General features: G+C 60.2%; 49 protein-coding genes and 1 pseudogene (1 of these 50 running past the window's edge). 39 read left to right on the forward strand and 11 right to left on the reverse strand.

Annotated features, from left to right (window positions below; translation table 11 throughout):
- Together GGQ67_RS18645 and GGQ67_RS18650 are read left to right on the forward strand one after the other, a co-directional pair.
- Positions 1 to 639: the 3' portion of a hydroxyacid dehydrogenase gene (locus tag GGQ67_RS18645; RefSeq protein WP_183901630.1), read on the forward strand. 372 nt of this gene lie to the left of the window's left edge; the window shows 639 of its 1,011 coding nt (coding positions 373-1,011); its start codon lies beyond the left edge, outside the window; its stop codon occupies positions 637 to 639.
- A gap of 185 nt (positions 640 to 824) precedes the next feature.
- Entirely contained in the window at positions 825 to 2,222 is a 1,398-nt protein-coding gene (locus tag GGQ67_RS18650) for an FAD-binding oxidoreductase (RefSeq protein ID WP_183901676.1), read from the forward strand.
- A gap of 5 nt (positions 2,223 to 2,227) precedes the next feature.
- Here GGQ67_RS18650 and GGQ67_RS18655 read toward each other — a convergent pair whose 3' ends face one another.
- From GGQ67_RS18655 to GGQ67_RS18680, 6 genes are all read right to left on the reverse strand, one after another.
- Complete coding sequence (locus GGQ67_RS18655; protein WP_183901631.1) at positions 2,228 to 3,106, reverse strand: SIS domain-containing protein; 879 nt, start codon at positions 3,104 to 3,106, stop codon at positions 2,228 to 2,230.
- Positions 3,107 to 3,193: 87 nt separating this feature from the next.
- Positions 3,194 to 4,057: an MBL fold metallo-hydrolase gene (locus tag GGQ67_RS18660; protein ID WP_183901632.1), complete on the reverse strand. Its 864-nt coding sequence runs from the start codon at positions 4,055 to 4,057 to the stop codon at positions 3,194 to 3,196.
- 9 nt (positions 4,058 to 4,066) lie between these two features.
- Positions 4,067 to 4,996, reverse strand: a complete 930-nt coding sequence (locus tag GGQ67_RS18665; RefSeq protein WP_183901633.1) for a phosphoglycerate dehydrogenase — start codon at positions 4,994 to 4,996, stop codon at positions 4,067 to 4,069.
- 2 nt (positions 4,997 to 4,998) lie between these two features.
- Positions 4,999 to 5,952 (reverse strand): shikimate dehydrogenase, encoded by a 954-nt coding sequence (locus GGQ67_RS18670; protein ID WP_183901634.1) that lies wholly within the window; start codon positions 5,950 to 5,952, stop codon positions 4,999 to 5,001.
- Positions 5,949 to 6,602: a bifunctional 4-hydroxy-2-oxoglutarate aldolase/2-dehydro-3-deoxy-phosphogluconate aldolase gene (eda, locus tag GGQ67_RS18675; protein WP_183901635.1), complete on the reverse strand. Its 654-nt coding sequence runs from the start codon at positions 6,600 to 6,602 to the stop codon at positions 5,949 to 5,951. Before eda ends, GGQ67_RS18670 begins: the two co-directional genes overlap by 4 nt.
- A gap of 26 nt (positions 6,603 to 6,628) precedes the next feature.
- The gene (locus GGQ67_RS18680; protein WP_183901636.1) at positions 6,629 to 7,252 is read right to left on the reverse strand and encodes a glucose-6-phosphate isomerase; all 624 of its coding nucleotides are present in this window, start codon (positions 7,250 to 7,252) and stop codon (positions 6,629 to 6,631) included.
- Positions 7,253 to 7,451: 199 nt separating this feature from the next.
- Between GGQ67_RS18680 and GGQ67_RS18685 the strand changes: the two genes are divergently transcribed.
- From GGQ67_RS18685 to GGQ67_RS18720, 8 genes are all read left to right on the forward strand, one after another.
- Complete coding sequence (locus GGQ67_RS18685) at positions 7,452 to 8,423, forward strand: sugar ABC transporter substrate-binding protein (RefSeq protein ID WP_183901637.1); 972 nt, start codon at positions 7,452 to 7,454, stop codon at positions 8,421 to 8,423.
- A gap of 130 nt (positions 8,424 to 8,553) precedes the next feature.
- A complete protein-coding gene (locus tag GGQ67_RS18690) occupies positions 8,554 to 10,068 on the forward strand; it encodes a sugar ABC transporter ATP-binding protein (RefSeq protein ID WP_183901638.1) in 1,515 nt (504 codons plus the stop codon).
- Positions 10,069 to 10,081: 13 nt separating this feature from the next.
- Positions 10,082 to 11,059 (forward strand): ABC transporter permease, encoded by a 978-nt coding sequence (locus GGQ67_RS18695; RefSeq protein WP_343056527.1) that lies wholly within the window; start codon positions 10,082 to 10,084, stop codon positions 11,057 to 11,059.
- A 27-nt stretch (positions 11,060 to 11,086) separates the two neighbouring features.
- Positions 11,087 to 12,589 carry a xylulokinase gene (locus GGQ67_RS18700; protein ID WP_183901639.1) on the forward strand — a complete coding sequence of 501 codons (1,503 nt, stop codon included), beginning with the start codon at positions 11,087 to 11,089 and terminating at the stop codon, positions 12,587 to 12,589.
- A complete protein-coding gene (locus GGQ67_RS18705) occupies positions 12,586 to 13,269 on the forward strand; it encodes an HAD family hydrolase (RefSeq protein WP_183901640.1) in 684 nt (227 codons plus the stop codon). The genes GGQ67_RS18700 and GGQ67_RS18705 overlap by 4 nt, the downstream gene beginning before the upstream one ends.
- Positions 13,269 to 14,042 carry an SDR family NAD(P)-dependent oxidoreductase gene (locus GGQ67_RS18710; RefSeq protein ID WP_183901641.1) on the forward strand — a complete coding sequence of 258 codons (774 nt, stop codon included), beginning with the start codon at positions 13,269 to 13,271 and terminating at the stop codon, positions 14,040 to 14,042. The genes GGQ67_RS18705 and GGQ67_RS18710 overlap by 1 nt, the downstream gene beginning before the upstream one ends.
- A complete protein-coding gene (locus GGQ67_RS18715) occupies positions 14,033 to 15,118 on the forward strand; it encodes a glycerol dehydrogenase (protein ID WP_183901642.1) in 1,086 nt (361 codons plus the stop codon). The genes GGQ67_RS18710 and GGQ67_RS18715 overlap by 10 nt, the downstream gene beginning before the upstream one ends.
- A 14-nt stretch (positions 15,119 to 15,132) precedes the next feature.
- Positions 15,133 to 15,882: an SDR family NAD(P)-dependent oxidoreductase gene (locus GGQ67_RS18720; RefSeq protein WP_183901643.1), complete on the forward strand. Its 750-nt coding sequence runs from the start codon at positions 15,133 to 15,135 to the stop codon at positions 15,880 to 15,882.
- A 462-nt stretch (positions 15,883 to 16,344) separates the two neighbouring features.
- Here GGQ67_RS18720 and GGQ67_RS18725 read toward each other — a convergent pair whose 3' ends face one another.
- Complete coding sequence (locus tag GGQ67_RS18725) at positions 16,345 to 16,794, reverse strand: LysR substrate-binding domain-containing protein (protein ID WP_183901644.1); 450 nt, start codon at positions 16,792 to 16,794, stop codon at positions 16,345 to 16,347.
- A 232-nt stretch (positions 16,795 to 17,026) separates the two neighbouring features.
- Here GGQ67_RS18725 and GGQ67_RS18730 point away from each other — a divergent pair, with 232 nt between their 5' ends.
- Genes GGQ67_RS18730 through GGQ67_RS18745 form a run of 4 tightly spaced genes read left to right on the forward strand, consistent with a single transcriptional unit; the run spans position 17,027 to position 20,242 of the window.
- The gene (locus GGQ67_RS18730) at positions 17,027 to 17,851 is read left to right on the forward strand and encodes a transporter substrate-binding domain-containing protein (RefSeq protein ID WP_183901645.1); all 825 of its coding nucleotides are present in this window, start codon (positions 17,027 to 17,029) and stop codon (positions 17,849 to 17,851) included.
- Positions 17,852 to 17,860: 9 nt separating this feature from the next.
- A complete protein-coding gene (locus tag GGQ67_RS18735) occupies positions 17,861 to 18,613 on the forward strand; it encodes an amino acid ABC transporter permease (protein WP_183901646.1) in 753 nt (250 codons plus the stop codon).
- Positions 18,603 to 19,490, forward strand: coding sequence for an ABC transporter permease subunit (locus tag GGQ67_RS18740; RefSeq protein WP_210279702.1), 888 nt, complete (start codon positions 18,603 to 18,605; stop codon positions 19,488 to 19,490). The genes GGQ67_RS18735 and GGQ67_RS18740 overlap by 11 nt, the downstream gene beginning before the upstream one ends.
- Before the next feature lie 8 nt (positions 19,491 to 19,498).
- Complete coding sequence (locus GGQ67_RS18745) at positions 19,499 to 20,242, forward strand: amino acid ABC transporter ATP-binding protein (protein ID WP_210279703.1); 744 nt, start codon at positions 19,499 to 19,501, stop codon at positions 20,240 to 20,242.
- Positions 20,243 to 20,270: 28 nt separating this feature from the next.
- Here GGQ67_RS18745 and GGQ67_RS18750 read toward each other — a convergent pair whose 3' ends face one another.
- On the reverse strand, positions 20,271 to 21,287 hold the full coding sequence (locus tag GGQ67_RS18750) for a GlxA family transcriptional regulator (RefSeq protein WP_183901647.1): 1,017 nt from the start codon (positions 21,285 to 21,287) through the stop codon (positions 20,271 to 20,273).
- Between the two features lie 119 nt (positions 21,288 to 21,406).
- Here GGQ67_RS18750 and GGQ67_RS18755 point away from each other — a divergent pair, with 119 nt between their 5' ends.
- The gene (locus GGQ67_RS18755; protein ID WP_183901648.1) at positions 21,407 to 22,165 is read left to right on the forward strand and encodes an SDR family NAD(P)-dependent oxidoreductase; all 759 of its coding nucleotides are present in this window, start codon (positions 21,407 to 21,409) and stop codon (positions 22,163 to 22,165) included.
- Positions 22,166 to 22,298: 133 nt separating this feature from the next.
- Positions 22,299 to 23,015 carry a GntR family transcriptional regulator gene (locus tag GGQ67_RS18760; protein WP_183901649.1) on the forward strand — a complete coding sequence of 239 codons (717 nt, stop codon included), beginning with the start codon at positions 22,299 to 22,301 and terminating at the stop codon, positions 23,013 to 23,015.
- Here the strand turns inward: GGQ67_RS18760 and GGQ67_RS18765 are convergent.
- Positions 22,983 to 23,876: a LysR family transcriptional regulator gene (locus GGQ67_RS18765; RefSeq protein WP_183901650.1), complete on the reverse strand. Its 894-nt coding sequence runs from the start codon at positions 23,874 to 23,876 to the stop codon at positions 22,983 to 22,985. The genes GGQ67_RS18760 and GGQ67_RS18765 overlap by 33 nt on opposite strands.
- 129 nt (positions 23,877 to 24,005) lie before the next feature.
- Here GGQ67_RS18765 and GGQ67_RS18770 point away from each other — a divergent pair, with 129 nt between their 5' ends.
- From GGQ67_RS18770 to purU, 6 genes are all read left to right on the forward strand, one after another.
- Entirely contained in the window at positions 24,006 to 25,247 is a 1,242-nt protein-coding gene (locus GGQ67_RS18770; RefSeq protein WP_183901651.1) for an FAD-dependent oxidoreductase, read from the forward strand.
- Between the two features lie 10 nt (positions 25,248 to 25,257).
- A complete protein-coding gene (locus GGQ67_RS18775) occupies positions 25,258 to 25,509 on the forward strand; it encodes a sarcosine oxidase subunit delta (protein WP_183901652.1) in 252 nt (83 codons plus the stop codon).
- Between the two features lies 1 nt (position 25,510).
- Positions 25,511 to 28,405, forward strand: a complete 2,895-nt coding sequence (locus GGQ67_RS18780; RefSeq protein ID WP_183901653.1) for a glycine cleavage T C-terminal barrel domain-containing protein — start codon at positions 25,511 to 25,513, stop codon at positions 28,403 to 28,405.
- A 1-nt stretch (position 28,406) separates the two neighbouring features.
- On the forward strand, positions 28,407 to 29,078 hold the full coding sequence (locus tag GGQ67_RS18785; protein ID WP_183901654.1) for a hypothetical protein: 672 nt from the start codon (positions 28,407 to 28,409) through the stop codon (positions 29,076 to 29,078).
- Between the two features lie 110 nt (positions 29,079 to 29,188).
- Positions 29,189 to 30,079, forward strand: coding sequence for a bifunctional methylenetetrahydrofolate dehydrogenase/methenyltetrahydrofolate cyclohydrolase FolD (folD, locus tag GGQ67_RS18790; protein ID WP_183901655.1), 891 nt, complete (start codon positions 29,189 to 29,191; stop codon positions 30,077 to 30,079).
- Positions 30,080 to 30,134: 55 nt separating this feature from the next.
- Positions 30,135 to 31,019 (forward strand): formyltetrahydrofolate deformylase, encoded by an 885-nt coding sequence (purU, locus tag GGQ67_RS18795; protein ID WP_183901656.1) that lies wholly within the window; start codon positions 30,135 to 30,137, stop codon positions 31,017 to 31,019.
- A 66-nt stretch (positions 31,020 to 31,085) separates the two neighbouring features.
- On the opposite strand, the gene GGQ67_RS18800 is transcribed toward purU, so the two are convergent.
- Together GGQ67_RS18800 and GGQ67_RS18805 are read right to left on the reverse strand one after the other, a co-directional pair.
- Entirely contained in the window at positions 31,086 to 31,520 is a 435-nt protein-coding gene (locus GGQ67_RS18800; protein ID WP_183901657.1) for a RidA family protein, read from the reverse strand.
- On the reverse strand, positions 31,517 to 32,761 hold the full coding sequence (locus GGQ67_RS18805) for a pyridoxal phosphate-dependent aminotransferase (protein ID WP_343056528.1): 1,245 nt from the start codon (positions 32,759 to 32,761) through the stop codon (positions 31,517 to 31,519). Before GGQ67_RS18805 ends, GGQ67_RS18800 begins: the two co-directional genes overlap by 4 nt.
- Before the next feature lie 77 nt (positions 32,762 to 32,838).
- Between GGQ67_RS18805 and GGQ67_RS18810 the strand changes: the two genes are divergently transcribed.
- The 17 genes and pseudogenes from GGQ67_RS18810 to GGQ67_RS18890 form a co-directional block, all read left to right on the forward strand.
- Entirely contained in the window at positions 32,839 to 33,708 is an 870-nt protein-coding gene (locus GGQ67_RS18810) for a LysR family transcriptional regulator (protein ID WP_183901658.1), read from the forward strand.
- A 514-nt stretch (positions 33,709 to 34,222) separates the two neighbouring features.
- On the forward strand, positions 34,223 to 35,266 hold the full coding sequence (locus tag GGQ67_RS18815) for an ABC transporter substrate-binding protein (protein ID WP_210279704.1): 1,044 nt from the start codon (positions 34,223 to 34,225) through the stop codon (positions 35,264 to 35,266).
- 45 nt (positions 35,267 to 35,311) lie between these two features.
- Complete coding sequence (locus tag GGQ67_RS18820; RefSeq protein ID WP_210279705.1) at positions 35,312 to 36,139, forward strand: ABC transporter permease; 828 nt, start codon at positions 35,312 to 35,314, stop codon at positions 36,137 to 36,139.
- Entirely contained in the window at positions 36,139 to 36,951 is an 813-nt protein-coding gene (locus GGQ67_RS18825; protein ID WP_183901660.1) for an ABC transporter permease, read from the forward strand. The genes GGQ67_RS18820 and GGQ67_RS18825 overlap by 1 nt, the downstream gene beginning before the upstream one ends.
- A gap of 69 nt (positions 36,952 to 37,020) precedes the next feature.
- Positions 37,021 to 38,115, forward strand: coding sequence for an ABC transporter ATP-binding protein (locus GGQ67_RS18830; protein ID WP_183901661.1), 1,095 nt, complete (start codon positions 37,021 to 37,023; stop codon positions 38,113 to 38,115).
- Between the two features lie 71 nt (positions 38,116 to 38,186).
- On the forward strand, positions 38,187 to 39,083 hold the full coding sequence (locus GGQ67_RS18835; RefSeq protein WP_183901662.1) for a dihydrodipicolinate synthase family protein: 897 nt from the start codon (positions 38,187 to 38,189) through the stop codon (positions 39,081 to 39,083).
- A 92-nt stretch (positions 39,084 to 39,175) separates the two neighbouring features.
- On the forward strand, positions 39,176 to 40,597 hold the full coding sequence (locus GGQ67_RS18840; RefSeq protein WP_183901663.1) for an FAD-binding oxidoreductase: 1,422 nt from the start codon (positions 39,176 to 39,178) through the stop codon (positions 40,595 to 40,597).
- 259 nt (positions 40,598 to 40,856) lie between these two features.
- A complete protein-coding gene (locus GGQ67_RS18845) occupies positions 40,857 to 41,633 on the forward strand; it encodes an ABC transporter substrate-binding protein (RefSeq protein ID WP_183901664.1) in 777 nt (258 codons plus the stop codon).
- A 70-nt stretch (positions 41,634 to 41,703) separates the two neighbouring features.
- Entirely contained in the window at positions 41,704 to 42,609 is a 906-nt protein-coding gene (locus GGQ67_RS18850; protein ID WP_183901665.1) for a dihydrodipicolinate synthase family protein, read from the forward strand.
- Between the two features lie 12 nt (positions 42,610 to 42,621).
- Complete coding sequence (locus tag GGQ67_RS18855; RefSeq protein WP_183901666.1) at positions 42,622 to 43,338, forward strand: amino acid ABC transporter permease; 717 nt, start codon at positions 42,622 to 42,624, stop codon at positions 43,336 to 43,338.
- On the forward strand, positions 43,236 to 44,144 hold the full coding sequence (locus GGQ67_RS18860; protein WP_343056529.1) for an amino acid ABC transporter ATP-binding protein: 909 nt from the start codon (positions 43,236 to 43,238) through the stop codon (positions 44,142 to 44,144). Before GGQ67_RS18855 ends, GGQ67_RS18860 begins: the two co-directional genes overlap by 103 nt.
- A gap of 153 nt (positions 44,145 to 44,297) precedes the next feature.
- Positions 44,298 to 46,352 (forward strand): hydantoinase/oxoprolinase family protein, encoded by a 2,055-nt coding sequence (locus tag GGQ67_RS18865; RefSeq protein ID WP_183901667.1) that lies wholly within the window; start codon positions 44,298 to 44,300, stop codon positions 46,350 to 46,352.
- Entirely contained in the window at positions 46,342 to 48,018 is a 1,677-nt protein-coding gene (locus GGQ67_RS18870; protein ID WP_183901668.1) for a hydantoinase B/oxoprolinase family protein, read from the forward strand. The genes GGQ67_RS18865 and GGQ67_RS18870 overlap by 11 nt, the downstream gene beginning before the upstream one ends.
- Before the next feature lie 19 nt (positions 48,019 to 48,037).
- Positions 48,038 to 49,198, forward strand: coding sequence for an alpha-hydroxy acid oxidase (locus tag GGQ67_RS18875; protein WP_183901669.1), 1,161 nt, complete (start codon positions 48,038 to 48,040; stop codon positions 49,196 to 49,198).
- 55 nt (positions 49,199 to 49,253) lie between these two features.
- The gene (locus GGQ67_RS18880; protein WP_183901670.1) at positions 49,254 to 50,024 is read left to right on the forward strand and encodes an aspartate dehydrogenase domain-containing protein; all 771 of its coding nucleotides are present in this window, start codon (positions 49,254 to 49,256) and stop codon (positions 50,022 to 50,024) included.
- A gap of 47 nt (positions 50,025 to 50,071) precedes the next feature.
- On the forward strand, positions 50,072 to 50,818 hold the full coding sequence (locus GGQ67_RS18885; RefSeq protein WP_183901671.1) for an electron transfer flavoprotein subunit beta/FixA family protein: 747 nt from the start codon (positions 50,072 to 50,074) through the stop codon (positions 50,816 to 50,818).
- Between the two features lie 23 nt (positions 50,819 to 50,841).
- A pseudogene (locus tag GGQ67_RS18890) lies at positions 50,842 to 51,428 on the forward strand (electron transfer flavoprotein subunit alpha/FixB family protein); the annotation flags it as partial.

Raw genomic sequence — 51,428 nt, forward strand, 5'->3', positions numbered from 1 at the left:
GGCAAGCAGGTTTTCCGATTTCGCGACACTTACGTCGCGGACCGCAACCGCGATCGCACCCACCCCATGCAGCGGCTTACGATCGGAAATTACGACCGCACCGTCGGCATCATCGGCGCGTCGCGCATCGGCCGGCGCGTGATCGAGCTGCTGAAGCCCTTCAATTTCAAAATTATTCTTTTTGACCCGACATTGAGCGCATCCGAGTGCGCGGCAGTCGGCGCCGAAAAGGCTGATCTTGATAGCCTGATGCGCAGTGCCGACATCGTGTCGTTGCACGCGCCCTCGCTGCCATCGACACAACATATGATCGACGCCCAAGGGCTGGCGCTGATGAAGGACGGTGCGACGCTCATCAATACGGCACGCGGTGCCATCATCGACGAGGCTGCACTTCTCGCCACGCTTTCGACCGGCCGGATCGACGCGATTATCGATGTCACCGACCCTGAGATACCGGAACCGGCATCCGCCTTCTACGATTTGCCTAACGTGTTCTTGACACCCCATATCGCAGGCGCCGTCGGCCTCGAGCGGACGAGATTGGGTGAAATGGCGGTCGATGAAATAGAGCGATACCTAACCGGCCAGCCACTGGAATACGCGATTACGCTCGCCGATCTCGATGCCATGGCTTGAGAGGCGTTCGCGCTCGCGCCAAGTCGGCTCGACCAGCCGTTCAATGGATGCTGCCTCATGTGAGCGTGCGACTTCCGATCGCGGCTTCGTCGGGAAGAGCTGCGTTGAACATCACCTATACTATTGGTCGCTCAACGGAAGATTGGTAAACAAGCCTTCTGAAGACAGGAGGGCTGCAAGTGTCCATGTTATCCAAGCGCTTAGCCGCAAAGCTTGGCAACGATCTCGTTCTTGCCGATGGTGAAGGCATGGATCGTTACCTGCGCGACTGGCATCGCGACACCGTCGGTGCGGCCGTTGCCGTGATCCGCCCTCGATCGGTAACCGACGTGGCTAACGCGGTTCTAGCATCACGCGATCTTGGCCTCGCCATCGTGCCACAAGGTGGCAACACCGGGCTTGTGCACGGAGCGCTGCCGCAATCGCCATCCGACCATGTCGTTTTAAGCCTGGAGCGGCTGAACAGGATCCGCACCATTGCTCCCGACGACTTCTCGATGACGGTCGAGGCGGGCTGCATCCTATCGGCTGCGAAGGAGTGCGCCGCGGAAAACGGTATGTTCTTTCCGCTGGCATTGGGCGCGCAGGGAAGTTGCCAGATTGGCGGCAATGTCAGCACCAATGCCGGCGGCATCAATGTGCTGCGTTACGGCATGACCCGTGATCTGGTGCTCGGCCTCGAGGTCGTGCTGCCGAATGGCGAGATCTGGAATGGTCTTTCGACGCTGCGCAAGGACAACCGCGGGGTCGACCTGAAGCAACTGTTCATCGGTTCGGAAGGCACTCTCGGCATCATCACCGCAGCTTCTCTGAAATTGACGCCCCTGCCGACGCAGCGCGAGACGGCGCTTCTCGCAGTGGCCTCTCTCGATGACGCCGTTGCGCTCTATCGCCTGGCGCGGCGGGAATGCTGTGACCTGATGTCGGCGTTCGAGTTCATGCCGCCCGAGGCATTCCCCTTGGCGCAGGCCGCCATGCCGGATCTCGTCATGCCGCTTTCCGGGCAATATCAAGCCTATGTCCTTATGGAGCTCGGAGGTTCCGGACTGGTCGACATGGCTGATCTCATGCAGCGGTTCCTCGAGCTCGGAATGGAAAAGGGTCTCATTCTCGATGGTGTCATCGCCGCCTCGCAGAGCCAGGCAAGGACCCTGTGGAGCTTTCGCGAGGGCATGGTCGAGGGGCAGGTCAAGCGTGGTCGGCATCTGCGCACCGATGTGTCAGTCTCGCTCTCCAACCTTGCAGCCTTCGTGGCCGAGGCGGAGGCCGAGCTTGCAAGCGCTCTACCGGGGTGCCTGGCAATATCCTACGGGCATGTCGGAGACGGCAACGTGCACCTGAATGTTCTGCCGTCGGCAGGAACGCCCGATGGCGAACGTGACGCGATCATCAAGCGCGCCAAAACCATCATCAACGAAGTTCTTTTCCGTTACCAGGGAAGTATCAGCGCCGAGCATGGGATCGGGCGTGAAAAGATGGATGACTTCCGCACCGGATTGCAGCCGACGCAGGTGCAGTTGCTTGCTGCTTTGAAGGCGGCGATCGATCCGGATTGGCGAATGAACCCCGGCGTTCTGTTCTGATCGGCTCAGATCGGCTGCATCTTGCGCATGTCGCTCAGCTGACGTTTCATCTGGTTGATGCGCGTCCGCTCTCCTTCGGGCCGGCGCATGGCGACGCTGGTCGAGAGGATGTCTATGACCACGAGCGCGGCGATGCGCGATATGGTCGGCGTATACATGTTGGTATTTTCGAGCGTTTCCACGATCAATGCTACGTCTGAATAATGCGTCAACGGCGATTCCGAACCCGTCAGACAGATGACGATCGCGCCGTTGTCGCGCGCGATGCGGGCGATCTCGATGATCGATCGGGTGGTTCCGGTATTCGAGATGACGAAAGCGACATCGCCTTCCTTCATCATCGAGGCGACCATCAGTTGCTGGTGGGAATCGAGCTCGGCGCCGCAGGGAACGCCGAAAAGCGGGAACTTCTGTTGCGCGTCGCGCGCAACGATCCCGGAAGCTCCAAAGCCGAAGAATACGATCGATCGGGCCGCGGCGAGAATGTCGATGGCCTTGTGGAGAGCGGTCTTGTCGAGCTTCGAGCGGGCCCAGTCGAGACTTGTCATGGTGTAGTCGAAGATTTTCTCGGCGATGACCTCCGGTTCGTCGGTATCGAGCAATACCGAGTGTGTTGCCGGCGTACCGAAGGCGAGGCTTTGCGCGAGGCGGATCTTGAGATCCTGGAAGCCGTTGCAGCCGACCGCCGTGGCAAAGCGAAGGACCGTTGGTTGGCTGACCTCGGCCAGCGCCGCCGTTTCGCCAACGGTCGCATTCATGATCCGGCGCGGATCGTCGAGCACGACGTCGGCAACCTTGCGATCGGACTTGCGCAATTCGGGTCGCATCGTCCTGATGACTTCGATGATGTTGCGGCCGTTGCTGCTTCTGATGTCGCTATCCATCCGGATCGCCTTTCCTGCATTTTCGACTGCGAAGGCTAGAAGTTTAAAGGTTTAAGAGCAAGGTCGCGTCGTGCAGCGAAAGGCCGGCTACTCATTTTGCAAGGTGTATAAGATATCCGTCCTGGCGCGGTGCAGGCCGAGACCAGTAATCGTGGCAATCTCGGCGTCGATTGTCTCCGGCTGCTCGGTATTGAAATCGAACAGCCCGTAGTGATGCGCAATCAGGTCGGCGGCGCCCACATACCGGGCCACGGTGATCGCTTCGTGAAGCGAGAAGTTCCCGGGCACGCCGTTTTGCGAAAGCTCCGCGCGCCTGCCATTGACCGGCAGGAGAGCGACATCCGGCTGTAACCGACGCACCTCGTCCTCGAGCCCGTCGAAGGGGATACAGTCGCCGGAGTGCCAGACGCAGGTCCCATCGGCACGGATCGCATAACCGAGAAATCGGTGGTTGCCGTCCGTGTCCGTTTCCAGCGTCTCATGCGCGGCGCGCGTCGGAATGATTTCGATACGTGCCAGCGGTGAGATGGGTTCGCCGGCGCGGGCGAGAATGAGCCGATCGCCCTGTGCGCCCGAGCGCTCCATGGCCTGGGCGGCAACCGCGCGGGGTGCGATCAATCTGGCGCCAGGATTGGCCGAGAGCAGTAATGGCAAGGTGCCGGGATCCATGTGGTCTGTGTGGGCATGCGTGCAAAGCACGAGATCGACGTGGAAGATCTCGTCCGGGAGGACGGGCGGCGGCATCATGCGGACATGCGGTCGCGCCGTGTTTTGGTACTTTGCGGCCAGGCTGTCGGAAAGATAGGGATCGATGACAAGCCGCATGCCGGCAATGTCAATGACAAAGCCGGCCTGACCGAGCCAGTATACCTCTACTTGACCGGTCGGTGGTCGTTTCAATCGCTCGGTCAGCGATTCTCCTATCGGCGTCTTTTTCAGCCTGGCGCGCATGGTTCGACCTCAGGCTGACAATACGGAGAGCAGGTTGTCGGCCGCTATTCGTGTGGCGCGGTCAACGCTTTCGGCGGTGAACCCGCCGATGTGGCTCGTTGCGATCACGCGTCCATGCGCGGCCAACTCGAGCGAGACCGGCGGCTCCTGCTCGAAGACGTCGGTGGCATAGGAGCCGATCTGCCCGAGATCGAGCGCTTCGATCAAGGCGTCCTCGTCCACCAGCCGCGCGCGCGCCGTGTTGACGATGACCTGTCCTTTTTTCGCCGAGAAGATACGGCCTCGATCGAGGAAGGTGGAGCCGTCGCGGGGCAGGGGGCAATGCAGGCTCAAGATGTCGGCCTCGGCAACGATATCGTCGACCTCGGCATAGGAGAATGCGCTCGACGGGAGATCGAGATTGGGTCGCGCCGGATCGAAAGCGAAGACGCGCGCGCCGAGCGCGATCACCATGCGGGCGACCTCCCGGCCGATCGCGCCGCAGCCGATGATGCCGACGGTGCGGCCATGGATTTCAGCACCCCGCAAACGTGGCCAGCCACCGGCCTTGATGCCGGCATCCGAATGCGGAATGGAACGCAGCGCGCTGAAGATCAGGCCGATCGTGAGCTCCGCAACCCCCATGGAATTGGCGCCCTCGGCGATCATGACCTTCACGCCACGCTCCCTGAGCATGTCGATCGGAAGGTTGTCGACGCCCACGCCGTTGCGGCTGATGACCTTCAAGGCCGCTGCCGCTTCGATGATTTTCGGGGTCACCGGCTCGACGCCGGCAAGCCAGCCGACACAGCCCGGCACCAGATCGATCAATTCCTGCTCGTTCGGCATTGCGCCTGCCGTGGAATAGACGATCTCGAAGCCTTGCTCGCGCATCCGCTCGACATCGGGATGCGGTTCCTGCGTCAACGAACGCGGTGTGACGAGAATACGCTGGTTCATGCTCATCTCCCCGCGGCCTGAATGGCGATCTCGGATATGCGATCGAACGAAGGACCCGATGTCGGGATCGCGACGTCGAAGACCTCGGCGACGACCTGCGTCCAGCCGTGGATGAAATAGGTCCAGCCGTCCTCGATGCGCAGCGACCGCTCTTTCTGCTGACGACGGGCCTGGTCGAGGAAGACGAGGTCGCCGCGATAGTTGAGATCCCAGACGACGGCGCGTTCGGGGAAGACGGCGGCATCCGTCAGGGGCGAGCCGGGCGCGTCCTTGCCGAGGCCGGTGGCATTGATGACGAGCGAGCCGGCCTTCAGGGAGGCCAGAACCTTGTCGTTGTCTTCAGGGCGTTCGGCCAGCAGATACTCGACCGGCACGTCGAACTCGACCTGCTCATGAATGCGCCTGATCTCGTCCAGGCGATGCTGGCTGCGATTGGTCACGATGATACGCGACGGCACGTTCCTGCTGCGGCTCTTTCGCATCAGATGCCAGGTCAGCGCGATCGTCGATCCGCCGGCGCCCATCGAGAACAAGTCGGCGTCGTTGTCCGCGAAGTAGGTTTCGCCGAGAAAGCCGTCGATCGACAGGCCCGACGAGATCGGATCCTTGGCGTGGCAGATCAGCTTTCCGTCCCGCTTTGAGATGCAGCTGGTTTCGTCCATCAGCAGCGCATGCGCATCGATGACATCGAACATGCCCCTGCAGGCGTGGAAGAGGTCGATCTTGTGGGTGGTGACGAGCGCGCCCATCGACAGCGGGTCATCGCGGATGAATTCGACAGCCCTGCGATAGGCGGAGGGATCGTCGTGCAACTTGAAATCGATGCCCTTGATCGCGGCGCCCTTCAATCCAAGATAATCCGCCCAGGCGGGAAATACCTTCATGATCGAGCTTTTGCCCGTCGTCACGCCGATGAAATAGAGCGTCGGGCTGGTTGCGGGTTCGTAGGTGCTCACGCGCGCTTCTCCAGAGCTTCCTTGGCGACCTTGACGGCGGCGGTCGCGTTTCTTGCAATATCCTTGAAGCGACCTTCACGAATGTCTTCGGTCTTGGCGATCCAGGTGCCGCCCACGGCGATCACCTGGCGCAGCGCCAGCCACTCTCCGATCGTTGCCTCGGTGACGCCGCCGGTAGGGATGAAGCGGATGCCCAGATGGGCGAAGGGGGCGGAAATGCCCGCAAGCGCCTTCGGGCCGCCCGCCACGCCGGCGGGGAAGAACTTCGCCAGTCGCACGCCGCGCGCGGCCGCAAGCGTCAGATCGGATGGCGTCATGATCCCGGGGCAGAAGGGCAGGTTTTCGGTCTTAGCGGCATCGACGATGTCGGGATCGAACCCCGGCGCCAGGGCGAAACGCGCACCGGATGCGATCGCCTTCTTCAAGTTCGCCCGGTCGAGGATGGTGCCTGCGCCGATGCACAATTCAGGGCGGGCGTCGCGCATGGCTGCGAGAACGTCGGCTGCGGCCTCGGTTCGGAAGGTGATCTCGGCCACCGGCAACCCGCCTTCAAGCAGCGCATCTGCGAGCGCCACCGCATCCGAGGCGCGCTCGATGGCGATAACGGGAACGACGCCGAGACCGGCGATGAGGTCGATAGGATGTGTCATGGCATTCTCCGCAATGCTCTTGTCGATCAGGTGTAGGATTTCATCAGTGCGCGAACCGTGTCCTCGCTGCGCGGCTGATAGGCGGGGTTCTCGATGAGCTTCCAGCCGTCGGCTCCGTCGCTCACGACGCGGTGGCGCATGCCGCGGGAGGATTCGATGATCCCGTAATCCTGGCCGCTATCCGAGGGGTAGGCGAAAACCATCACCAGATCCTCGTTACCGATGTTGATGGAGCGATGGATCCAGAAGGGCGGCACGTAGCAGATCGTCTGCGGTCCGATCTCGACGATGCGCGTCTCGCCTGCCGGCGATTCGAGCTGCATCAGTCCGAGACCCTTCTGGCCATAGTAGATCTCAGGCCGGTCCGCCTTGGCGTGGATATGTCCGCGCGTCAGAAAGAATTCGTCGGCGATCTTGCCGGGGCTCATGCGGGTGACGCCGTAGATGAGGTCGCCGCGGTGTGTGCCGGGACGAAAATCCTCCACGTCGTAGACAACGACATCGCCGAGCTTTTCGAGCGTCGCGTCGAATGCGGCTTCGTCGGCGTAAAGCCCGTTGAGATCGCTCAGGCGCTTCTCGTAGCGCCCGGTGTTTCCGCTCATTCCGCCGCCGATCGTGTCGACAACGCTTGAGACTGGTTCCCGCATCATGATGCATCCTCCGTTTGGTAGTAAAAGTACATAAATAGATATGAAAACACGTGCAAGTGAAATTTTTAGGCTATATTGCGCTGCAAAAACGTAGAAATTGAACAAAAAATATGTTGACGGGAAAAATTCATGTAACTACGCTACATTTCAGCCAGGAGATGGCTTGCGCTTGAAGCGCTCACCCGGAGGAGAAACGAAAATGAAAAAGACTGTAATGACGCTTGCGCTCTGCGCAGCCGCATCGGTACTTGCCATGGCGAACGCGCAGGCCGCGGATTGCAAGATCGGCATCTCGATGAAGACGCTGGACGCGCCGTATTTCGCCGCACAGGAAGTCTCGGCGAAGAAGCGTGCCGAAGAGCTCGGCTGTGAAGTCATCTCCGTCGATGGCCAGAACGATCTTAACAAGCAGGTCGCCGACGTCGAAGACATGGTCGCGCAGGGCATCGGCGCGCTGATCATCAATCCGCGCGACAGCAAGGGTCTTGTTCCGGCCGTCAATGCGGCCACCGCAGCAGGCGTCAAGGTCTTCGTCATCGACTCGACGATCGACGCACAGGCCAATTTCGTAACCCTGGTCCAGTCTTCGAATTCGCAGAACGGCCTTCTGGTCGGCCAGTGGCTCGCCGATGCGACCAAGGGCAAGGAGCTCAAGATCGCGTTGATCTCCGGTGACAAGGGCAATGAAGTGGGCCAGGAGCGCCGTCTGGGTGTTCTGGCAGGTCTGACCGAAGGCCAGCTGCGCAACGAAGGCCGTGCCAACTTCACGGTGGTCGGCCAGGGATGGGGCGCCTGGACCAACGAAGGCGGCCTGAAGGCGATGGAAGATCTTCTGACCGCGAACCCTGACGTCAACGTCGTGCTCGGCGAAAACGACTCCATGGTCCTCGGCGCACAGAAGGCACTCGAGCAGGCAAACAAGTCGGGGGACGTCTTGTTCCTGGCGGCCGCGGATGGTCAGAAGGAAGCGTTGCAGGCGATCAAGGATGGCAAGTACGGCGCAACTGGTCTCAATGATCCGGCGCTCGTCGCTGCCACGGCTGTCGATCTGGCCAAGAAGGCGCTCGATGGCAAGCTGCCCGGCGATATCTCCAAGATCACCTACACGACGCCGACCGCGATCACCAAGGACAACGTCGACAAGTACCTGAAGAAGGACGCGGTATTCTAAGGCCGGATCCTCCCTGTGGCCGGCGCGGCTTCGTGCCCGCCGGCCATCCATTCAATGACCTCCGAAGCCGGCTCGCGCCGGCGCCGCCGCAGAGCGCGGCTTGGTCGTGTGACAGGCAGAATGTGACGCTATGGAAACTGTTGTTGAGCTCACCGGCATCCGAAAATCCTTCGGCGGCGTACGCGCCCTTCAAGGTGTGGATTTTACCTTGCGCAGCGGTGAGGTTCACGCCCTGCTCGGCGAGAACGGTGCCGGCAAGTCGACGCTGATGCGTGTTCTAGGCGGGGAGTACGTTCCGGAATCGGGAAGCGTGAAGGTTCGCGGCGCCGAGCAGCGGTTCAAAGGGCCGATGGACGCGCTCGACAAGGGCATCGCCATCATTCACCAGGAAATGGCGCTGGCGACGGATCTCACGGTGGCGGAGAACATCTTCCTCGCCGAGATACCCTCGGTGATCTCCTGGCGCGACCTCAACCGGCGCGCCGCGGAGCTGATCTCCAGCCTCGGCTTTTCGATCTCGCCATCCGCGACCGCGTCCGATCTGTCCGTTGCTCATCAGCAAGTTGTCGAAATCGCCAAGGCTCTCTCCAAGAATGCCAGCGTGATGGTCTTCGACGAGCCGACAGCGGTTCTTTCCGTGCAGGACGCCGAACGCCTGCTCGGCATCATCCGGACGCTGCGGGAGCGCGGTGTCGGCATCATCTATATCTCTCACCGCCTCGACGAGGTGTTTCGCATCGCCGACCGGATCACGGTCATGAAGGACGGTGCGTCGGTCCAGACTGTCGAGCGAAAGGATGTCGCGATCGATGACGTCATCCGCATGATGGTCGGCCGATCGCTGAAGGCTCTTTTCGGCGACGATCTCGAACGGCCGATCGGCGAGGAAGTGCTACGGATCGAGGACCTCTCCGATGGCGCGCGCATCCGTGGCGCGTCGCTCTCGGTAAAGGCGGGTGAGATCGTCGGGCTTGGAGGCTTGGTTGGCGCCGGTCGCACCGAGCTGGTGCGCCTCATCTTCGGCGCCGAGAAGGCGCGTTCGGGCAAGATCTTTCTGCATGGAAAGGAAGTGCGCGTGAACAACCCGCGCGCCGCCGTCAAGGCAGGGATCGGGCTTGTTCCAGAAAGCCGTAAGGAGCAGGGGCTCGTTCTCGATTTTCCGATCCGAGTCAACGCGACGATGTCGAAGCTCGGGCCGCTGGTCAATGCGTTCGGCTTCGTGCGGCGGGCGGCCGAAGGCGCGACCGTCGAGAAACTGGCGGCGCGCCTGCGCATCAAGGCCGGCAGCCTCAACGATCCCGCATCGAGCCTTTCCGGCGGCAATCAGCAGAAGGTCGTGCTTGCCAAGTGGTTTCACGCCGATGGCGACCTTCTGATCTTCGACGAGCCGACCCGCGGCGTCGATGTCGGCGCAAAGACCGAGATCTACTCGCTCATCAAGTCGCTTGCAGCCGAGGGCAGGGCGGTGCTCGTCATCTCGTCCGAACATATCGAGCTTTTCGGGCTGTGCGACCGCATTCTCGTCATGCGCGAGGGGGAACTGACGGGGTCGCTCGACCCGCAAGACTACACCGAAGAAAAACTGCTGAAGCTGGCGATGGTCAATACCGTCTCACAGGCCGAAGCCATCGCGACCAGCAACTGATTGGGTTAAAGCCGTGACCGAACTCACCGAAACCGCTCACCGTTCGCCTTCGCTGAACATTTCCAACATCCTGCACCGCTACGGCACGCTGGCGATCCTGATCGCCCTGCTGATCGTGGCGACCTCGATGTCCGACGTCTTCCTGACCCAGCGCAACATCATCAACGTTCTCCGACAAAGCGCTGGCACCAGCCTCATGGCGATCGGCATGCTCTTCGTCATCCTCACCCGGGGGATCGATCTCTCGGTCGGTTCGGTGGCAGCGCTCGGCAGCGTTTTGTCGGCGATCGTCATTCAGGACTACGGGACCGGCGGAGCGGTCGCGACCGCGCTGATCGCCGGCGCAGCCTGCGGCCTCGCGTCCGGCGTCCTCGTCGCTTTCCTGAAGCTGCCGCCCTTCGTCACGACGCTTGCGATGATGACCGTTGCGCGCGGTCTCTCGCTGATCGTCTCCGCCGGACAGCCCATTCAGATGGGTGATGCCGGGATCTGGATCACCACCTTCGGATCCGGCTCGATCGCCACCATTCCCTATCCCGTCGTGCTGATGGCGATCGTCTTCGTCATCGCCGGTATCGTCCTGACCTTCACGCGCTTCGGACGCCTGGTGAAGGCGATCGGCTCGAATGTCGAGGCCGTCAGGCTGTCCGGTATTCCGGTCGCTTATTACACGACAGCGGTCTATGTGATCTCCGGCGTTCTGGCGGCCGCGGCCGGTATCTTTTCGACCAGCCGCACCGGCATCGGCTCAGCCAATATCGGTGTCGGTTCGGAGCTCGATGCGATCGCTGCCGTCGTCATCGGCGGGGCCAGCCTGATGGGCGGACGCGGCGGGGTCATGAACACCTTCATCGGCGTGCTTGTGCTTGGCATTATCGCCAATATGATGAACCTTGCCCGCGTGCCGGGCTATCACCAGCAGGTCTTCATGGGCTGCATCATCATCGGTGCGATGCTCCTGCAATATGCCTCCAACTGGTTTCGCAAGTAGTGTCCGCCTCCTGCAGGGGTAAATAGCATGCCAAATGATCTCTTCCTTGCCATCGATGTCGGGACCGGCAGCGTTCGCGCCGCCCTCGTCGACACCAAAGGCAAAATTCTTGCGGTCTGCAGCCGCGAGCACGAGCAGATCGTTCCGCAATTCGGCTGGGCGGAGCAGCGCCCCGCGGATTGGTGGGCGGGCGTCGTCGCCACGGTCCGCGAGGTTCTGGGACAGGTTGCCGATGCGCGGTCTCGCGTGGTTGCCGTCGCGGCCTGCGGACAGATGCACGGCACCGTGCTTGTCGGGGACGATGGCGAACTGGTGCGCGAAACCGCGCCGCTCTGGAACGACAAGCGCACCGTCGACTATGTGACGGCCTTCGAGGGAGCGCATGCGCCGAGCGATTATCTTGCCGATTGCGCCAACCCGCCGACGCCCGCCTGGCCCGGCTTCAAGCTGCAATGGCTGCGCGACAACGATGCGGCGGCCTATAGCAAGGCATCGGCGGTGCTGATGCCGAAGGACTATGTCAATCTGCGCCTGACCGACGAGATCGCCATGGATCGCAACGATGGCGGCGCAAGCTTTCTCATGGATCCCCGCAGCGGAGACTGGTCGCGCAAGATGATCGCGCTGCTTGGGCTCGATGCCGATAAGCTGGCGCCGCTTCGCAATCCGACGGAGATTTTGGGTACCGTCAGCGAAACCGCCGCGATCGATACGGGGCTGCGGCGCGGCACGCCGGTGCTGGTTGGTGGGGCCGATTATCCGGTGGCCTTGCTCGGGTCCGGCGTGTGCCGTCCGGGCGTGGGTTCGGAGGTCATGGGAACGTCGGCAATCATCACCGCAATCGCCGCTAAGCCGCTTCTGGATCCCTCGATCTGTAACGTCGGGACCGTCGAAGGAAACTGGGGCGCCTTCATGCTGCTGGAGTCCGGCGGCGACGCCATGCGCTGGGCAAGACGGGCGTTCGACGAAAAGAAATCCTCCTACGAGGACATCGTCGCAAAGGCAGCCGAGGCGCCGGCCGGCTCCGATCGCCTGTTCTTCATGCCCTACCTCACCGGCGAGCGGCTTGGCGAGCATCGCAATGCGCGCGCGCAATTCTTCGGGCTCGGCGCCGGGCACGGTCTTGCGCATATGCACCGCGCCGTTCTCGAAGGTGTTGCCTTCGCCACCAAACGCCACATCAATATTCTGGATCGCATATCCGGTGCACCGCTCGAGCGGGTCATCGCGTCCGGTGGCGGGGCGAAGACCGAACTCTGGATGAAGATCAAGGCCAGTGTCTACGGCATTCCGATCCTTGTTCCATCCGAGCCGGAATGCGGCCTCGTCGGCTGTGCGATCATGGCGGCTGCGGCCACCGGGCAGTTTTCAAGCGTCGAGGATGCGGCCGGCGCCTTTGTCTCCTACTCGCAGGAGATCGCCCCCGATCCGCGATGGGCTGAAACATATCGGCCGATGCAGGCCTTCTTCGAAAAACTCTACGTGCACAGCCAGGCCCTCTACGATGATCTCGACGGGCTGCCGCAATGACAGAAAGAGCCGTACTTTTCGACATGGATGGCACCCTCGTCGATAGCGAGGCACTGCATTTCGAGGCCATGAAACAGGCTTTGCAGCAGATGGGATATCGCGTGCCGGACGCGCTCGCCGATCGCATGACCGGCATGAGCGGCGGCGATTGCCATGCACTGTTGCGGGAGACGATCGGTTTCAAGCCATCCTTCGCAGACTATGTCGAAGGCAAGTATCGCTGCTATCTGGCCGATGCCGCCAGGCTGGAGCGCCGCCATGGCGTCGATGCTGTTCTGAGGCTGCTTGCGGAAACACGGACCCCTTTTGCGATCGTTTCCAATTCCGACCGCATGCTGGTCGATGCCAACCTGCGGGCCGTCGGCTTGCAGCAGCCTGGCCTGGTGACCATCAGCCGAAACGATGTCCTCCGCGGCAAGCCCGATCCCGAACCCTATCTCAGGGCTGCGCATCTGCTTGGCGTCAGCCCCGAAAACTGCATCGTGGTCGAGGACAGCATTCCCGGCGCCGTCGCCGGTCTTGCCGCGGGAATGGCCGTCATCGGCTGGCCGGAGCCGCATAGAACCGACCTCGTCTTTCCGCCGTCGGCGATCCCGGCCGATCCCGAAGATCTGGCTTCGACGCTCGCCGGCTTGCTCTTTCCTTCTTCTCTACAAACGACCCTTCAAGGATGCGACTGATGTATCTCGATAAGTTCAAGCTCACCGACAAGATTGCCGTCGTCACCGGCGCCGCGCGCGGCATCGGCTACGCCGCCGTCGAGGCGCTGGCGGAAGCTGGAGCGAAAGTCGTGCTGACGGATATGAACGATACGCTTCTCAAAGACGCGACGGCAACGCTTGCCGCCAAGGGGTACTCGGTCGACAGCGTCGTGCTCGACGTTACCGATGTCAAAGCCGTGCAGGCGGCCCATGACGAGATCGTCGCCCGTCATGGCCGCGTCGACATCCTCGTCAACAATGCCGGCATCGCCATCAGCAACCATCCGGCCGAGACAATGGCCGACGATGTCTGGAACAAGGTGATCGACGTCAACCTCAACGGCGTCTTCTGGTGCTGCAGGGCGTTCGGCAAGTCTATGCTGGAACGCGGCTCCGGCACCATCGTCAATGTCGGGTCGATGTCCGGCTTCGTTGTCAATCGCCCGCAGGAGCAGGCGAACTACAATGCCTCCAAGGCTGCCGTTCACCATCTGACGAAGTCGCTCGCCGCCGAATGGGGCGCGCGCGGCGTCCGCGTCAATTCGGTGGCGCCCACCTATATCGACACGGAAATGAACAAGTACGTCTACGAGGATGCCGAGATGTACCGGCACTGGGTAGGCGGCACCCCGATGAACCGGCTTGGCCGGACCGACGAGGTCGCTTCCGTCATCCTGTTCCTCGCCAGCGACGCGTCCAGCCTGATGACGGGCTCGATCGTACTCGCCGATGGAGGCTACGTATGCTGGTGACGGCCGACATCAAGCCGCGCGGCGCACGCTTCCCCGGCCGTTACATCCAGGCAGCGGGCGCGATCGGGCTGCTGGGGCAGGAAGCGCAAGCCTATGGCAAACGGGCAGTGGCGCTGCTCGACCGTGGCGTTTTCGGTATGCTCGAAAAGTCCGTGTCGGACGCGTTCGATGGTCAGGCCGATGTCGAGATCGTGCGTCACGGCGGGGAGTGCTCGGAAAGTGAGATCGCCAGCCTCGTCGCCCGGGCCAGGACTGTGGGAGCCGATGTCATCATCGGTGTCGGCGGCGGCAAGGCGCTCGATACGGCAAAGGCGGCTGCCCGCGATCTCGGATTGCCCGTCATCGTGGCGCCGACCATCGCCGCTTCGGATGCACCGTGCAGCGCGCTCGCGGTCGTCTACAACGACGACGGCACCGTTGCTTATGACAGTTTCCTGCCTGCAAACCCAAATCTGGTTCTTGTCGATACAGTCCTGATCGCCGCCGCGCCTGCGCGCTTCCTCGCAGCCGGGATCGGCGACGCACTGGCAACCTGGTATGAGGCGGACGCTTGTCGTCAAAGCGGTGCCTTCAATTGCATGAGGATGCCCGGCCTTCCGCTTGCCTTCGAGGTGGCCCGCTTCTGCCGGGAAACGATCCTGGAGTTCGGTGCCGCGGCGCTCTCAGAATGCGATGCGAAGACGGCGGGGCCGGCAATCGAGCGGGTCGTGGAAGCCAACATCCTCCTGTCGGGCATCGGTTTCGAGTCCGGCGGCGTGGCGGCCGCGCACGCGATCCATCACGGCCTTTGCGAGCTCGAGGATGTGCATCACCACCTGCACGGCGAGAAGGTTGCCATCGGCGTGCTGGCCGGATTGAAGATCCAGGGCCGGCATGACGAATTCGCGCGGGTTCGCGATTATTGCCAATCGGTCCGGCTGCCGACGCGGCTGGCGGATATCGGGATTGCCGAGGCTTCCCAGGAGAAGTTGGAAATTGTCGCGCGGCGCGCCTGCCGCGCCGGCGAAATCATACACAACGAGCCGATGCCGGTCACCGAAGCGATGGTGATCGGGGCGCTGGCGGCGTTGATCTGATCGATGGAGTAGAAATGATGGACAGCAACGAGGCGTTCGCGCCGAATTTCCTTGATGGCAAGACGGTAGTGGTCTCGGGCGGTACAAGCGGCATCGGTCTGGCCGTTGCGCAAGGCTTTGCCAATTCGGGCGCCCGCGTGCTCGCCACCGGCAGTTCCGAACGTCGGCTTGACGACGCCCGATCGAGCTCGTCCGGTTCGATCGCCTTTTCAAGGCTGGATGTTCGAGACGGCGCCGCGGTCGGTCGATTTTTTGCCGATCTGCCGTCGCTCGATGTGCTGGTCAATTGCCAGGGCATCGCGCGCCCCGACAGCGAGTGGGGCGAGGATGTCTTTCTCGATGTCATGGACGTCAATCTGAGCAGCGCCATGCGACTGTCGCGCGCCGCCTTTCCGTTGCTCAGGACGAGCAAGGGCAGCATTGTCAACTTCGCGTCGATGCTGAGCTATCTGGCCGACGAAAGCGTTCCCGCCTATACCGCCAGCAAGACGGGCATCGTCGGCCTGACGCGCGCCATGGCGCACAAGTACGGCCGCGACGGCGTACGCGTGAACGCGGTAGCGCCGGGCTATCACCGCACAGAAATGACAAAGCCGTTGTGGTCGCAGCCGGACAGCGAAGCGAAGATCGCCGAGCGATCGGCGCTGAAGCGTTGGGGAACGACCGAGGATCTCGTCGGCCCAATCCTGTTCCTGTGCTCGCCAGCCGCCGCGTTCGTCACTGGTGTCACTCTGCCGGTCGACGGTGGTTACAGCGTCGGATGAAAAGACAGCTTGCTATCACGGCTGGCTGAGCCAATCCCCGGAGCCAGCGTTACCACATCTTCGAGGTCTCAGCGGGGCGAGCCAAGTCGGCGGCTCATTTCCCTTTACGGTTTGGCAAATTTGCAAGTCTCCGTGCCATCAGGCCCCTGCATCCAATCCTTTCAAAGACAGAATTCCTAGCGCTGGCGCCGAGACTTTATCTTCGCTGGCGATCTAGCTCGTCTTCTGCGGATAACCTGCCACTAAATTTTTATCTAGCACCATTAGAACCTCGGCGGTTTGAATGCGCGATGTGGCGCGGTGTGAGCAGTCGGCAGAAGCGCGAAGCTTTCATCTTGCACAGCGTCAGACGAGGGATCCGGCATAGCAAGATGAGTTTTGCGTGGGCGCTGTGTAATGGCCTGCAGATCCCGCGGGTTGCATGTCCATCTCGGCAAGGCTTGCGCCGACATAAGCGCGAACTCACACGACAGAGCTGGCCGGCAGGTCTGCGGCCAGATCGACCCAAGGCGTCACGTCTGCGATGCGCGGGATGATTACGGTAGCTATGACCTGGCGAGAGACATCAATTACATCCGACATGATCGGGGTGAGTTCGTTACGCCGATATACGAGATAGATCCGCCGCCTAGTCGTCTGGGTTGAAAGCGGCAGCGCCGCCAAGTCCATTGTCGATGAATGGGCATGCAGAAGGCACATCGGCGTGGCAATCGCCCAGCCCAAGCCGTTGGACACCATGCGTAGCACAGCCTCGCTTGCATCAAATTCCATGGTCCTTGCAGGAAAAAGCCTGCGCTGGCTTAGGAAATATTCGATGGTCTGGCCGAGATTGGATCTGGCACTGAATCGGACAAGTGGTGAGCGACATAGTTTCGGTCCTGACGAAGGCTGCATCCCGCTTGACAACCGCATGATCTGATCGCTCTTTGATTTTTAGGAAACGATCCTTTGCGTGCGGTTGATCAAGAAAGTGCCGACCTGTCCCGCGAGTCCGGGATGCAGGATATACGATTTGCATACCGCGACCTGACTTTTGTGAAGTCCAGCCCTCATGGCTGGGATTGAACAAAATACGTCCGAACAAGACAAGATTTAATTCTTCCTTTTGTCAAATTCAACGTCAGTTAAAACAAGGGGAATGGACATGAAGAGATTACTAGCCTTGACGATGGGACTGCTGACGGCCGCGACTTCCGTCAATGCTGCCGAATGCACGAATGCCACTCTCAAGCGCATCACAGAGCGCGGTGAAATCGCGGTTGGCGTCAAGGCCGATTACAAGCCGTTCGGCTTTCGTGACCCGAATGGCGAAATCGTTGGCCTGGAAATCGACCTTGCGAAGGAAGTTGCCGCGACGCTCGGCGTCAAGCTTCGTCTCGTTCCGGTCGTTGCATCCAACCGCATGCAATTCGTGGAGCAGGGGCAAACGGATCTCATGATCGCGACGATGACGGACACCAAGGAACGCCGCAACATCGTCGGCATTCCCGGCCCCAACTATTATGCGTCCGGTACCAACATCCTTTCGCCCAAGGCGCTTGCATTCAAGGACTGGAAGGACCTGAACGGAAAGCCGGTCTGCGGCATTCAAGGTGCTTTCTACAACCAGTCGGTCTCCGACAAGTACGGCGCCAAGATTTCGGCCTTCACCAACGCCGCCGAAGCAAAGCAGGCGCTTCGTGATCGCAAATGCGTGGCTTTCCTTTTTGACGATTCCTCCATCGCATCGGATCTGGCTTCCGGTTCCTGGGGAGATTTCGAAATGCCGTTGCAATCGGAAGATCAGTCGCCCTGGGGGCTTGCTGTCGCAAAGTCCGAAGAAGCTTGTGCCTTCGGAGCAATGATTTCGGGCATGGAATACAACTGGCACCGCAGCGGCAAGCTGCTGGAGCTTGAGAAGAAGTGGGAGATCAAGTCGACTGGCTATCTGCAAGCCATGCGCGACAAGATGGCCGACCCGATCAAGTAAGGGCGCCGGATGAACGTCCTGTCAGACTACTTCCGTGATCTCGCCCAGAGATCACCACGCTGGGACTTCATTTGGTTGTACGATGGCAGCGCCGCGGACCGGATTCTTTCCGGTCTGTGGGTGACCATCCAGCTCAGCGTCATTTGTGTCGTTGCCTCGCTTGTGATCGGCTTTGCGGGTTCCATGCTGCAGACCTCCCGCTACAAGGCCGCACGGTTGTTCGTCAGCGGTTACCTGCAGATCTTCCGCAACACGCCGCCTCTCGTGCAACTGCTGTTCTTCTATTTCGCCCTGGGGCAGTTTACCCCGAGCTACAGTCCGGACGGATGGACGCAGGTTCCGCTCATCTCGAACGTCGGCTGGGCAGCAATTTCGCTTTCGCTCTTCGGCGCGGCCTTCAACGTCGAGATTTTTCGATCCGGGCTCGAGGCTGTTCCGAAATCGACGAGCGAGGCGGCGGATGCTCTCGGTATGAGCCGTTGGCTGATCTTTTCGGAAATACAATTCCCGCTGGCGCTCAGGGTCTGCCTGCCGGCGCTCAGCAGCAACCTTATCAATCTGGTCAAGACGACATCGCAAGCCTTCGCGATCGCGGTGCCCGAATTGCTTTACCAATCCGCCTCCCTGTGGAACGACAACCCGGCAGCGCAGAACCCGACCATGCTCTTGTTGCTGGTTGTCTATGTCGGGCTTGTCGGACTTCTGTCGCTCGGTCTCAGGTTCATGGAACGCAGAATGAGGGTGCCCGGCTATGGCGTCTGATATCTACAAGCGCGCGCGGGAGCAGCGCATCGGCGGTAGTAAAATGGCTGTCCTGTTGCCACTTCGCCCTGCTCCGCAGATGGACAGCCTGTCGTTCACGACCTGGCTCGCAAATATCCGCTGGTGGCAAGTCATGCTGCTTATGGTGGTGTGGCCGCTGCAGGCCCTGGCCCAGGGGAGCGTCACCGTCGATAGCGCCATCACCGTTCTGTACAGATGGGCGCCGTTCCTTCTGCTGAACGGCTTTCTCTTCAATGTCCTGATCTCGGTCCTCTCGATGGCGCTCGGCACCGGTCTGGGCGTGCTGCTTGGAATGACCCTGATTTCGAAATGGTTTCCGCTTCGGTTTCTCGGCAATACAGGGACGGCATTCTTCCGCAATGCGCCATGGCTCGTGCTGCTCTTCGTGGTGCTTTTGGCGTTTCCGTTTGAACTGAACATTTTCGGTACGCGCGTGCCATTGCCCGGCTGGATAAAGGCCGTCATCGGACTTTCGCTTCCGGTTGCCGCAAACATCGCCATCATCGTGCGCGGAGCGATACAATCGGTGCCTTCCGCCCAATGGGAAGCAGCCGAAAGCCTCAGCTTCAGCCGCATGCAGACGCTCTGGCAGATCATTATTCCCCAATGTATCAAGCGGATGATTCCGCCATGGATGAACTGGTATGCGATCCTGACGATGGCGACGCCGCTATGCTCGATACTGGGCACGGAAGAGATGGTGACGCTCACCCGCCAGGCGATGGAAGCGGAAGGCAATAAACCGGAACTGCTGATGCCGTTCTACGGCTTCATCCTCATCCTGTTCTTCCTCTACTGCTACCCGATTGCAAAACTCACGGTGCGCCTTGAGCGCAAGTTCGCCGTCAAGCTCTAGGTAAAGATATGTGGTCTCCCAGTCAGCCCATCGTGGCGATGAAAAACGTGGTGAAATCCTATGGCGATATCGATGTGCTGAAAGGCATCAGCATGGATATCATGAAGGGTGAGGTCGTTTGTATCATCGGCCCTTCCGGTTCAGGCAAGTCTACACTGATCCGCTGCATCAACGGCCTCAACGACATTCAGTCAGGTTCGATCACCGTCGAGGGACAGGAAGTCCATGATGCGAAACTCGACAAGCGGGCGCTCCGCCGCAAGGTCGGGATGGTCTTTCAGCAATATAACCTCTTCCCGCACAAGACTGCCTTGCAGAATATCATGATGGCGCCGGTCAAGGTGTTGAAGGAACCGCGTGCGCAAGTCGAAGCCCGCGCGCGCGCGCTCCTGAAAAAAGTGCGCCTTGAAGGCAAGGAAAACAGTTATCCAGGAGAGCTGTCGGGCGGCCAGCAGCAGCGCGTGGCCATTGCCCGTTCGCTTGCCATGCGCCCCGATATCATGCTGTTCGACGAGGTGACCGCCGCGCTTGATCCCGAAACGGTCAAGGAAGTTCTGGTCACGATCAAGGAACTGGCAGCGGACGGCATGACCTGCATCCTTGTCACGCACGAGATGGGATTTGCAAAGGAGGTCGCCGACAAGGTCTACTTCACCGACCGCGGCCTCATCGTCGAGGAAGGGCATCCGAGCGAGATTTTCACCAATCCCAAGGACCCGCGCACCAGGGCGTTTCTCAGTCAGGTTCTCTGACGCTGTCTCCCGCGAGCAAGGAACGGCCTCAAGGGCGTTCCTTGTCGAAGGCGACGGCTCTGGCGGCGACGCGCATGGCTTTCGGTGTCGTCGCGAAACGGGCCTGAAATATGCGGGTGAAATGGCTGGCATTGGAGAAGCCCGTCGCCAGCGCCACTTCGGAAATCGGCAAGACTGTCTGCTTCAGCAACTGGGCTGCGCGGTCGAGGCTGATATGGCGATAGAATTCCATCACGCTCATGTCGAGCATTTCGACGAAAACCCGGTTTAGCTGTCGGGCGCTGATATGCGCCCGGCCAGCGATTTCCTCAAGCGTAAGGCGGTCCGCCAGATTGTTGTGCATCAGTTCGACGGCCGCCAGAGCCGCCGGGTGATGAATGTTGTATTTCTGTTCGAGACCGGCCTTCTGGGGCGCTTCGGAAAGCCGCGTTTCGGTATGCATGAACCAGTCGCTAACCTGCTGGGCCAGGACACGGCCATGGTTTTTCGAGATGATGTTGATCAAAAGATCGAGCGTGCCCGTGCCGCCGGCGGATGTGTATCGATCACGATCAATAACATAAAGCGACTTTTCGAGGTTGAAGTCCTGCGACATTTCCTTCAACGAGTCGAAGTGCTCCCAGTGGATGGTGAACCGGCGATGCCGCATCAGTCCGTAACGCGCAAGGATGGCGGGCGCACCTGAAATGCCGCCCAGCGGCACGTTCTGCCGTGTCAGCCGTTTCAGATAATGTCCCAGTTCCACATTCTCGTAGAGGATTGGATTGCCGCCTGCCACCAGGAAAACGAGGTCGAAATCGACCGGCGCGCTTCGCATCTCGATGGCATCGAACGCGATACCGATGGACGACTGCGCGCGGCCTCCTTCGGCGGTGATGAAGGTAAAGTCGTAAAGCTTGGTCTTCGATAGGATGTTGGCCGCGCGCAGCGGTTCGACCGTCGCAGCCAAGGAGATCAGAGCGTAACCGTCTACCAAGATGACGCCGATCCTGCGGATACCCTGTTCCGAAAACAGCGCGCTGTGGTGATAAAGCTGCGTGCTCATTCCTGAAATCCGGTCGTTAGGCTGCGTCAGCGCGGGAAATAGCGTGCACGGCGAAGCTTGACAATCTATGGGTATCCACTTTGTATACGTAAAGGTTCTCCATATCGGGATATGATCGCATGTATGACTTCAGTGGCAAGATAGTGGTGGTAACCGGTGGCGCCGGCGGTATCGGTGAATCGACAGCCCATGCCTTTGCGCGTTCCGGGGCAAAGGTGATCGTCATGGACCGGTCTCGGGAGGTTCTGGGCAAGGCCATGGCACGCCTTTCGGAAGCCGGCGACGTTACCGGGGTCGCTGTCGATGTGGCCGATCGTGATGCTGTCGAAGCCGCTTTCAACGACATCGCTGCGATGGGAGGTACGGATGTTCTGGTGACCAGCGCCGCCATCGTCAAGACCGGACTGATCCTCGATTTCGATCCGCAGGATTGGGAGCGCATTCTTTCCGTCAACCTTACCGGCACTTTCAATTGCTGCCAATTTGCCGGAAGGCAGATGGTAGCGAAAGGTGCAGGGCGCATCATAACCGTCAGTTCGGTAAACGGCCAGATCGCGAATACAGGGCGCGGTGCATATTCCTGCAGCAAGGGAGCGGTCGACATGCTGACGCGCCTTCTGGCTGCAGAACTCGGCGACAAGGGCGTCACGGCCAATGCGGTTGCGCCGACACCGGTCGATACGCCGATGATCCTCCAGGTTCATGGTCCGAAGGACCGGGCGATATGGGATGCCCAGATCCCTGCCAAGCGTTATGCCAAGCCGGAGGAAGTCGCTGCGGCCATCCAGTTCCTGGCGTCTCCGGAGGCCGCGTATATCAATGGGCATGTGCTTAATATAGATGGCGGCTTCATGGCGTCCGGCGTGCTTATTCGTTAAGCAATCTATCGTGGAAATTGCACTTGTCGGCCGGTTGTGGGGTCACGCAGCCGGTTGCTTGCCTTGTAAAATTCTTTGTAATACCACTTTTGCGATAAGGCATTGCTTTGTCAGTCTATTTGAAGGCGGAAATATGAGCGAAAGAGATGCGTGGAAAGTAGCACGAGAACTGCGCGAGGCCATCTTACGGTTGGAACTTCGCCCCGGTCGCAGTCTCGACGAAGCGGCGCTGGCCGAATCTCTTTCCGTATCGCGCACGCCGGTCCGCGAAGCCATCATCCAGCTCATCGCCGACGGCCTTGTCGTGCGCGAGGGGCGTTCGGCCAAAGTGGCGCCGCTTGACTTCGACGATCTTCCGAAACTCTATGATGCATTGCTGGTTGCCAGCCGCGTCATCCATCGCTTGGCGGCGCAGAACCGCACCGAGGAGGACTTGAAAAAAATCTCCGAGCAGATGGACATGTTCAAGAAGGAGGTTGCGTCTGGCGAGGGTGTTGGCCGTTCGGAAACGAACTTCACCTTCCACATGGCGATTGCCAATGCCGCCGACAACAGGCATTTCGCCGCCTTCTATGAACAGACGCTGATCGGCTCGATCCGAATCGCGCGCGCCTGTTTTGCCGGAAATACCAATGACGACGAAAATGACATCCGCAAACATCTCGATGAGACCGTGCGTCAGCACGATCTCATTTTCGATGCGATCGTTGCACAGGATGCGGACAAAGCAGATGAATACGCCACTCTTCATCACAAACTGACGAAACAGCGGATCAAGCGTATCCTTTTCGCCAGCTCACCGGTTCTCGGCGATGATCTAAATCTCTCCAGCGAATGGAACCTGCCCTGACAGCCACTCGATAAACGCCGCAGCTGCCCGCGTCAGGCGCCGTTGCTGGTTGGGGACTATGTGAAGCGCCACAGGCAGGATCTCGCCTGCGCCAAAAGGTGCAACCAGCCGCCCGGATGCCAGATAGGCTGTTGTATAGGACGACATTGCCGCCGTGATCCCCCCGCCGCTTGCACAGATTTCCAGCGCGGTCGCCGCATTGTCGACTTTGATCGGGGCCTCTTGAGGTGCAAGGTCAAGCTTCTCCTTCTGAGCCCAGAGAGCCAGCAGTTGCATGCGACCCTGGACATGGATGAGGCGGGCGGAATGCGCCCACTCTATCGTAGGTTTCTTGCCAGCGCGTGATGCCGTCTGAGGATCGGACAAAAGCATGAGCCGCTCGCTGCCAAGCCGGACCGATCCCGGTGGCGGGTTCGCAACGCTCAGTGCCAATATGCTCAGGTCCGCCAGTTCGACGTTCGGATCCGTCCAGATCGTGCTGTTCAAGCGTACTTCAAGCTGGGGATTGGCGGACGAAAAGCCGTGCAGATTGCGGGCAAGCCAAAGGGCGACAAAACTCAAAGGAGCCGACACTGTGATGCTTGTATGGGTTCGCGCGCCCAGAAGGCCCTGTGTCGCCATCTCAGCTCGGTCGAGCGCTTCCGCGACACCCGGCAGATAGGCCGCTCCGACTTCGGTCAATTCCAGCCCATTGCTGCGCCTATGGAAGAGCGGGCGCGCAAAAAATCGCTCAAGCGCGCGAACGCGCTGGCTGATTGCTGCTTGTGTGCAATTCAGCTCTTCGGCCGCCCGCGTGAAGCTCAGATGTCTCGCCGCAGCTTCAAAGGCCTGCAAGTAGTCCAGATGTGGCAGATTGCGCATTGCTGATCCCGTTTGAGTTTCCCATGCATTACAAAAACGGGGTCACTGGGTAAAGAACGATTTCTTGTTTCTCTTTGGCCAGAAGGCATTCTGTCTTTCATCAAAGCCACATCAAGGCGCAGGAAAACAATGCCTTTCTCCCTGTTGAAATATGCTCTTCGCTCCCGGCACGTTCCGTACGGCGATATTCCGAAGACGCCGGATCTGAAGCGCGCCTATGACGTGGTCATCATTGGTGGTGGCGGACACGGATTGGCTACGGCCTATTACCTTTCGAATGTCCATGGCATCACAAATGTCGCAGTGCTCGAAAAGGGTTATCTCGCGGGCGGCAATACGGCGCGTAACACGACGACCATCCGGTCAAACTACATGACGCCGGAATCGGTTCGCTTCTACAAGGAAGGCGTCGAGCTCTACGAGACCATGTCTCAGGATCTTGGTTTCAACATCATGTTCTCGCAGCGCGGCCAGCTGACGCTTGCTCATTCCGAAGCGACGCTGCGCAGCTTCCATCTGCGGGCCGAGATGGGCAAGTATATGGGAACGAAGATCGAGGTGGTCGACGTTCAGACCGTTCGCGAATTGTGCCCTGACCTCAATCTCGATATCGGCGGCCAGCACGAAATCTTGGGTGGCCTCTGGCATGCCGATGGTGCCACCGCCCGTCACGATGCGGTTGCCTGGGGTTATGCGAAGCACGCCGCGGCTCGCGGCGTCGAGATCCATCAGCGCACGGAGGTTCTGGGCTTCGGCAAGACCGGCGACCGCGTCACCGAGATCAAGACCAATCGCGGGACGATCTCGGCCGGCCATGTGCTGCAGGCTGTCGGCGGCCTCAATGGTCAGGTTGCGGAATTGGCGGGCATCAAGCTGCCGATCCGTTGCTTCCCGCTTCAGGCCATGGTCACACAGCCTCTCAAGCCTTTCCTGCACACGCTGGTCTCTTCCGCCAACCTGCACACCTATCTGGTCCAGTCTTCGCGCGGCGAAATCGTCATCGGTGGCGGATCCGATCCGTACCAGCTTGCGTCGACCCGCTCGACGCTCGACCAGAAGGAACATCTTGCCGAAGGCGCGCTGCACCTCTTCCCATTCCTGCACAAGGTCAAGCTGCTGCGCCAGTGGGCCGGTATCACCGACATGACGCCCGATTACAGCCCGATCATGGGCGCGTCTCCACTTACGAACTACTGGCTCGATTGCGGCTGGGGAACCTGGGGCTTCAAAGCGACGCCGGTAGCCGGAAAACGCATGGCTGAAACCATCGCCACCGGTCGCGTGCCTGACATTCTGAAACCCTTCGACATGCGCCGTTTCGAAAATTTCGCCCTTCTCAACGAGATGGGCGCGACTGCTGCCAGCCATTGACGAGGCTCTCATGAAAATCCTGACCTGCCCGGTGAACGGTCCTCGCAACATCACCGAATTTCAGTATCTCGGCCCCGTGCGTGCCGCCGATGCGGAAAATCCCGATCAGCTGATCGAGTCGCTTTTCTATGCGGAAAACCCGCTGGGCGTGCTCAAGGAATGGTGGCGGCATACGCCGTCCAATACGATCCTTATTGCAGAGCGCCACACGGTCACCGACCAGATCATTGCTACCTATCTTCCCAATCGAAAGCCCGCCTGACATGACCGAACGGCTTCCATACCCCTGGGGTTCGCGCATCGATCGCACCCGCAAGATCAGTTTCAGCTTCGATGGCCGTACTGTCGAAGGCTTTTCCGGCGACAGTATCGCATCCGCCATGGCGGGCGCCGATCGCTGGATACTGTCTCGTTCTTTCAAATATCACCGTCCGCGTGGCATTTTGACCATGGCAGGCCAGGACGCCAATACGCTGGTGCAGTTGCCCGACGAACCGAACGTCCGCGCCGATCTGCGCGCCATTTCCGATAATCTTGCAGTAACAGCCCAGAATGTCAGCGGCACCGCAGAGAACGATCGCAACGCCATCCTCGACAAGTTTGGCCGCTTCATGCCGGTCGGCTTTTATTACCGCACGTTTTTCGGCCCAGGCCAGAAGAGCTGGCTGAAGTTCTGGGAACCGATCATCCGCAAATCCGCGGGTCTCGGCAAGGTCGATATCAAGGCCGGACATGGCCACTATATCCGTGAAAGCATGCATGTGGACGTGCTCGTCGTCGGCGCTGGCCCGGCCGGTCTGTCGGCCGCCGTCAAGGCTGCCGAGGCCGGTTCGCAGGTGCTGGTGGTCGATCTCAACCCCGAAACGGGTGGCGCGCTGACCTACGCGCGCTTCGATGTCGAGACGGACGAAGCCAACACCGTGCTGCAGGCGCTTCGCAAGCAGGCCGCGGATCTGCCGAACATCCAGATCATGACCGGTGCGACATGCAACGGCTGGTTCGCCGACAACTTCATTCCCGTGCTTCAGGAAAACCGGCTCTACCGCGTCCGTGCCAAGCAGGTGGTCGTTGCTTCCGGATCGCACGAACAGCCATTGGTATTTCACAACAACGACTTGCCCGGTGTCATTCTTTCATCCGCGGCGCAGCGTCTTCTGCGTCACTATGCGGTTCGTCCAGGCAAGCAGGCCGTCGTTTTCGCCGGCAATCGCGACGGCTATCTGACGGCGTTGGATCTCGTCGAGGCTGGCGTGAAGATTGCTGCCGTGCTGACGCCTACAGGTGGCGCGGCATGCGAAGCGCTGGCGCAGTTGCTTGCCCAGAAAGGCGTGCAGGTCATCCGCGACGCAAGCGTCATCGCGGCTGTCGGCACGAGTGGCAATCGCCGGATCCGCGCCGTCACTTTCAGCACGCGACAGCATGGCGAAAAGACGCTTGCCTGCGATCACCTGGTTGTTGCGACCGGGTATACGCCGGGCTACCAGTTGCCGCTGAATGCGGGAGCGAAGCTCGGTTACGACGACACAAGCCGTCAATTCACCGTCAGCAATCTGCCTCAGGACTTCCATCTGGCAGGTTCGGTCGCCGGCGTCTTCTCGCTGAAATCCGTATTGCGCAGCGGCGAGATCGCCGGTTCGGCGGCAGCAAGGGCGCTTGGCCATGATGTGGCTGTCCCCGTCGCGATCGAGGATCTCGACGCACCGGAAATGAACTATGCGCAGGAGCTTTCCGCACATCCGAAGGGCCGGGATTTCGTCGATTTCGACGAAGACCTGCAGGTCAAGGACATCAAGAACGCGGTCGCCGACGGCTATAGCGAGCTTGAACTGGTCAAGCGCTATTCGACGGTCGGCATGGGTCCATCGCAGGGCCGGCACTCGGCGCTCGCAACGGCCCGCATCGTTGCCGGCTCGACAGCCCGCAGCGTCGGCCAGGTCGGCATCACGACCTCGCGTCCGCCTTATGGTCCGGAAAGGCTAGGCCTTCTTGCCGGTCCGAACCATGTTCTCTATCGCCATACGGCCATTCATGACGAGCATGTCGCAAGCGGTGCGAAACTGACGCCGGTCGGCGCATGGTGGCGTCCGTTCCACTATGCCGGCAAGAGCGACGTCAGCCGTGCGATCGCGGACGAAGTCGCGCTTGTGCGCAACAAGGTCGGCATGCTGGACGTTTCGACGCTTGGCAAGCTCGCGATCCGGGGCCCGGATGCCGCTGCTTTTCTCGATCGCATCTATACGATGGCACATGCCAAGCAGCCGATCGGCCGCGTGCGCTACTGCCTGATGTTGAACGACATGGGATCCGTGATCGATGACGGGGTCGCGTTCCGCATCTCCGAGAACGAATTCTACGTCACGGCCACGACCGGCGCCGTCGCGCGCGTGTTTAGCGAGATGATGTTCCTCAATGCCAAATGGGGCATGCAGGTCGATATCCAGAATATCACCGCCGCTTTCGCCGCGATTAATGTCACCGGCCCTGCCGCTCGTCAGGTTCTGGAAGCGCTCGGCGGCGACATCGATCTTTCGGCGGAAGGATTTCCCTATCTCAACGGTCGCGTCGGCGTCATCGGCGGATGCCCCGTTCGCATCATGCGTATCGGCTTCACCGGCGAGCTTAGCTACGAACTGCACGTACCGCAGTCCTACGGTGCCGCCCTTTGGCGCAAGCTGCTCGAAGTGGGCGCTCCTCACGGTCTGCGTCCCTACGGCCTGGAAGCCTCGCGTATTCTGCGTCTCGAAAAGGGCCACATCATCATCGGCCAGGATACGGATGCGCTTTCGACACCGGAAGAGCTCTCGATGGAATGGGCCATTTCCAAGACCAAGGCCCGATATGTTGGTAAAGCCGGCGTGGAGGCGCGTGCGAAGCTTGAAACCAGGCGCAAGCTGTGCGGTTTCGAAATCTCGGGTGACGATGGCAAGCATCTGGCCGAATCCAACCTCGTCTTCCGCGATGGCCGTCCTGCGGGCTTCGTGACTTCGGCCTGCTATTCGCCGACGCTCGGAAAATGGGTCGGCCTTGCTTATGCCGATCCGCGCGATGTCCAGCCGGGATCAAGCCTCAACATCAAGAGCTTCGGCGGTCAGGATATCTCGGCCAAGGTGGTGAAGGTTCCGTTCTACGATCCGGAAAGCAAGCGGCAGGAGATGTGAGATGAGCACGACTGGACATATCAATACTGCCGCGAAGGCATCGCAGCCCGACCTTGCTCTGCGCAACGATCTTCTCGGTGCGCGCCTTACCCGCCGCGCGACCGTGCCGACAGGCGACGAGAATGTCGTTATCGAATGCACGCCGACAGAACGTTTCGGCGTTCGCGGGCCCGGAACCATCGACTGGGTCGCCTCCCAGGGACTGACCGTGCCGCCAGCGGTCAACACATCCGCGATTTCGCCCTGCGGGACGACGGTCATGCGTCTCGGTCAGCAGGAAGTTCTGCTGACCGCTCCTGTCGGTGACGATGGACAGCGGCTGCGCGAACTGCGTTCGGCATGGAACGAGAGCACGGTTCCCGCGAAAGGTTACGATGCCTATCGCGAGGAAGGTTGGGCCTGGTTCGTCGTCTCCGGTCCCGACGCACCGGTGCTGATGCGCCGCAGTTCGATGGCGGATCTCGGGCCGAACACCCTGAAGGTCAACGAGATCGCACAGACGCGCGCATTGCATCTGGATGTCGTCGTTGCCCGCGAAGATCGTTTCGGCGCAGTTTCCTACGATATCTTTCTCGACATCGCCTCGGCGAAATTCGCTCTGGATGTCCTGACCGAAACCGCGCAGGAACTGGATGCGGGCTTTCAGCTGGCGGCGTTGCGCGCTGTCGCCTGAGTGCGGAATTTCTAAAACCACAAGCCAACACGGATCGCTTTCTGCGTGGTGTTCAGACCCGCGTACGATGACGCGTGTTCCGATGAGGGCCAGTAAAGGATTGAATGCGCATGGTCGCGACGAAAATCGATGGAAGGGCCTTTGCTGAAACCGTCCGCCAGGACGTGGCCCGGCATGTTGCGCAACTCCGGTCGGATCATGGCGTCACGCCGGGTCTGGCAGTCGTGCTCGTCGGCGAAGATCCGGCTTCCGAGGTCTATGTCCGCAACAAAGGCAAGCAGACGCGCGAATGCGGCATGGCGAGTTTCGAGCACAAGCTGGATGCCGCCACGTCCGAAGCCGAGCTGCTTGGTCTGATCGACAGGCTCAATGCCGACCCGTCCGTTCACGGAATACTCGTTCAGCTCCCCCTGCCGTTGCACATAGAGAGCAACAAGATCCTAAATGCGATCGATCCCGCCAAGGATGTCGATGGGTTCCACATCTCGAATGTCGGTTTGCTGGGGACAGGACAGAAGGCTATGGTGCCTTGCACACCGCTCGGTTGCCTTATGCTGCTTCGCCATCATCACGGAAAGCTGGATGGGCTGAACGCGGTCGTGCTTGGCCGCTCCAATATCGTTGGCAAGCCGATGGCGCAGCTTCTACTGCGCGACAACTGTACCGTGACCATCGCCCATAGCCACAGTCGCGATCTCGAAAGCATCGTGCGATCCGCGGATATTGTTATCGTCGCCGTCGGGCGGCCGGAAATCTTGACGGGTGACTGGATCAGACCAGGCGCGACCGTGATAGACGTCGGCATCAACCGCATCGAACGCGACGGTAAGACAAAACTGGTGGGCGACGTGCATTTCGACAGTGCCGCCGATATGGCCGGTGCCATAACACCCGTGCCAGGCGGTGTCGGCCCCATGACCATCGCCTGCCTCTTGGCAAATACGCTGACGGCGTGCTGCCGCGCAAAAGGCCTTCCCGAACCATCCAGCCTCACGGCCTGATTGAAACATCCGCCAGCCGAACCGGCGGACGTCCGCCCATCCTCCAGGAGCTTCCATGAACCAGTTCTACTTGACAGTGACCTGCCCCTCGACGCGGGGCATCGTTGCGGCAATCACCACCTACCTTGCCGAGAAAGGCTGCAACATCACCGACAGTTCGCAGTTCGACGACAGCGAGACCGGCAATTTCTTCATGCGGATCAGTTTTCGCTCCGAGACTGGAACCGACCTTGCTACACTGCGCGAGGGTTTCGCTGATCCGGCTAAGGCATTCGGCATGACCTATTCGTTCCATGACGAGACCGAGAAGATGAAGGTAGTCATCATGGTCTCGCGCTTCGGCCATTGCCTCAACGACCTGCTCTATCGCTGGCGGATCGGCGCGCTGCCGATCGAGATCGTTGCCGTCATCTCCAATCACATGGAATACCAGAAGGTCGTGGTGAACCATGACATTCCCTTCCACTACATCAACGTGACGAAGGCCAACAAGGCGGAGTCGGAAGCGCGTCAGCTGGCCATCATCGATGAAACGAATGCCGATCTGGTGGTGCTTGCACGTTACATGCAGGTTCTGTCGGATGAGATGTGCCGCAGGATGTCGGGGCGTATCATCAACATTCACCACTCCTTCCTGCCAAGTTTCAAGGGTGCGAACCCCTACAAGCAGGCTTATGAGCGCGGCGTGAAGCTGATCGGCGCTACCTCGCATTACGTGACGGCGGATCTCGACGAAGGTCCGATCATCGAGCAGGACACGATCCGCGTGACGCACGCGCAAAGCCCGAACGACTACGTTTCGCTCGGTCGCGATGTGGAGAGCCAGGTTCTGGCGCGGGCGATCCATGCTCATATCCATCGCCGTGTATTCCTCAACGGAAACCGCACGATCGTCTTCCCGGCGTCACCGGGGTCGTTCGCCTCGGAACGCATGGGCTGAAAACAGGAGCGCGAAAAGCCCTGCCCGCCATTCTTGAGAGATGGCGGGCAGGGCTTTTTCATATGCTTATACGCAGGCGACCAGCTGGATTTCGACCGGCGCATTGCCAGGCAGGGTGGCCACGCCGATTGCGGCGCGGCATCCGATGGCGATGTCGCCGAGTTGATCTTTCAGGAACTGCGAGGCGTAGTCGGCAAGTTTCGAGTGGGCCGTAAAGCCCGGCTCGGCAGCGATATAGACCGTGAGGCTGAGGATCGCGGAAAGCCGTTCGTCGGCACCAAGTTGAGACTGTGCCGCCGACAGAGCGTTGCCGCAGGAGAGGATGACCGCGTCGCCATGCTGCGCCGGATCGGCCGAGGCGGGAAGGATGCCCGTGAATTGCAGAACGCCATCCCGGCGCGGAGTCATTCCTGCCGTGAAGATCATGTCTCCACGACGAATCGCAGGGACGTAAAGCCCCTGCGGGATCGGCTTGCCATTTCCGGACTGGTCCGGGTTCATGCGCGATATCGGTCAGCGAGCGTAATGAGGCGCCCTGCCGCGGCCACTGCCGCTACATGGTCCTGCGAGAAGTTCAGGCGCACGCTGCTGTCGCAATAGGGGCTGAACTCGGTGCCGGGCGTCACGATCACGTTTGCCTGAAGCCTCAGGATGCGAACGAAATCCTTGCCGCTGACGGACAGCTTTGGCAACTGCGGGAAGATGTAGCTGCCGGCTTCCGTGGTGCGGACCCTCACGCCTTCGCTGGAGCGGAATACCTTCAGGAGGTCGTCGCGGATGGCTTCATGTTCACGTACACGCTGATCCATCCACCCCGCCGGCTCGTTGAACCATGTGCGGAACACGGCCTGACTGTATCCGCCGGCGCGCAACGATACGATTGCCTGCAGCTTTTCCATCCGGGTGACGATTGCTTTCGAACCGAAGGCGACGCCAAGGCGATAGCCGCTCAGCGACTCGGTCTTGGACGGTCCCATGATGGTGATGACATTCTCGGCATCGATCGCTTCCGCACGCAGATGTGCGTAGTCCACACCGGAATAGAGCAGGCGCGAATAAAGCTGGTCGACGATGACGGTCGCACCGTAGCGGCTGGCCAAGGCGGCGATCGTCTTGATCTCTTCGCGCGAATAAACCACGCCTGCCGGATTGTTCGGGTTGGAGAACAGGAAAACTTTCGCGCCCGACTTGAAGGCGTCTTCCAGTTGACCGAGGTCGAGGCCGGCGCGGCCCTCGACATTCTGATAATCCATCTGGATGGGCAGCATCTGCCCTTCACAGAATTCGACCAGCTTGCGGTTGGCGAAATAGTCCGGCTGAACCACTGCGACCTTATCGCCATGCGCGACGGTGGACGCGACAGCCAGGAAAAGCGCTCCCTGCGTACCGGGGGTCAAGATCATGCCGTCAGCTGCATCGACGGGCGCGCCGGTAAAGGCTGCAATGCTCGGGGCGAGCTGTTCGCGGATCGAAATATCACCACGATATTCCGTGTAGGCCTGCTTGCCGCCTGCTTCCACGCCCGCGCTGAAAACCTCGAAGGAACCGGGTGTCGGCGTAAACGCGTCAACGTCGCCGTGGGAAAAGTCCACGGGGCGGCCCTCGATCTTTTCTCCGCGCAGGAGCGCCTGGATATCTCCCGCCTGCTGGCGGACTTCCTGACCAGGCGCAGCATCTGTGCCCATGCGTTCGAACTTAGCTTGAATAGTCATTGAAACTCCCTTCATCAGCCCGAAGGCCACGTTGAAGCAATGATAGCCGGGTTTTAAAGCAATAAAATATGCTTGCTAGTTTCTTCAAAAGATAGAAAATATATCTTATGGATACGAAGTTTCTGGAGAGTTTCCTGATCGTCGCAGAATGTGGCTCCGTCGCAGAGGCTGCACGACGCCTCAATATGACATCGGCTGCTGTGGCGCAGCGCATAAGGGCGCTGGAGGCCGAGCTTGGTCAGGAACTGGTCTCACGGGTTGGGCGCACGGTCCGTCCGACGGCTGCCGGTCTTGCCGTGCAGCGCCACGGGCCGGCTCTCGTGCGCGCGGCAAGAGACCTGAGTGCGATCGCGGCCGGAGATCTTCCGAGCGGTCAACTTCGGCTTGGTGCGACCGCGACTGCGATGACCGGCCTCATTCCACAGATTACGGCCAACCTCAGCGAACGCTTTCAGCAGATCGAGTATTTCCTGCAGCCTGGTTCATCCGTGAACCTCTACCATGCGGTCCTGTCGGGCGAACTGGACGCGGCTATTCTGATCGAGCCGCAATTTCCGATTCCGAAGGCTTTTGGCTGGTCCACCATCCGGCAGGAACCTTTGCTCCTGCTCGCGCCCGCTGATCTCGAAGTCAGCGATTTCCGTCTGGTCCTCACAGAGCAGCCGTTCATTCGCTATGACCGCAATCAATGGGGAGGCCAGATCGTCGACCGATATCTGCGCCGTCATTCCATCACTGTGCGGGAATGGGCTGAGCTCGACGCGTTGGATGCCATCGCGGCACTCGTCGATCGCGGTCTGGGCGTCGCCCTGGTTCCCGATTGGGCTCCACCATGGCCCGAAGGTCTTCGATTGCAGAAACATCGGATGGAGGATGGCGAGCTTCGCAATATGGGGGTGCTCTGGGCCAATTCCGGTCCGCGCATCGCCGCCATTCGCGCTTTTGTGGAGGCGTGCGAAGCGATTTCGAAGGTTTGAACGAGGCTTGCTAAGCGCTTCTTTCCTGCGCGCCTGCTTTGGAGCTTTTCCAACTAATTATGATCATTGGGAAAAATTGCGCCCAGATCACGCTGCCGTCGCGCCTTTCAGCCTCTGAAACATGATTGTCGTAAAAAAAAGGATTTGCTCACGATGGCCATTGACAGCGGTTTCGGTATACGTAAAGTATTCTGAATGGCGACTGAGGCCAACAAGCTGCCTTGCACCTCCTCCACTGAAATCGAGTGGTGCGTCATCAAAGACTGTGGACAGCATCCGACCATAAATCCGCCTGCCAGGGAGATTCGGCGACGGAAGTGAAGTTGAAAGCGGCGCGGCGTGAGCTGCGCTGTGAATGCCGAGGTGCGCCTTTAGCCAAGGGCTGCACCCGTATTGAAAGGGTTTGCAAGCGATCCAATCGCAGCGGTGAAATCGTCAACGCTGCCAGTAGCGAATACATTCAACGATAGAGAAAAAGGGGAACACAATGACTCGTCGTCGCATGAATCTGCCCATGATCAATCGTCGTAACTTTCTAGCCAAGGCGGGTCTCGCAACGGTTGGCGTGCTAGCCGCGCCCTACGTCAGCACCAGCTACGCGGCTACCAAGGAACTGGTTCTTGTTACCTGGGGTGGGAATTATCGCCAGGGTATGGAGGACGGCCTGGTCAAGCCGTTCATGAAGGAAACCGGCATCAACGTGACGGTTCTCGATACGCCCGACATGGCCAAGGTCAAGGCTCAGGTCATGACCGGCAACGTACAGTGGGACGTTTTTGATGCGCCCGGTTCGATGGGCGCCAGTGGCGCTGCCAACGGCTATTGGGAAAAGCTTCCCTCCGGCCTCTTCGACGAAGCCGACCTGACCCTGCCATCCAAGGAAGTGCTTGTGCCCTTCTTCACTTTTGCAGGTGGCATCGCCTTCGACCCGGCTCGTTTCCCGGACGGCAAGCATCCCAATACCTTCGCCGACTATTTCAATGCAGAGGCCTTTCCCGGCCGCCGCACGCTGAGAACGCGTGCGATGGAGACGCTTGAAATCGCCCTTCTCGGCGATGGCGTCGCGCCGGCCGATCTTTATCCGCTCGATATCGACCGTGCATTCAAGGTGCTCGAGAAGATCAAGCCGCACGTCGCCAAGTGGGTTGAAGCCACTCCCCAGACGGTGACGCTGCTACAGACGAAGGAAGCGGATTTCAGCTTCACCTATGCGAACCGCATCCAGGCAAGCAACCGTGACCAGGGTGTGAAGCTCGGCTTCTCCTTCGACCAGAACCTCAACGGCGTGGAATATCTTGCCGTTCTGAAGGGAGCACCGAACAAGGAAAATGCGTTCAAGTTCCTCTCTTTCGCGATGAAGCCGGAATATCAGGCGTCTTGCATGGAAGCGAAGGGCGGGGCTCCGATCAGCCGCAAGGCCTATTCGCTGCTGAAGCCGGAATCGCTCGAATGGCTGCCGAAACTCGACAACAAGAACAACGCCTATATCAACGACGAATGGTGGTCGACGAAGCTTGAGGCGACGGAACGCCGCTTCAAGGAATGGCTGCTCGGTTAACAGTCACGATTTCATATCGTTGGTTGAAGCCTAGAGGACATTTCCGTGACAGTCATCGCATCCAAGGGTGCCGGACCTTTCATTGCTCCGGCAGCGATCCTTTCGCTGCTGGTAGCTCTGGTCCCACTCATCTTCATTTTCTACAACAGCACGGCGGGTGGAACATCCGCTGAGGCCTTCGCCAGCATTGTCGAAAGCAATCTGTTCCTGCGCGCGATGCGGACGACGATGGAGGTGTCTCTCCTCGCAAGTCTTATCAGCGTCGTCCTGGGTTATGTCGTCGCACTTCATCTGGCGCGGCAGTCGGCGCGGCGGCGAGCCGCGCTGATGGTTCTGGTCCTGCTGCCGTTCTGGACCAGCATCCTCGTGAAGAGCTACGCCTTTACGATTATCCTCGGTCGTGAAGGCATCATCAACGGCTTTCTGTCCTGGGCGACGGGCATCGATGTGGCCCTGCCGCTGATCTTTAATCGCGTCGGGGTCATGGTCGGCATGACCAATTATCTGACGCCGCTCGTTGTGTTTCCGGTTCTTGCCAGTCTTCTGGCGATCGACCCGGCACTTTATCGCGCAGCCGAGATCATGGGTGCGAAACCTGCCCGCATCTTCCTGACCGTCACGCTTCCGCTCAGTGTTCCCGGTGTTCTCGCCGGCGCTCTCAGCGCGGCAGTCATGTCGCTCGGTTTCTTCATCGTGCCGGCACTAATGGGCGGTAAGCAGGATCTGATGCTCGCGAACCTCGTCGATTTCTACACCCGCGAGGTTCTGGACTGGAACATCGCTTCTGCGGTGGGCGTGATCCTCTTCGCGCTGGTCGCCATCTTTGCGGTGCCCGCAACGCTTCTGCGCAGCAAACAGCAGGGGGGGCACTGATGGCTGGTCATATCAAGGATGGTCGAAAGGTCACCTACCGCTGGATCGGCACGGCTCTCGCCGTCTGCGTCTACATCTTCCTGCTCGCACCGAGCATCATCGTCATCCCGGTCTCGTTCGGTTCGCAGTACGAACTCAACTTTCCGCCGCGGCAATATTCTCTCGATCTCTATCGCATATTCTTCTCCAGCGCTTCCTGGATGCAGCCGCTGTTCCTCAGCCTGCGGGTCGCTTTCATGACGACCATCATCTCGACAATCATCGCCGTGCCTGCCGCCTATGCGATTGTTCGTTTCAGCTTTTTCGGCAAGAAGTTGCTGATCGGACTGATCATGAGCCCGCTGGTCATTCCATCGGTGGTCTTTGCGCTCGGCGTCTATCTCTATTTCTCCTATCTCAGGCTGACTGGAACCACGGCAGGACTCGTCGTCGCTCACACCATGTTCGTGCTTCCCTATGCGCTGGTGATCATCAGTGCAGGGGTGCAGAAGCTCGACTCGAACCTGGAATTCGGCGCGATGCTGATGGGAGCGGGCCGTTTCCGGATGATGATGACGGTGGTTCTGCCGCAGCTTTATCCTTCGATCGGGGCGGGAGCGCTGTTCGCCTTCCTCGTTTCGTTCGACGAAGTCGTCATTTCGTGGTTCCTGGCCGGGCCCAGCACGACCACGCTCTCGGTCAAGATGTTCAGCGCGATCCAGTGGGAGATTTCACCGGTGATCGCGGCCGTATCGACCATTCTTACGGCCATCTCGCTCGTCGTCTGCCTGGTCAATGTGATGCTTCAGAAGAAAGCCGACGTTGCGGCGTGAGGCAGGCCATCGACCGAACAAACAGATTTGCGCCAGAGCCGAGGCTCTTTCCGCGCCAAGGAAGAAACCATGACCGATACCGAACAGAATATGATTGAATTGCAGGGGGTTTCGAAGGAATTCGGCACGTTTCTCGCCCTGCACGCCACGACGCTCCAGGTCAAGAAGGGCGAATTTCTCACTCTTCTCGGCCCGTCTGGTTCCGGCAAGAGCACGCTTCTCAATATGATTTCGGGCGCTTTTGCCTCGACTACCGGAAAGATCCTCCTCAATGGGGTGGATATTACCAATGCGCCGCCGCGCAAGCGCGGCATCGGCATGGTGTTCCAGAACTATGCGCTCATGCCGCATATGACAGCCTTCGAAAACGTTGCCTATCCCCTCAAGGTGCGCGGCGTTTCCAAGGCCGAGATCAAGGACAAGGTAACGGACGCCCTGAAACGTGTCGGCCTTGCAGGTTTCGAACATCGCAAGCCAAAGCAATTATCGGGTGGCCAGCAGCAGCGTGTCGGTATCGCCCGCTGCATCGTCTACTCGCCATCGATCATCATGATGGACGAGCCACTCGGCGCACTCGACAAGAACCTGCGCGAGCAGATGCAGGACGAAATCAAGACGCTGCACCGCGAGATCGGGACGACCTTCATCTACGTAACGCATGATCAGGAAGAAGCCCTGAACATGTCCGATCGTATTTGTCTCATGAACCATGGCGGCATCGTGCAGCTGGGCACGCCCGACGACCTCTATTTTCGTCCGGTCAACAAGTTCGCAGCCCAGTTCATCGGTGAGTCCAATCTGCTAACCGGAACTGTGGAGGCCGGCGGACGTCTGAAGCTCTCTACCGGCTACGCGCTTACCCTGCCGTCGAATGCCAAGGTTGCCGCAGGTCAGTCCTGTCAGGTGATGCTGCGCCCTGAACGTATCAGAACCGTCGCTGCCGGCGAAGCGGGTTCGTCCGCGACCGTGCAGACGGTCGCCGGGCGCGTCGAGGGCGTAACCTTTATCGGCAGCATGACGACGCTTGCGGTGGAGCTGCCGGACCGCACGGTCCTCAAGCTGAAGCTCACCTCCTTGCCGCTGCAGAGCCGTTACAAGGTCGGCGATGCAATCGAATTGTGCTGGGACGCAGAGGATCTCGTCGTTCTGCAGGATGAAGCCTAATGGGGTTAAGGGCGCACCCGCGCGCCCGCACATCGCTCTCGTGACGAGAATTGGAATTTTGGAGACATATCATGGATATCAGCAATCTTTCCGGTATCGTCACGGCGACACCGACCCCGATCAAGGACGGAAACGTTGACGTTTCTTCCGTCAAGGAGCTTGCACGCTACCTCCTGGCAAATGGTGCCACCGGCCTCGCGCCGATCGGCGGTACCGGCGAATATATCTCGCTGAGCGAGCAGCAAAAGGTCGACATGGTTCGCGCGACCGTCGAGGCAGTCGATGGCGCCATCCCGACGATTGCGGGTCTGATCGCGCCGGGTCTCGGCGAAGTCTTCGATTCCGGCAAGCGAATCCTCGATGCCGGCGCCGACGGCCTTCTCGTCACCACGCCCTTCTACGTTCGTCCGACCCAACAAGGCGTGATCGACTACTTCAAGGCGATTTCCGACACGCTCGATACGGACCTCGTCCTCTACGAATTCCCCTACCGCACGGGAGTCTCCCTCACGGCGGAAACGGTCCAAGCTCTGGGCGAAACCACCCGCATCGTCGCGATGAAGGCATGCAATGCCGATGCCGGCCTGCAGATGCGCGTCCTCGAGGCGGCGGGTGACAAGATTGCGATCCTCTCCGGTGACGAGGACGTCTATCCGTTGCATCTGGCCGCCGGCGCCAAGGGTGGCCTGTTCGCCTCGTCATGCATCATCCCCAAGGTCTGGAACAGGATTACCGAACTTGGTCAGGAAAACAGGACCAAGGAGGCGCTGGAACTGCACTCGAGGATCAGGCCGTTCCTGAAGCTCATCTTTTCCGAACACAATCCGATCCCGCTCAAGGCTGCGCTACGGATACTCGGCAGGCCCTGCGGCGAAGCCATGCTGCCGCTTTTGAGCGCGAGCGCGGAAACGGAAGCGCAACTGGTCAAGATGCTTCCGGAAATGGAGGCGCTGGAAGCGTCTCTTTAATACTGGGGACGGTGGCTACCGGCTGCCGTCGCTCGCAAGCCGCCCATATTCGACAGACGTGTGCCCGGCAGATTGCCAACTGGAAGTGAAACATGGACATCGACAAGCAGATCGTCGCCGAAATCGAAGCACGGTTGGGTGCGAAGAATATCAGGACCGGAGCCGACGCCGAGGGGTTCCTCGAGGACTTCTGGGGACGCGCGCGCGGCAAGACACTGTGTGTCGCTCTGCCTGCCAGCACGCAGGAAGTCTCCGACGTCCTTTCCATCTGCTTTCACCACAAGATCGCGGTCTTTCCGCAAGGCGGTAATACGAGCACGTGCCTTGGTGCTGTGCCGGATGCGTCGGGCCGTTCAATCGTTCTTTCGCTGTCGCGGATGAACCGCATCCTGTCGGTCGATCCGCTCGATGCATCGATCGCCGCCGAGGCAGGCTGCATTCTTGCCGACATTCAGGAGGCCGCCGTCAAGGTCGACAAGTTCTTCCCGCTCAGCCTCGGGGCGGAAGGAAGCTGCCAGATCGGCGGCAATGTTTCGACCAATGCCGGCGGCACCAGCGTCCTGCGCTACGGCAATACCCGCGATCTCGTGCTCGGCATGGAAGTCGTGCTGCCGGACGGCCGCATATGGGACGGCATGCGGACGCTTCGCAAGAACAATACGGGCTACGACCTCAAGCATCTGTTCATTGGTGCGGAAGGATCGCTGGGCATCATCACGAAGGTTTCTTTGAAGATTTTCCCGAGCCTTCCCCATCTGACTTCGGCGCTGATCTCATTCGAGGATATTGTCAACCTGACAGCCTTCACGGAGCCGCTGCGGAAGACATTTGACACATCGATCATCGCCATGGAGCTGATTTCCGGCAGCGAGGTCCGCATCGTGAAGGAGATGATGCCGGATCTGAGCGTTCCCTACGATCAGAATGTCGGCTGGTTCCTGCTGGTGGATATCGTTTCCGACGGGCAGGGCGATATTGCCGACCGTCTCCAGGATGTTCTCGGCGGAGCGATGGAGGACGGCCATATCACAGACGTGCTGATCTCCGCCAACGAGGCGCAGCGAGCGGCGATCTGGAAACTTCGGCACTCGGTCACCGAGTCTCACAAGAAATACGGCATGGGCATGTCGCATGACGTCGCCGTGCCGATCGGCGATATTCCGCGCTTCATTCAGATCGCCAAGGCGAAGGTCGACGAGGCTTTCCCGCAGGCCGACATAGCGATTGTCGGCCATGTCGGCGACGGCAACCTGCACTACAACGTGATCTTCGAAAAGTCCCGCTGGGCTGCCATTCCCGATCAATCGAAGATGCGCAAAGACGTCTACAAGGTCATCTACGACATTGCCGCAGGCATGAACGGTACGTTCAGCGCCGAACACGGGATCGGGGCGCTGCACGTGGCCGAAATGAAGACCTACAAATCCGAAATCGAACTGGAAATGATGAAGGGGGTGAAGTCGCTGTTCGATCCCCACAACATCATGAATCCGGGTCGAATACTGCCGGAATGACGCCGCCCGCCTGAGGCAGGGCTGCCGGATGCGACAGGGGGCGTGATCCGCCTCACATCATCCGGCCGATCACGAGTTCAGCATCATGCATCTTCGCCTGTCGTCCGGCGGAGCAGGGTTCGGCCGTCCGCGAAAGGCTCGAAGATCAGTCAACTACAGCAGTTGTCGAATGAAATTTCTTCAATTCGCGCCAGGAAGTCAGTTGACAAGTTTTTAAGTATACAAATAGGATACTGAATAATCAGAAAAGGGGAATGCCATGAAAATGCTTGATGTCATCGCCACCTCCATCCTTATGACTGCCTCTCTGACGGGAGCAGGTTACGCGCAGGAAGCACCGAAAAACCTGAGGATCGGAACCTCGCTGACCCAGATGCCCTGGGGCTTCTACGATGATAACCAGAAGCCGACCGGCGTTGATGTCGCGCTCTGCGGCGCCATCGCCAAGCAGCTGGGGTCGAACGCCGAATTCATCAGCCTCGATTTCAAGGGTCTTATCCCGGCTCTCCAGGCGGACCGTTTCGACATGGTATGCGCCGCTATGTACATCACGCCTGAGCGTGAACAGGCCATTGCGATGGTGCCTTACATCCAGGCAAGCCAGACTGTCGTCACCAAGAAGACGGCAGATATCGAGGGACTGGAGGGGCTTTGCGGCCGTTCGGTCAGCGTGCTGCAGGGATCGGGCTCGCTGAAGGTGCTGCAGGACGCCAGCTCGAAATGCGAAGCAGCCGGCAAGCCCGCCGTTACGATCCAGGCTTTCGACACCCAGCCCGTCGCCATCCGTGCGCTCGAGAATGACAGCGTCGAAGGCTTCATCGCCACCGATAGCCTCATTTCCTATTACATGAGCAAGAACGACAGCCTGAAGAAGGTTGCGACAGGCATCAGCCCGACAAAGCTCGGCATCGGCTTCCAGACGAACAACAAGGCCTTGGCGAAACTGGTCGCCGATGCCCTGACCGCGATGAAGGCCGACGGTTCCTATGACGCGGTCTTGAAGCAATGGGGCATCGAAAGCGCCGCGCTCAAGTAATCCGACATCACAGATCGGCCGATGACGGCGGGTCATCGGCCCGCTCGTTCCAGCAAGAAAGGTTTGGTTCATGAAAAGCGAACTCAAGGGTATTATCAGCGCCGTTCTCACGCCGTTCACCAAGGACGGCGTGGCGATCGACGAAGCCGCCTATGGCCGGTTGATCCGCTCGCAGCGCGATGCCGGCATCCATGCAGTCGTCGCAAGCGGCTCGACTGGCGAGCATCCGTCTCTGACGGTCGCAGAGCGCAAGCGCCTTTACGAGATTGCCGTCGAAGCGTCCGGCGACAAGATCGACGTGGTCGCGCATGTCGGGTCCAACAATGTCCGCGATGCGCTGGACCTTGCGGAGCATGCGCGCAAGGTCGGCGTCGATCAGATGCTGGTGGTTACGCCTTACTTCGATAGCCTGAAATTCACGGACGTGCAGCGCTTTCTCGACAAGATCGTCAAGATTTCCGGCGGCCCGATCATCTATTACGACACCCCCTCGATCACCCGTCTCGACATCACCGAAGACCAGATGGTGACGCTGAAGCGCGACGGCCTCGTATCCCATATCAAGGACAGCCCGCAGAATTTCACCCGTACGATGCGCATGCTCTCCAACCCTGACGCACCCACCGTTCTGGCTGGGTCCGATCCGGCGCTTCTTGCCGTGCTTGCGCATGGCGCGCCGGGCTCGATCATCGGGGCATCGACCTTCATTCCCGAACTTTGCGTCGAACTCTACGACCGTATTTCCGTCGACAAGGACTGGAATGCGGCACTGAAGGTTTGGGATAGGCTGTGGCCGATCCTGAACTTCATGCTGCTCAACGGTTACGTGGCGCTTGCCAAGGCCGGTTCGGAAATCCGTGGCCTGTCGCTCGGCAATCCGCGTGAACCGCTTGCGCCATCTCCTGTCGAACTTCGCGAGCGCCTGAAGGTCGTGCTGGAGGCTTCCGGCGTCACGTCTCTTCCGCTGGCGGCATAAGGAGGGGAGGCAATGCACGTTTGGGACTGGTCCGTATTCTTCAATAATCTGGTGCATCCGGCCATCCTGACGGGCTTGTGGACGACGATCTGGCTGACATTGCTGACGCTGCTTCTGGCCATCGTGCTCGGAACCGTCGTCGCGCTGGTCGGCCGGATCGACAGTTTTCTGGCGCGGGGCTTCTACCAAGGATATGTCGCCTTCTTCCGGGCAACACCGCTTCTGGTGCAGCTTGTGTTTCTCTACAGCGCGTTGCCGCAGATGGGCATTCGGCTGTCGGTGATCGAGGCGGCGATCATCGGTCTCATGCTGTCGGAAAGCCCATATGTGGCGGAGATCGTTCGTTCGTCGCTGTCTGCCGTACCCACGACGCAATGGGAAGCTTCCAAGGCGATCGGCATGCGACCGCTGTCGATCATGCGGTGGATCATCTTTCCGCAGGCGCTGAGGATCGCGGTTCCGCCGCTTGGAAACGAATTCGTCCGGCAGTTGAAGAACACCTCGCTGGTATCGGTGATTTCGATGACGGAATTGTTCCGAGCGACCGACAATCTGACCCAGACGAACTTTCGGGTACTCGAAGCCCTCTCCGTCGCGACGATCTACTACCTCGGAGTGACGGCCATATGGACCTTGCTTCAGGACGCATTCGAAAGACGGAATTCCAAGTGGTTCGCCGACGCCGGCGCGCCCAAGGCCGAAACACTGAAGACGGCTGCGGCGGTATGACGATGGCAACAGCAGTCAACAATTCCCATCCCTTCCTGCAGATTCGCGACGTGGTCAAAACCTACGGTCATTACGTCGCCCTGAATAACGTCTCCGTCTCTGTTGAAAAGGGCCAGGCCATCGCCCTGATCGGCCCCAGCGGATCCGGAAAGAGCACGCTTCTGCGATGCATCAATACGCTTGAGACGATTTCCTCCGGCACGATCAAGGTCGGTGCAGAGGAGATCGGCGCGCGGACGACATCATCCGGTCGCCGCAAACTTGGGGAGAAGGTGCTGGCCCGCCAGCGGGAGGACATCGGCATGGTGTTCCAAAGCTTCAATCTCTTTCCACACATGACGGCGCTGGACAATGTGATGTCGGGTCCGCGGTTCGTTCGCGGACAGGATGACGAGCGCGCTCGAAGACAAGGCATGGAATTGCTGGCGCGTGTCGGACTGGCTGACAAGGCGGCCAATTTTCCACGTCAGCTTTCCGGTGGCCAGCAGCAGCGCGTCGCTATTGCCAGGGCACTCGCCATGGAGCCGAAGATCATGCTTTTCGACGAGCCGACATCGGCGCTCGATCCGGAGACCGTACAGGAAGTGCTGAACGTCATACGCGAGGTTCGGGATTCGGGCATGACGATGTTGATAGCCACGCACGAAATGGATTTCGCACGCCATGCTTCCGATCGGACCATCTTCATGGAAGCCGGCCAGATCGTTGAACAGGGCGCTTCGAGCAAGGTTCTGTTCGAGCCCGAAACGCAACGCTGCCGGCGGTTTCTTGCAGGACTGACGGGCGCTATCGCGGCCGCGAACTGAGAATTCGGAGAAAAGGCAGACACATGATCGAAGCGGGTTTCTCCGCCGAAAGTCAGAGACGGTCTTCTCTTCTATTTGCTATTCGGTATTCAATGTGGATGCTGAAATTGAAATTTACCCTCAAGGGTTATAAAGTCGGAAGCGAGAGACAGCATGACTGACTGGATCGTCGGTGTGGACGTCGGCGGAACGTTCACGGATTTTTCTGCACGGGACCTTCGCACAGGCGCCGTTCATATTCACAAGCGCCCATCAACGCCGGATGATCCCTCGCGGGCGATTCTGGAAGGTCTGGGCGAGCTTCAGCAAAAGACGGGCATACCAGGCGAGGACATAGTGCGCTTTGCCCACGGCACGACCGTTGCCACAAACGCATTGCTGCAGCGGCGCGGCGCTGCCATCCGTCTCATCACCACAAAGGGCTTTCGCGATCTGGTCGAGATCGGGCGTCAGGTGCGTCCGCTGATCTACGACCTTCAGGAAGATGCGCCGGCGCCGCTCGTTTCGCGCAGCAACCGTCTGGAAGTGACCGAACGTATTGGTTCGCGCGGCGAGATCGTGGTTGAATTGACGGATGCGGAAATTGCGCGACTGGTCGCCGAATTGAAGGCGGCACCAAAGGTCGAAAGCATCGCCGTCTGCCTGCTCTTCTCCTTCCTCAATCCGGTTCATGAGCAGCGCATCGCGGCGGCTATCCGCGCTGCAATACCGGATGTCTACGTGTCGATCTCAAGCGAGGTTCAGCCGGAGTTTCGCGAGTTTGAACGCTTTTCGACGACGCTGATCAATGCGTTCCTGCAGCCGGAGGTTGGCCGCTACATGGAACGACTGAAGGGAGCGATCAATCAGGTCGCACCGAATGCCAAGTTCGGTATTTTCCAGTCGAGCGGCGGTCTGATGTCCGTCGACAAGGCTCTTGAATTTCCCGTCCGGACGGCGCTTTCCGGCCCGGCGGCGGGTGCTGTTGGAGCGGCGGCAGCCGGTGGGAAATCGTCGATCGGCGATATCATCACTCTCGATATCGGTGGCACCAGCACCGACGTCTGCCTGATCAGAGACGGCGAGACCGAAATCGCCCATGTCCGCGACATTGCGGGCTTCCGTATTCGCCTGCCGATGGTCGATATTCACACGGTCGGTGCAGGCGGGGGCTCCATTGCCCATATCGGTCCAGACGGTCTGATGAAGGTCGGCCCTGAAAGTGCCGGCGCCGTTCCCGGGCCTGCCTGCTATTGCAAGGGCGGCACCAAGCCGACCGTATCGGATGCGAATGTCGTGCTCGGCCGCCTTCCGGCCTCGCTTGCCGGCGGAGGGCTGATGATCGATCGCGAGAAGGCGGTCGAGGCGATCAGGACGATTGCCGAACCGCTCGGCATTCCGGTGATCAAGGCGGCGCTCGGCATTTGCGGCATCGTCTCGTCGAACATGACGCGCGCAATCCGCGCCGTCTCGACGCAGAAGGGCCACGATCCGCGCGACTTCGCGCTTATGCCTTTCGGTGGCGCCGGTGGCCTTCATGCCGCCGATGTGGCGAAATCGCTCGGCATCAGACGCATCATTGTTCCCATCGCGCCGGGCATTCTTTGTGCCGAAGGCCTGATCGAGGCCGATCTCCAGGAAAACTTCGTCTTCACCTGCCGTACGCCGCTCGACGGTTCGCTGGCCGCAATCGAAACCGCCGTGGATCAACTTGATGAACAGGCTAAAGCCTGGATTGCGATCGAGGCACGGGGCGCCGAGGGGGCATATCGCCTGTTGACGCTCGACATGCGGTATGTCGGTCAGAATTACGAATTGCCGGTCACGCTTGGCCAGCCTGGCGAAGAGCCCAACCTGCCGCATATCGCGGCACTGAAGCAAGCGTTCTTCGAAGCCCATCAGCGCAGCTACGGTCATGTCGACCGTGAAGCGCCGATCGAGATCATGAACGTCCGGATGAAGGCGGTCGCGCGGCTGAGCCAGGTGGTCCCTCTTGCGGAAAAGCCCGTCGGGCCCGCCAAGGCTTCGGAATATCATGATGTCTGGTTCGACGAACATGCGTCGGTTTCTACCCCGATCTATCCACGCAGCACACTGCAACCCGGCATCCGCCTGCAGGGGCCTGCCATCATCACCCAATTTGACACCACAACCGTAGTGCCGCCATGGGCCAGCCTGACGGTCGACCCTGCGCTCAGCCTCATTCTGGAGATCGACGATGCTCAATAAGGTAGGCCTTGACCCAATCGCACTTGAGATCAGCTGGAACGGCCTGAAGTCGATTACCGACGAATGCTTCCTGACGATCATGCGCAGCGCGTTCTCGACCAATATCAAGGAACGTCACGACCATTCCACCGCGATTGCCGACGCCCAGGGACGCCTCGTGGTGCAGGCGGAACACGCATTGCCGATCCATCTCGCCTCGATGGCCGGCCTGATGACGCATATTCTCGACCAGTACGGCGATACGATCGCGCCGGGTGATGTCTTCATCGGCAACGATCCGCATGTCGCCGGCGGCACTCATCTGCCGGATATCAACCTTGCCATGCCGGTATTCGGCGAAGGGCGTCTGGTCGGCTTCGTTGCCAATATCGTCCACCATGCCGATGTCGGCGGCGCGGCTGTCGGCTCGATGTCGGGTGGGCTGGACGAGATCTACAAGGAAGGCCTGCGTATCCCTATCGTGCGTCTGTTCAGCAAGGGTGTGCTTCAGGATGACATGATGCGTGTCCTCCTCCTCAACATGCGCCTTCCCGAAGAGCGCAAGGGCGATCTCAACGCGCAGATCGCGGCGGCCCGTCTCGGCGAGCGCCGCCTGCAGGAGTTCATCTCGCGCCACAGCGCCGCCTACATGGAGGCGGTGTTTGAAGACATCATTCGCCGCACCAATCTGCGTATGCGGGCTGCTATCGCCAAGCTGCCGGACGGCGAATACACATTCTGCGACGTGATGGATGACGACGGCGCCGGCACGGAAGACATCAAGATCAATCTCCTTATCCGCAAGTCGGGCGAGAAGATCCTGTTCGACTTCGAGGGAACGGACAGGCAGGTTCCCGGCAACTTCAACCTGACGTTCAACGCAACGCAGTCTGCGGTCTGCTTTTCGCTGAAGGCACTGCTCGATCCTGAAGTGCCCAACAATCATGGAATTTTCGATGCGATCGAGATCAGGGCGCCGCTTGGCTCGTTCATGAACTGCGTCGCTCCGGCTTCAGTCGCATTGCGCGCGAATACTTGCCAGCGCGTCGTCGATATTGTCATCGGCGCATTGGCCGAGGCTCTTCCCGATCAGGCGATCGGTGCCGCCAATGGAGCCAATACCAGCGCCGTCTTTGCCGGCATCGATCCTCGCAGCGGCAAGCAGTATATCTATCTGGAAACGCTTGGCGGCGGCATGGGCGCTCGCGCGACGAAGGATGGCAAGGACGGCGTTCAGGTCAATATCACCAACACGTCCAACCTGCCGGTGGAAGCGATCGAGATCGAATATCCGTTGCGCGTCGACGAGTATGCGCTGGTGGAGGATTCCGGCGGTGCAGGCCGTTTCCGTGGCGGTCTCGGCATCCGCCGCACTATCCGCCCGGTCGACCATGACTGTGAGTTCAACGGTGTCGGCGAACGCTTCCGCAACCGGCCATGGGGCATTTTTGGCGGCACCGCCGGCCTGCCTGGCCGGTTCCTGCTGCTGGACGGCGCAGGCGGCGAAGAAAGTCTGCCCTCCAAGGCAAATCGCATCCGGTTGACGCCGGCCATGGCAGCTGTCATCGAGACCCCAGGTGCCGGCGGCTATGGCGAGCCGCGGGAACGCAGACCGGATATGCTTGCGGACGACGTTGAAAGCGGCAAGTTCTCCCCCGAATTCGTGGCCTTCAACTATCGCAAATAGGGCGGGAAGCATAACCGGAATGGTTGGCGGATTGCGGAATGCGGATGATTTTCGGGAGGCGGCGCGGCGACGCCTCCCGCGTCTGCTGTTCGAATATATCGATCGTGGTGCTGAGGACGAGCTTGCTCTGGGCGCTCTGCGCCGAAGTCTCGACGAAATCCAGTTCATGCCACGAATGCTGACCGGACATCCCACTCGCGACCTCTCCACCACCGTTCTCGGCCAAAGAGCGGAATTGCCGATCATCGTGGCGCCCACCGCGCTTGCGGGGCTCGCATCGCATAATGGGGAGATCAAGATGGCAAGGGCGGCCGCAAAGGCAGGTATTCCCGTCTGTATCTCGACCCAGTCGATCACGACGATCGAGGAAATCAGGGCCGGGGCGCCGGCGGCGATGCTCTGGTTTCAGCTCTATGTGTGGAAGGACAGGAGCCTGACCAGGCGGCTCATGGAGCGAGCCGCTGCAGCCGGTGCGACGACGCTTGTCCTCACCGTCGATACGCCCGTCGTGCCGAACCGTGAATATAACGCCCGTAACGGCTTCTCCATTCCCATGAAGATCACGCCGCGCGCGACCGCCGAGGTCATGATGCATCCGCGCTGGCTGTTCGGTGTTCTGCTGCGCTACCTTCTGAGCAGCGGTATGCCGGTCTACGGTCACTATCCGAAAGAGTTCCGTGCCGCGATGACCAGACCGTCCGTTGCGAACGCGGTCAAGCTCGAAAACCTGCTGAACTGGGACGACCTGCGCGATCTGCGCCAATGGTGGCAGGGGAAGCTGGTCGTCAAAGGCATTTTCAGCGTTGAGGATGCGCGCAAGTGCTGGGAGATCGGCGCAGATGGCGTTGTGGTCTCATCCCATGGCGGGCGCAATATCGATAGCGCGCCCCCGACGGCGCAGATCCTCCCTCCGATCGCGGACGCTGTCGGCAAACATATCGAGGTTCTGGCCGACAGCGGTGTGAAGCGGGGTAGCGACATCCTGAAATACCTGGCTCTTGGCGCCAGGTCAGTGATGCTTGGACGATTGCCGATCTGGGGTCTGGTTTGTGGTGGAGAAGCGGGCGCACATGCCTTGTTCGAGATGTTGAAAACGGAGATAGACATTACGCTGTCGCTGCTTGGTGCGAGAACTCCGGGCGACGTAGAGCTGCTGTTGCCGCGAGCTGCCTCCCGATAGCAGGAGGTCTCGCTGGCTTTGCGGTGGCAGGTTCTATCAGAATTATGCAGGTGGAATGATGACGTACAAGACTATTGGAATTATCGGCGCTGGCGTAATTGGCAGGAAGCTGTTCGATTACGTGAACGGCCTGGACGGAACCGAGGTCGCTTACGTCCTGGTCTCCGACCGGGAGAAATATGCCGGCGATACCGTGCTGGCCCCCTTCGTCATTGACGATGCCGTGCAGGCATTGGAGCGTCGAGCGGATCTGGTCCTCGAATCCGCCACGCCCGCGCTCTTGAGCCAACTTGGGCCGGATATCCTCGCTCATTCGGACCTGTGCGGATTCAGCTGCTCGGCGCTGGCCGACAGTGCGGTTGAGGAGGCGATGCATGCCGCGGCAAACAGAAGCGGCCGCCGCTTCTTCGTGCCGCATGGTGCGGTTCTCGGCCTCGATGGCCTGTGTGACGGCCGCGAGCAGATCGAAGAGGTGGTGATTACGACGACGAAGAGCGGCGCGAGCCTCGGGCAGGCCGCGGATGCACGGGGGGTGCTCTTCGAAGGGACGACCCGCGAAGCGTGCGCGCGCTTCCCTCGCAACGTCAACGTTCACGCCGCAATCGCATTCGCAGGCATCGGTTTTGATCGCACACGCAGTATCGTCGTTGCCGATCCCGATACGAAGGCGATGCGCCACCATATCGTGGTTTCCGGCAAGGGATTGGAGTGGGAGATTTCCGTGAGCTCGCAGTCGCTTGGCGGCGTTACCGGCTCCTACACGCCTGCTTCGGCGATCGGCTCGTTGAAGAGGATCCTGGGCCGCGACACTTTTGCTAATGCCTGACATCGGTCGCGGCAATCGAATGCCGCGCCATTCCTTTGGAGGACCCCATGAAGATTCTCGTCCCCGTCAAGCGGGTGGTTGACTACAACGTGAAGATCCGGGTGAAGCCGGATGGCACGGGCGTCGAACTGGCCAACATCAAGATGTCGATGAACCCCTTCGACGAGATTTCGGTGGAAGAGGCGCTTCGCCTGAAGGAAGCCGGCAAGGCCGAGGAAGTGATCGTGGTCTCGATCGGTCCCGCGAAAGCCGAGGAGACGCTGCGCACGGCGCTCGCCATGGGCGCCGACCGCGCCATCCTGGTCGAGACCGACGATGCCGTCGAGCCGCTCGCCGTCGCCAAGATCCTCAAGGGTGTCGCCGACGCCGAACAGCCCGGCCTCGTGATCGTCGGCAAGCAGGCGATCGATGACGACTCGAACCAGACCGGCCAGATGCTGGCGGCCCTCTTGGGCACCGCGCAGGCCACCTTCGCCTCGAAGATCGAGATCGGCGATGGCAAGGCGACCGTGACCCGCGAAGTCGACGGCGGCCTGCAGACCATCGACGTCAAGTTGCCGGCGGTCGTCACCACGGATCTGCGTCTCAACGAGCCGCGCTACGCCTCGCTGCCCAACATCATGAAGGCCAAGAAGAAGCCGCTCGACAAGAAGAGCCCCGCTGATTTCGGCGTTTCCACCGCACTGAGGCTCAAGGTGCTGAAGACCGAGGAGCCCTCCGGCCGCAAGGCGGGCGTCAAGGTCGCATCGGTCGCCGAGCTCGTCGAAAAGCTCAAGTCCGCCGGCGTCCTCTAAGATCTGGAAAGGGAGATTACATCATGGCCATTCTTCTTCTGGCTGATCACGACAACGCAAGCCTTTCCGACCAGACCGCCAAGACGCTCGCGGCAGCCGCAAAAATCGCCAAGGATCAGGGGGGCGACGTGCATGTGCTTGTCGCCGGCAAGGGCGCCAAGCCCGCGGCCGATGCCGCCGCCAAGCTGTCGGGCGTCTCCAAGGTCCTGCTCGCCGAAAGCGACGAGCTTGCCAACAATCTGGCCGAGCCGCTGGCCGACCTGATCGTTTCGCTGGCCGCAAGCTACGACACCATCATCTCGGCCGCCACCTCGGTCGGCAAGAACGTGCTGCCGCGCGTCGCAGCCCTGCTCGACGTCGCCCAGGTCTCGGAAATCATCGAGGTGGTCTCGGCTGATACCTTCAAGCGCCCGATCTACGCCGGCAACGCCATCCAGACGGTGCAGTCGACCGACGCCAAGAAGGTGATCACCGTCAGAACCGCGTCCTTCGCCGCCGCCGCCGAGGGCGGGTCCGCTTCGGTCGAGGCGATCCCCGCCGTGTCCGATCCGGGTCTGTCGACCTTCGTCAAGGATGCGCTGTCGACCTCCGACCGTCCGGAGCTGACATC

This window comes from Rhizobium metallidurans (genome assembly GCF_014196505.1).
GTDB lineage: Bacteria > Pseudomonadota > Alphaproteobacteria > Rhizobiales > Rhizobiaceae > Rhizobium > Rhizobium metallidurans.

Bases quoted from the DNA above. Each gene is read 5' to 3' on its own strand.
- GGQ67_RS18650 (WP_183901676.1), top strand. From the start codon at position 825: ATGTTATCCAAGCGCTTAGCCGCAAAGCTTGGCAACGATCTCGTTCTT.
- GGQ67_RS18655 (WP_183901631.1), bottom strand. From the start codon at position 3,106: ATGGATAGCGACATCAGAAGCAGCAACGGCCGCAACATCATCGAAGTC.
- GGQ67_RS18660 (WP_183901632.1), bottom strand. From the start codon at position 4,057: ATGCGCGCCAGGCTGAAAAAGACGCCGATAGGAGAATCGCTGACCGAG.
- GGQ67_RS18665 (WP_183901633.1), bottom strand. From the start codon at position 4,996: ATGAACCAGCGTATTCTCGTCACACCGCGTTCGTTGACGCAGGAACCG.
- eda (WP_183901635.1), bottom strand. From the start codon at position 6,602: ATGACACATCCTATCGACCTCATCGCCGGTCTCGGCGTCGTTCCCGTT.
- GGQ67_RS18680 (WP_183901636.1), bottom strand. From the start codon at position 7,252: ATGATGCGGGAACCAGTCTCAAGCGTTGTCGACACGATCGGCGGCGGA.
- GGQ67_RS18685 (WP_183901637.1), top strand. From the start codon at position 7,452: ATGAAAAAGACTGTAATGACGCTTGCGCTCTGCGCAGCCGCATCGGTA.
- GGQ67_RS18690 (WP_183901638.1), top strand. From the start codon at position 8,554: ATGGAAACTGTTGTTGAGCTCACCGGCATCCGAAAATCCTTCGGCGGC.
- GGQ67_RS18700 (WP_183901639.1), top strand. From the start codon at position 11,087: ATGCCAAATGATCTCTTCCTTGCCATCGATGTCGGGACCGGCAGCGTT.
- GGQ67_RS18705 (WP_183901640.1), top strand. From the start codon at position 12,586: ATGACAGAAAGAGCCGTACTTTTCGACATGGATGGCACCCTCGTCGAT.
- GGQ67_RS18710 (WP_183901641.1), top strand. From the start codon at position 13,269: ATGTATCTCGATAAGTTCAAGCTCACCGACAAGATTGCCGTCGTCACC.
- GGQ67_RS18715 (WP_183901642.1), top strand. From the start codon at position 14,033: ATGCTGGTGACGGCCGACATCAAGCCGCGCGGCGCACGCTTCCCCGGC.
- GGQ67_RS18720 (WP_183901643.1), top strand. From the start codon at position 15,133: ATGATGGACAGCAACGAGGCGTTCGCGCCGAATTTCCTTGATGGCAAG.
- GGQ67_RS18725 (WP_183901644.1), bottom strand. From the start codon at position 16,794: ATGCGGTTGTCAAGCGGGATGCAGCCTTCGTCAGGACCGAAACTATGT.
- GGQ67_RS18730 (WP_183901645.1), top strand. From the start codon at position 17,027: ATGAAGAGATTACTAGCCTTGACGATGGGACTGCTGACGGCCGCGACT.
- GGQ67_RS18735 (WP_183901646.1), top strand. From the start codon at position 17,861: ATGAACGTCCTGTCAGACTACTTCCGTGATCTCGCCCAGAGATCACCA.
- GGQ67_RS18740 (WP_210279702.1), top strand. From the start codon at position 18,603: ATGGCGTCTGATATCTACAAGCGCGCGCGGGAGCAGCGCATCGGCGGT.
- GGQ67_RS18745 (WP_210279703.1), top strand. From the start codon at position 19,499: ATGTGGTCTCCCAGTCAGCCCATCGTGGCGATGAAAAACGTGGTGAAA.
- GGQ67_RS18750 (WP_183901647.1), bottom strand. From the start codon at position 21,287: ATGAGCACGCAGCTTTATCACCACAGCGCGCTGTTTTCGGAACAGGGT.
- GGQ67_RS18755 (WP_183901648.1), top strand. From the start codon at position 21,407: ATGTATGACTTCAGTGGCAAGATAGTGGTGGTAACCGGTGGCGCCGGC.
- GGQ67_RS18760 (WP_183901649.1), top strand. From the start codon at position 22,299: ATGAGCGAAAGAGATGCGTGGAAAGTAGCACGAGAACTGCGCGAGGCC.
- GGQ67_RS18765 (WP_183901650.1), bottom strand. From the start codon at position 23,876: ATGCGCAATCTGCCACATCTGGACTACTTGCAGGCCTTTGAAGCTGCG.
- GGQ67_RS18770 (WP_183901651.1), top strand. From the start codon at position 24,006: ATGCCTTTCTCCCTGTTGAAATATGCTCTTCGCTCCCGGCACGTTCCG.
- GGQ67_RS18775 (WP_183901652.1), top strand. From the start codon at position 25,258: ATGAAAATCCTGACCTGCCCGGTGAACGGTCCTCGCAACATCACCGAA.
- GGQ67_RS18780 (WP_183901653.1), top strand. From the start codon at position 25,511: ATGACCGAACGGCTTCCATACCCCTGGGGTTCGCGCATCGATCGCACC.
- GGQ67_RS18785 (WP_183901654.1), top strand. From the start codon at position 28,407: ATGAGCACGACTGGACATATCAATACTGCCGCGAAGGCATCGCAGCCC.
- folD (WP_183901655.1), top strand. From the start codon at position 29,189: ATGGTCGCGACGAAAATCGATGGAAGGGCCTTTGCTGAAACCGTCCGC.
- purU (WP_183901656.1), top strand. From the start codon at position 30,135: ATGAACCAGTTCTACTTGACAGTGACCTGCCCCTCGACGCGGGGCATC.
- GGQ67_RS18800 (WP_183901657.1), bottom strand. From the start codon at position 31,520: ATGAACCCGGACCAGTCCGGAAATGGCAAGCCGATCCCGCAGGGGCTT.
- GGQ67_RS18810 (WP_183901658.1), top strand. From the start codon at position 32,839: ATGGATACGAAGTTTCTGGAGAGTTTCCTGATCGTCGCAGAATGTGGC.
- GGQ67_RS18815 (WP_210279704.1), top strand. From the start codon at position 34,223: ATGATCAATCGTCGTAACTTTCTAGCCAAGGCGGGTCTCGCAACGGTT.
- GGQ67_RS18825 (WP_183901660.1), top strand. From the start codon at position 36,139: ATGGCTGGTCATATCAAGGATGGTCGAAAGGTCACCTACCGCTGGATC.
- GGQ67_RS18830 (WP_183901661.1), top strand. From the start codon at position 37,021: ATGACCGATACCGAACAGAATATGATTGAATTGCAGGGGGTTTCGAAG.
- GGQ67_RS18835 (WP_183901662.1), top strand. From the start codon at position 38,187: ATGGATATCAGCAATCTTTCCGGTATCGTCACGGCGACACCGACCCCG.
- GGQ67_RS18840 (WP_183901663.1), top strand. From the start codon at position 39,176: ATGGACATCGACAAGCAGATCGTCGCCGAAATCGAAGCACGGTTGGGT.
- GGQ67_RS18845 (WP_183901664.1), top strand. From the start codon at position 40,857: ATGAAAATGCTTGATGTCATCGCCACCTCCATCCTTATGACTGCCTCT.
- GGQ67_RS18850 (WP_183901665.1), top strand. From the start codon at position 41,704: ATGAAAAGCGAACTCAAGGGTATTATCAGCGCCGTTCTCACGCCGTTC.
- GGQ67_RS18855 (WP_183901666.1), top strand. From the start codon at position 42,622: ATGCACGTTTGGGACTGGTCCGTATTCTTCAATAATCTGGTGCATCCG.
- GGQ67_RS18860 (WP_343056529.1), top strand. From the start codon at position 43,236: ATGGACCTTGCTTCAGGACGCATTCGAAAGACGGAATTCCAAGTGGTT.
- GGQ67_RS18865 (WP_183901667.1), top strand. From the start codon at position 44,298: ATGACTGACTGGATCGTCGGTGTGGACGTCGGCGGAACGTTCACGGAT.
- GGQ67_RS18870 (WP_183901668.1), top strand. From the start codon at position 46,342: ATGCTCAATAAGGTAGGCCTTGACCCAATCGCACTTGAGATCAGCTGG.
- GGQ67_RS18875 (WP_183901669.1), top strand. From the start codon at position 48,038: ATGGTTGGCGGATTGCGGAATGCGGATGATTTTCGGGAGGCGGCGCGG.
- GGQ67_RS18880 (WP_183901670.1), top strand. From the start codon at position 49,254: ATGATGACGTACAAGACTATTGGAATTATCGGCGCTGGCGTAATTGGC.
- GGQ67_RS18885 (WP_183901671.1), top strand. From the start codon at position 50,072: ATGAAGATTCTCGTCCCCGTCAAGCGGGTGGTTGACTACAACGTGAAG.